Source organism: Nonomuraea corallina (genome assembly GCF_027620315.1).
In the GTDB taxonomy this organism is placed as follows: Bacteria; Actinomycetota; Actinomycetes; order Streptosporangiales; family Streptosporangiaceae; genus Nonomuraea; species Nonomuraea corallina.
Genome location: NZ_JAPNNL010000037.1, coordinates 1 through 46,754 on the forward strand (window position 1 = coordinate 1; position 46,754 = coordinate 46,754).

At 73.5% G+C, this 46,754-nt stretch carries 44 protein-coding genes, 2 pseudogenes and 1 riboswitch; of the genes and pseudogenes, 26 read left to right on the forward strand and 20 right to left on the reverse strand.

What is annotated here, in order from left to right; genetic code table 11:
• Window positions 1–2: 2 nt before the first annotated feature.
• Window positions 3–539 (reverse strand): NUDIX hydrolase family protein, encoded by a 537-nt coding sequence (locus OUY22_RS12235; protein ID WP_270154998.1) that lies wholly within the window; start codon window positions 537–539, stop codon window positions 3–5.
• A gap of 80 nt (window positions 540–619) precedes the next feature.
• Between OUY22_RS12235 and OUY22_RS12240 the strand changes: the two genes are divergently transcribed.
• The gene (locus tag OUY22_RS12240) at window positions 620–1,891 is read left to right on the forward strand and encodes an alpha-amylase family protein (RefSeq protein ID WP_270154999.1); all 1,272 of its coding nucleotides are present in this window, start codon (window positions 620–622) and stop codon (window positions 1,889–1,891) included.
• Here OUY22_RS12240 and OUY22_RS12245 read toward each other — a convergent pair.
• Window positions 1,878–2,771 (reverse strand): TIGR03619 family F420-dependent LLM class oxidoreductase, encoded by an 894-nt coding sequence (locus OUY22_RS12245; protein WP_270155000.1) that lies wholly within the window; start codon window positions 2,769–2,771, stop codon window positions 1,878–1,880. The two genes, OUY22_RS12240 and OUY22_RS12245, sit on opposite strands and share 14 nt — an antisense overlap.
• Before the next feature lie 439 nt (window positions 2,772–3,210).
• Between OUY22_RS12245 and OUY22_RS12250 the strand changes: the two genes are divergently transcribed.
• The 3 genes from OUY22_RS12250 (at window position 3,211) to OUY22_RS12260 (ending at window position 6,658) form a co-directional block, all read left to right on the forward strand.
• Entirely contained in the window at window positions 3,211–4,200 is a 990-nt protein-coding gene (locus OUY22_RS12250; protein WP_270155001.1) for a HesA/MoeB/ThiF family protein, read from the forward strand.
• Entirely contained in the window at window positions 4,197–5,267 is a 1,071-nt protein-coding gene (locus OUY22_RS12255; protein WP_270155002.1) for a hypothetical protein, read from the forward strand. Before OUY22_RS12250 ends, OUY22_RS12255 begins: the two co-directional genes overlap by 4 nt.
• Window positions 5,268–5,446: 179 nt before the next feature.
• Entirely contained in the window at window positions 5,447–6,658 is a 1,212-nt protein-coding gene (locus tag OUY22_RS12260) for an MFS transporter (protein ID WP_270155003.1), read from the forward strand.
• Here the strand turns inward: OUY22_RS12260 and OUY22_RS12265 are convergent.
• Window positions 6,644–7,321, reverse strand: coding sequence for a hypothetical protein (locus OUY22_RS12265; RefSeq protein WP_270155004.1), 678 nt, complete (start codon window positions 7,319–7,321; stop codon window positions 6,644–6,646). The genes OUY22_RS12260 and OUY22_RS12265 overlap by 15 nt on opposite strands.
• A gap of 264 nt (window positions 7,322–7,585) precedes the next feature.
• On the opposite strand from OUY22_RS12265, the gene OUY22_RS12270 reads away from it, so the two are divergent.
• The 8 genes from OUY22_RS12270 (at window position 7,586) to OUY22_RS12305 (ending at window position 14,725) form a co-directional block, all read left to right on the forward strand.
• Window positions 7,586–8,422, forward strand: a complete 837-nt coding sequence (locus tag OUY22_RS12270) for a universal stress protein (protein ID WP_270155005.1) — start codon at window positions 7,586–7,588, stop codon at window positions 8,420–8,422.
• Window positions 8,419–8,997 (forward strand): CBS domain-containing protein, encoded by a 579-nt coding sequence (locus OUY22_RS12275; protein WP_270155006.1) that lies wholly within the window; start codon window positions 8,419–8,421, stop codon window positions 8,995–8,997. The genes OUY22_RS12270 and OUY22_RS12275 overlap by 4 nt, the downstream gene beginning before the upstream one ends.
• 49 nt (window positions 8,998–9,046) lie before the next feature.
• On the forward strand, window positions 9,047–9,559 hold the full coding sequence (locus OUY22_RS12280; protein ID WP_270155007.1) for a flavodoxin family protein: 513 nt from the start codon (window positions 9,047–9,049) through the stop codon (window positions 9,557–9,559).
• A gap of 12 nt (window positions 9,560–9,571) precedes the next feature.
• On the forward strand, window positions 9,572–9,907 hold the full coding sequence (locus OUY22_RS12285; protein WP_270155008.1) for a nucleoside/nucleotide kinase family protein: 336 nt from the start codon (window positions 9,572–9,574) through the stop codon (window positions 9,905–9,907).
• Window positions 9,908–9,975: 68 nt separating this feature from the next.
• Entirely contained in the window at window positions 9,976–10,449 is a 474-nt protein-coding gene (locus tag OUY22_RS12290; RefSeq protein WP_270155009.1) for a universal stress protein, read from the forward strand.
• A 49-nt stretch (window positions 10,450–10,498) separates the two neighbouring features.
• Window positions 10,499–12,955 carry a cation-translocating P-type ATPase gene (locus tag OUY22_RS12295; RefSeq protein ID WP_408638149.1) on the forward strand — a complete coding sequence of 819 codons (2,457 nt, stop codon included), beginning with the start codon at window positions 10,499–10,501 and terminating at the stop codon, window positions 12,953–12,955.
• A gap of 148 nt (window positions 12,956–13,103) precedes the next feature.
• Window positions 13,104–13,955: a universal stress protein gene (locus OUY22_RS12300; RefSeq protein WP_270155011.1), complete on the forward strand. Its 852-nt coding sequence runs from the start codon at window positions 13,104–13,106 to the stop codon at window positions 13,953–13,955.
• The gene (locus tag OUY22_RS12305; RefSeq protein WP_270155012.1) at window positions 13,952–14,725 is read left to right on the forward strand and encodes a DUF6544 family protein; all 774 of its coding nucleotides are present in this window, start codon (window positions 13,952–13,954) and stop codon (window positions 14,723–14,725) included. The genes OUY22_RS12300 and OUY22_RS12305 overlap by 4 nt, the downstream gene beginning before the upstream one ends.
• On the opposite strand, the gene OUY22_RS12310 is transcribed toward OUY22_RS12305, so the two are convergent.
• The 3 genes from OUY22_RS12310 to OUY22_RS12320 are packed head-to-tail and all read right to left on the reverse strand — an operon-like array spanning window position 14,722 to window position 19,012.
• A complete protein-coding gene (locus tag OUY22_RS12310; protein ID WP_270155013.1) occupies window positions 14,722–15,348 on the reverse strand; it encodes a DinB family protein in 627 nt (208 codons plus the stop codon). The genes OUY22_RS12305 and OUY22_RS12310 overlap by 4 nt on opposite strands.
• Window positions 15,345–18,266 (reverse strand): pyridoxamine 5'-phosphate oxidase family protein, encoded by a 2,922-nt coding sequence (locus tag OUY22_RS12315; RefSeq protein ID WP_270155014.1) that lies wholly within the window; start codon window positions 18,264–18,266, stop codon window positions 15,345–15,347. Before OUY22_RS12315 ends, OUY22_RS12310 begins: the two co-directional genes overlap by 4 nt.
• Window positions 18,263–19,012 carry an HAD family hydrolase gene (locus tag OUY22_RS12320; RefSeq protein ID WP_270155015.1) on the reverse strand — a complete coding sequence of 250 codons (750 nt, stop codon included), beginning with the start codon at window positions 19,010–19,012 and terminating at the stop codon, window positions 18,263–18,265. Before OUY22_RS12320 ends, OUY22_RS12315 begins: the two co-directional genes overlap by 4 nt.
• A gap of 156 nt (window positions 19,013–19,168) precedes the next feature.
• Here OUY22_RS12320 and OUY22_RS12325 point away from each other — a divergent pair, with 156 nt between their 5' ends.
• The gene (locus OUY22_RS12325) at window positions 19,169–19,825 is read left to right on the forward strand and encodes a CBS domain-containing protein (RefSeq protein WP_270155016.1); all 657 of its coding nucleotides are present in this window, start codon (window positions 19,169–19,171) and stop codon (window positions 19,823–19,825) included.
• A gap of 130 nt (window positions 19,826–19,955) precedes the next feature.
• On the opposite strand, the gene OUY22_RS12330 is transcribed toward OUY22_RS12325, so the two are convergent.
• Together OUY22_RS12330 and OUY22_RS12335 are read right to left on the reverse strand one after the other, a co-directional pair.
• Complete coding sequence (locus tag OUY22_RS12330) at window positions 19,956–22,505, reverse strand: bifunctional acetate--CoA ligase family protein/GNAT family N-acetyltransferase (RefSeq protein ID WP_270155017.1); 2,550 nt, start codon at window positions 22,503–22,505, stop codon at window positions 19,956–19,958.
• 49 nt (window positions 22,506–22,554) lie between these two features.
• A complete protein-coding gene (locus OUY22_RS12335; protein ID WP_270155018.1) occupies window positions 22,555–23,517 on the reverse strand; it encodes an Acg family FMN-binding oxidoreductase in 963 nt (320 codons plus the stop codon).
• 195 nt (window positions 23,518–23,712) lie between these two features.
• Here OUY22_RS12335 and OUY22_RS12340 point away from each other — a divergent pair, with 195 nt between their 5' ends.
• The 5 genes from OUY22_RS12340 to OUY22_RS12360 all read left to right on the forward strand — a co-directional run bounded on the left by OUY22_RS12340 (window position 23,713) and on the right by OUY22_RS12360 (window position 29,577).
• Window positions 23,713–25,089: a cytochrome ubiquinol oxidase subunit I gene (locus tag OUY22_RS12340; protein WP_270155019.1), complete on the forward strand. Its 1,377-nt coding sequence runs from the start codon at window positions 23,713–23,715 to the stop codon at window positions 25,087–25,089.
• Between the two features lie 10 nt (window positions 25,090–25,099).
• Complete coding sequence (gene cydB / locus OUY22_RS12345) at window positions 25,100–26,059, forward strand: cytochrome d ubiquinol oxidase subunit II (RefSeq protein WP_270155020.1); 960 nt, start codon at window positions 25,100–25,102, stop codon at window positions 26,057–26,059.
• A gap of 75 nt (window positions 26,060–26,134) precedes the next feature.
• Window positions 26,135–27,121: an Acg family FMN-binding oxidoreductase gene (locus OUY22_RS12350; RefSeq protein ID WP_270155021.1), complete on the forward strand. Its 987-nt coding sequence runs from the start codon at window positions 26,135–26,137 to the stop codon at window positions 27,119–27,121.
• Window positions 27,122–27,246: 125 nt separating this feature from the next.
• Window positions 27,247–27,774: a hypothetical protein gene (locus tag OUY22_RS12355; RefSeq protein ID WP_270155022.1), complete on the forward strand. Its 528-nt coding sequence runs from the start codon at window positions 27,247–27,249 to the stop codon at window positions 27,772–27,774.
• 114 nt (window positions 27,775–27,888) lie between these two features.
• On the forward strand, window positions 27,889–29,577 hold the full coding sequence (locus tag OUY22_RS12360; protein WP_270155023.1) for a sensor histidine kinase: 1,689 nt from the start codon (window positions 27,889–27,891) through the stop codon (window positions 29,575–29,577).
• Here OUY22_RS12360 and OUY22_RS12365 read toward each other — a convergent pair.
• Entirely contained in the window at window positions 29,525–29,974 is a 450-nt protein-coding gene (locus OUY22_RS12365) for a pyridoxamine 5'-phosphate oxidase family protein (protein ID WP_270155025.1), read from the reverse strand. The two genes, OUY22_RS12360 and OUY22_RS12365, sit on opposite strands and share 53 nt — an antisense overlap.
• 52 nt (window positions 29,975–30,026) lie before the next feature.
• Window positions 30,027–30,668 carry a response regulator gene (locus OUY22_RS12370; RefSeq protein ID WP_270155026.1) on the reverse strand — a complete coding sequence of 214 codons (642 nt, stop codon included), beginning with the start codon at window positions 30,666–30,668 and terminating at the stop codon, window positions 30,027–30,029.
• A 178-nt stretch (window positions 30,669–30,846) separates the two neighbouring features.
• On the opposite strand from OUY22_RS12370, the gene OUY22_RS12375 reads away from it, so the two are divergent.
• Window positions 30,847–31,689, forward strand: a complete 843-nt coding sequence (locus tag OUY22_RS12375) for a universal stress protein (RefSeq protein ID WP_270155027.1) — start codon at window positions 30,847–30,849, stop codon at window positions 31,687–31,689.
• Window positions 31,690–31,789: 100 nt separating this feature from the next.
• Window positions 31,790–32,692 carry a sigma-70 family RNA polymerase sigma factor gene (locus OUY22_RS12380; RefSeq protein WP_270155028.1) on the forward strand — a complete coding sequence of 301 codons (903 nt, stop codon included), beginning with the start codon at window positions 31,790–31,792 and terminating at the stop codon, window positions 32,690–32,692.
• Between the two features lie 16 nt (window positions 32,693–32,708).
• On the opposite strand, the gene OUY22_RS12385 is transcribed toward OUY22_RS12380, so the two are convergent.
• Window positions 32,709–32,837 (reverse strand): DUF4342 domain-containing protein, encoded by a 129-nt coding sequence (locus OUY22_RS12385; protein ID WP_270155029.1) that lies wholly within the window; start codon window positions 32,835–32,837, stop codon window positions 32,709–32,711.
• A gap of 275 nt (window positions 32,838–33,112) precedes the next feature.
• On the opposite strand from OUY22_RS12385, the gene OUY22_RS12390 reads away from it, so the two are divergent.
• Window positions 33,113–34,312 carry an MFS transporter gene (locus tag OUY22_RS12390; RefSeq protein ID WP_270155030.1) on the forward strand — a complete coding sequence of 400 codons (1,200 nt, stop codon included), beginning with the start codon at window positions 33,113–33,115 and terminating at the stop codon, window positions 34,310–34,312.
• A 39-nt stretch (window positions 34,313–34,351) separates the two neighbouring features.
• On the opposite strand, the gene OUY22_RS12395 is transcribed toward OUY22_RS12390, so the two are convergent.
• On the reverse strand, window positions 34,352–34,825 hold the full coding sequence (locus OUY22_RS12395; protein ID WP_270155031.1) for a hypothetical protein: 474 nt from the start codon (window positions 34,823–34,825) through the stop codon (window positions 34,352–34,354).
• A gap of 243 nt (window positions 34,826–35,068) precedes the next feature.
• Between OUY22_RS12395 and OUY22_RS12400 the strand changes: the two are divergent.
• Window positions 35,069–35,335: pseudogene (locus OUY22_RS12400) on the forward strand (sensor histidine kinase); the annotation flags it as partial.
• A gap of 121 nt (window positions 35,336–35,456) precedes the next feature.
• On the opposite strand, the gene OUY22_RS12405 reads toward OUY22_RS12400, so the two are convergent.
• Window positions 35,457–36,320 (reverse strand): alpha/beta fold hydrolase, encoded by an 864-nt coding sequence (locus tag OUY22_RS12405; protein WP_270155032.1) that lies wholly within the window; start codon window positions 36,318–36,320, stop codon window positions 35,457–35,459.
• Window positions 36,321–36,418: 98 nt separating this feature from the next.
• On the opposite strand from OUY22_RS12405, the gene OUY22_RS12410 reads away from it, so the two are divergent.
• A complete protein-coding gene (locus OUY22_RS12410; protein ID WP_270155033.1) occupies window positions 36,419–36,982 on the forward strand; it encodes a GPP34 family phosphoprotein in 564 nt (187 codons plus the stop codon).
• Window positions 36,983–37,025: 43 nt separating this feature from the next.
• On the opposite strand, the gene OUY22_RS12415 is transcribed toward OUY22_RS12410, so the two are convergent.
• From OUY22_RS12415 to OUY22_RS12435, 5 genes are all read right to left on the reverse strand, one after another.
• On the reverse strand, window positions 37,026–37,922 hold the full coding sequence (locus tag OUY22_RS12415; protein ID WP_270155034.1) for an SMP-30/gluconolactonase/LRE family protein: 897 nt from the start codon (window positions 37,920–37,922) through the stop codon (window positions 37,026–37,028).
• 205 nt (window positions 37,923–38,127) lie between these two features.
• A complete protein-coding gene (locus tag OUY22_RS12420; RefSeq protein WP_270155035.1) occupies window positions 38,128–38,598 on the reverse strand; it encodes a GNAT family N-acetyltransferase in 471 nt (156 codons plus the stop codon).
• A 116-nt stretch (window positions 38,599–38,714) separates the two neighbouring features.
• Window positions 38,715–40,439, reverse strand: coding sequence for an ABC transporter ATP-binding protein (locus tag OUY22_RS12425; RefSeq protein ID WP_270155036.1), 1,725 nt, complete (start codon window positions 40,437–40,439; stop codon window positions 38,715–38,717).
• Window positions 40,436–42,268, reverse strand: a complete 1,833-nt coding sequence (locus OUY22_RS12430; protein ID WP_270155037.1) for an ABC transporter ATP-binding protein — start codon at window positions 42,266–42,268, stop codon at window positions 40,436–40,438. Before OUY22_RS12430 ends, OUY22_RS12425 begins: the two co-directional genes overlap by 4 nt.
• A 7-nt stretch (window positions 42,269–42,275) precedes the next feature.
• A complete protein-coding gene (locus tag OUY22_RS12435; protein ID WP_270155038.1) occupies window positions 42,276–43,172 on the reverse strand; it encodes an alpha/beta hydrolase in 897 nt (298 codons plus the stop codon).
• Between the two features lie 444 nt (window positions 43,173–43,616).
• On the opposite strand from OUY22_RS12435, the gene OUY22_RS12440 reads away from it, so the two are divergent.
• On the forward strand, window positions 43,617–44,591 hold the full coding sequence (locus OUY22_RS12440; RefSeq protein ID WP_270155039.1) for an aldo/keto reductase: 975 nt from the start codon (window positions 43,617–43,619) through the stop codon (window positions 44,589–44,591).
• Window positions 44,592–44,597: 6 nt separating this feature from the next.
• Here OUY22_RS12440 and OUY22_RS12445 read toward each other — a convergent pair whose 3' ends face one another.
• A complete protein-coding gene (locus OUY22_RS12445; protein ID WP_408638150.1) occupies window positions 44,598–44,750 on the reverse strand; it encodes a LuxR C-terminal-related transcriptional regulator in 153 nt (50 codons plus the stop codon).
• 109 nt (window positions 44,751–44,859) lie between these two features.
• Between OUY22_RS12445 and OUY22_RS12450 the strand changes: the two genes are divergently transcribed.
• Both OUY22_RS12450 and OUY22_RS12455 read left to right on the forward strand, forming a co-directional pair.
• Window positions 44,860–45,237, forward strand: coding sequence for a hypothetical protein (locus OUY22_RS12450; RefSeq protein WP_270155040.1), 378 nt, complete (start codon window positions 44,860–44,862; stop codon window positions 45,235–45,237).
• Window positions 45,238–45,287: 50 nt separating this feature from the next.
• Window positions 45,288–45,560: pseudogene (locus OUY22_RS12455) on the forward strand (serine hydrolase); the annotation flags it as partial.
• Between the two features lie 423 nt (window positions 45,561–45,983).
• Here the strand turns inward: OUY22_RS12455 and OUY22_RS12460 are convergent.
• Window positions 45,984–46,346, reverse strand: coding sequence for a MerR family transcriptional regulator (locus OUY22_RS12460; RefSeq protein ID WP_270155041.1), 363 nt, complete (start codon window positions 46,344–46,346; stop codon window positions 45,984–45,986).
• 225 nt (window positions 46,347–46,571) lie between these two features.
• Window positions 46,572–46,704: riboswitch (cyclic di-AMP (ydaO/yuaA leader) on the forward strand.
• The last annotated feature ends 50 nt before the right edge of the window (window positions 46,705–46,754 follow it).

Here is a 46,754-nt window from a genome sequence, read left to right on the forward strand (position 1 = left end):
GGTCAGGGCAGCCGGCCGACGTGGGCGAGCGCCTGCTTGAGCAGCACCCCCTGGCCGCCGGTCATCTCCTGCTGCACCATCGGCGAGGCCGCCTCCTCGGGGGTGAACCACACCAGGTCCAGCGCGTCCTGCCGGGGGCGGCAGTCGCCGCGGACCGGCACGATGTAGGCCAGCGAGACCGCGTGCTGGCGCGGGTCGTGGTAGGGCGTGACGCCGGGCGTCGGGAAGTATTCAGCCACCGTGAACGGCGCCGGCGACGCGGGCAGACTCGGCAGCGCCACCGGCCCGAGGTCCTTCTCCAGGTGGCGCAGCAGGGCGTCGCGGATCCGTTCGTGGTGGAGCACCCGCCCGGAGACCAGGGCCCTGCTGACGGTCCCGTCGGGCGCGATGCGCAGCAGCAGCCCGACGTGGGTCACCACGCCGGTGTCGTCCACCCGCACCGGAACCGCGTCGACGTACAGGATCGGCATGCGGCCGCGCACCGACTCGAGCTCCTCCGGAGCGAGCCAGCCGGGCACGGTCTCGGTAATCTCGGTCACTAGCTGATCGTACTGTTCCCCGGATCGCGGCCGGTCGGCGGAGTCCGGAGCGCGGCGCGTGTCGGCGTAGGCTCACCGGTGTGACGTGGTGGAAGCAGGGAGCCGTCTGGTGGCAGGTCTACCCGCTGGGTTTCACCGGCGCCGAGCCCGCGGCCCCGCCGCCCGGCACGCCGGTTCGCCACCGGCTGCGGCACCTGGAGGCGTGGCTCGGCTACGCCGCCGAGCTGGGCTGCTCGGCGCTGCAGCTCGGCCCGATCTTCGCCTCGGAGACGCACGGCTACGACACGCTGGACCATTTCCGCGTCGACCCCCGGCTCGGTGACGAGGCGGACTTCGACCGGCTGGTTCGCGCCGCCGGCGACCACGGGCTGCGGATCGTCCTGGACGGGGTGTTCAACCACGTGGGCAGGGGTCACCCGAGGTTCGCCGATCCGGGTTCGGCGCACTGGTTCGTGTCCCGGGACGGCGGCCACGCCACGTTCGAGGGCCACCACGGGCTGGTCGAGCTCAACCACGACCATCCCGAGGTCCTGGAGTACGTGGTCGGCGTCATGGACCACTGGCTGGACCGCGGAGCGTCCGGCTGGCGGCTCGACGCCGCGTACGCGATGCCCGCCTCCTTCTGGCACAAGGCGCTGACCCAGGTGCGCCCGCGCCACCCGGAGGCGTGCTTCGTCGGCGAGGTGATCCACGGCGACTACGCCGCCTACGTGGCCGGGAGCGGGCTGGACTCGGTCACCCAGTACGAGCTGTGGAAGGCCGTCTGGAGCTCGCTGAACGACCGCAACCTCTACGAGCTGGCCTGGGCGCTGGACCGGCACGACGCGCTGCTGGAGTCGTTCGTCCCGCTGACCTTCGTCGGCAACCACGACGTGACCCGGCTGGCGACCCGGCTCGACGACGAGCGCCACCTGGGTCACGCGCTGGCCGTGCTGTTCACCGTGGGCGGCGTGCCGAGCGTCTACTACGGCGACGAGCAGGGCCTGCGCGGGCTGAAGGAGGAGCGGCCGGGCGGCGACGACGCGATCAGGCCCGCCTTCCCCGCCACCCCCGAGGAGCTCGGCCCCGCCGGATGGCCGGTCCACCGGCTCCACCGGCGGCTGATCGCGCTGCGCCGGCGCAACCCGTGGCTGACCCTCGCCCGTACGACCGTGCCCCACCTGACCAACACGGCCATGGCGCTGGAGAGCACCGGCGACGGCAGGCTGCTGACCCTGCTGAACTCCGGACCGGAGCCCTACCGGTTCCCCCTGGACATCTCAGGTCTGGCGGTCGCCGAGAGCTCCGGCGCGGGCGCCGCCGACCCCCGGCTCGTGCCCGCGCACGGCTGGGCGATCCTCACCGCGGGCTGAACGTCTCGGCGTAGCCGTGCAGCGCGTCGACCGTGGCCGCCACGCTGGCGGCGGGCGGCTGGACGACGAACGAGGTGACGCCCGCCTCCGCCAGCCGGCCCAGGTGGTCGCGATGCTCCTCGACGGAGCCGCCGTCGATCAGGTATCGGTGCGCAGGGGTGCGCACCTGCACGTCGATCGCCTGCCCGGCCAGCTCGCGGACCTCCGCGACGTGCCCGGCGAGCTGCCCGATCGTGGTGATCTGCGAGGTCCTGGCGGTACGGGCGCTCTCGGCGGTCGTCAGGAACGGGCTCCAACCCTGGTGACGGGCGGCCCGGCGGCGGGCCGTCGCGCTGTTGCCGCCGATCCAGATGGGCGGCCCGCCGGGCGTGTGCGGCGCCGGCAGGGCGGCCACGCCGCGCCCCTCGAAGATCGGCCCTGGGTGGTCGAACGGCACGGTCGTCCACACGCCCCGCATGACCTCGATCGACTCGTCGAAGCGGGCGTTGCGCTCGGCCAGGTCCACTCCCATGGCCAGGAACTCCGAGCGCAGGTAGCCCGCCCCGGCCACCACGGTCAACCGCCCGGCCGACAGCAGGTCGACCGTGGCCAGGCTCTTGGCCAGCAGGAACGGGTTGTGGTACGGCAGCACGAGCAGGTACGTCATCAGCCGGATCCGCTCCGACACGGCGGCGCAGTAGCTCAGCGCGGCGATCGGGTCCAGGCTCTCGTGGCCGCCGGCGTCGAGCCACTTCTTCGACGGCGCCGGATGCTCGGTGAACCCGACGGCGGCGAACCCGGCGTCCTCGGCCGCCCGCACCACCTGCCGCATCCCGTCGGGACGGACCAGAGCGGGGTCGTAGCCGGGCACGCTGACCGGGTACTCGACGGTGAACTTCACGGGGGCTCCTCCGGGTGCCGACCTCGTCCATCAGGTAAATCTTATAACTGATGGACGGTTGACGGGGGTGTGGGGGTTCGTCCCGAGTCTGGTGATCTACACTGTAAAGGCACCCGACTTGAATGGATTTCTGCAAGAAATAAACCAGAATTCTGCGACTTAGGGCATCAATAACCACACAGACCGTCATTGGGCCTCCCTGTTTCCGGCGATTCTCCTTACGATCACATCGGCCAACACGATCTACGAAGGGATCGCGCATGACGATCGAGATCAGGAAGGTCGAAGAGGTCGAGACCACCGGTAACAGCAACAGCTGCTGACCGTCGCGGGGCCCCCTTCGCGGGGCCCCGCCTTCATGCTGACGGGAGCCGCCCTCATGCCCAGGATTCAGGTGAATCCAGCATTTCCCCTTTTCATTGATGACGCGCATGAGCAGGTGCGGCTGGGCGACTTCCCGCCGACCGGCCTGATCCTCGATCCGGCCGCCGCGCCGCTGCGCCGCCTCATCCGGCTGTGCGCCCGCGAGCCGGTCGAGCAGGCCGACCTGTACGCGCTGATCGGCGAGGTGCCCCCGCAGGAGATCGACGCGGCGGTGGCGCGGTTGCTGGAGGCCCGGGTCCTGGTCACCGACGATGAGCTCGGCGCGCTGACGGCCGATACCGGACTCTCCCGCTTCGCGCTGTTCCTGTCCATGTTCCGGCCCGCGGCCGAGGTCACCGCCGCGCTCGGCGAGCTGCGCCGCGCCCACGTGGCGGTGCTCGGCGTCGGCGCGATCGGCGGGGCCGTGGCGCTCCAGCTCGCCACCGGCGGCGTCGGCCGGCTCACGCTCCTGGACCATGACCGGGTGGAGGAGAGCAACCTGCACCGCCAGCACCTGTACGCGGCGGACGACGTGGGCGAGCTCAAGACGGCGGCGGCCGCGCGGCGGCTGCGGGCGCACCGGCCGGACGTGCGGGTGGCCGTCGTGGACCGGCGCATCACCGGGCCGCAGGACGTGGTGACGGCCGCCGACCTCGTGGTCAACACCGTCGACACGCCGCGGCCCGACATCGCCCGCTGGGTGAACCGGGCCTGTGTGGAGGCCGGGGTGCCGTTCGTGACGGGCGGGTTCAACCAGCACGTCGGCCTGGCCGGGCCGCTCGTGGTGCCCGGCAAGACGGGCTGTCTGGCCTGCCAGGAACGGTCGCTGGCCGCCCGGTACGGCAGCGCGGAGCTGCCCGTCGGCGACAACCCGGAGCGGGTGATCCCGTCCTTCGGGCCGCTGTGCCAGATCGTGTCCGGGATGCTGGCCTCCGAGGTGATCCGCTATCTGGCGGGCGCCGGGGTCCCGGCGGTCGAGGGGTGCGGCGTCTGGCTCGACCTGCTGACGCTGACCACCACGATCAGGGAGTTCCCCCGCTACGACGGGTGCGGGGTCTGCGGGTGAACACCGATCTGTCCTTCCTGACGGTGGTGGCCGACGGGCCGGACGACTACGTGATCGGCAACGGGGAGACGTTCGTGCACGTCCCGGCCGTGGCGGCGGCCGTGGTGGCGGCGCTCGACGGCACCCGCACGGTGGCGCAGGCGCGCGAGCGGGTGCGGGCCGAACGCGGCGTGGACGTGGACGTGGCCGCCTTCGTGGGCGGGCTGGAGGGGGCGGGGCTGCTGCGGCGGGCCGGACGGGCGCCGAACGTGTGGGACCGGATCCGTCCGCGGCACGTGGCCTGGTTCTTCTCCCGTCCCGCCGATGTGGCGCTGCTGCTGCTCACCGGGTGCGCGCTGGCGGCCGCGGTGGCCGAGCCTCGGGTGCGGCCCGACGTGACGGCGCTGGTGTGGACGGGGAGCCTGACGTTCACGCTGGCGTTCGCCGCCGGATCGTGGATCCTGGTCTTCCTGCACGAACTGGGCCACATCGCCGCCGCGCGCTCGCTGGGCGTGCGGGCCGAGCTGTCGCTGGGCACCCGGCTGCAGTTCCTGGTGGTGCAGACCCGGATGACCGGGGTGTGGGGGGTGCCGCGGCGGGCCCGCTACCGGGCCTACCTGGCGGGGATGCGGGTCGACTGGACGCTCATCTGCCTGTCGGCGTGCGTCCTGTACGCGACCGAGGCGGCGCTCGCCCGGCTGGTGATGGTCATCTGCCTGGCGCAGGTGGTCTGGCAGTTCCTGTTCTTCATGCGTACGGACGTGTACTACGTGTTCGCCAACGCCGGCGGGAACAAGAACCTCATGGCCGACGCGCAGGCGTACCTGCGCGGGCGGGGCGGCGGGGCGCGGTGGAGCGTGCGCGTGTACGCCTGGTTCCTGGTCGTGGGACGGGTGCTGGGGCTGGCGTTCTTCGCGTTCTACACGGTGCCGATCACGGTGGCGGTGTGCGGGCGGGCGGCGGCGGAGCTGGCGGCCGGGTCATGGTGGGAACCGATGACCACTCTTGCGGTGATAAGCGTCGGATGGGTGCTTTATCTCGTGATTCTGGCCCGCCGTTCTCTCCGGTGGATTCGCCGCTTTTCGTGACGCCATGAGGAAGCCAATATTTCCTCTTTTATGGCGGTAATTCCGCGTACCCCGTTGACCGGTTCCTGGCCGGAAGATGACCGAAACTGATCATCGTTTGGCCCAACTTCGCGGGACCGAAAACCCGTCAGCGGGCATGGGAGGGCGGGAAGGCCGTTCTCCTGGAGGTGGACTCCACCATGCCCGCCGCACCACCCGCCGCCACCGGAACGACCACCGCCGGCCGCGCCACCGCGCTGACCCTGGCCACCCTCGCGTTCGCGGTGAACTTCTGGGCCTGGGCGCTGCTCAGCCCCCTGGGCCCCGTCTACCAGGAGTCGCTGGGGCTCACCGCCGGCGCGGTGTCGGTGCTGGTCGCCATCCCGGTGATCGTCGGATCGCTGGGCCGGATCGTGCTGGGCGCGCTGACCGACCGCTACGGCGGCCGGCTGGTGTTCGGGGTGGCGTCGCTGATCGGCGTGATCCCGGTGGTGTTCCTCGCCTTCGCCGACACCTACCCCCTGCTGCTGGTGGGAGGGCTGCTGCTGGGCATCACCGGCGCCACGTTCGCGATCGGCGTCCCGTTCGTCAACGCGTGGTTCCCTCCGGAGCGTCGCGGACTGGCGCTGGGCGTCTTCGGCATGGGCAACATCGGCACGGCCATCTCGGGCTTCGCCACGCCCTGGCTGGCCGACCAGTTCGGTCGCCGCGCCCCCTTCTACGTGGTCGCGGCGGCCCTCGCCGTGACGGGCGTGGTCTTCCTGCTGGTCGGCCGGGACGCGCCCGGCACCAAGCCGGCGGCCGAGCCGTTCCTCAAGAGGTTCACCGACGCCGCCCGGATGCGGGTGACCGTGGAGCTGGCCGGCATGTACGCGCTGACCTTCGGCGGTTTCGTCGCCTTCGGCGTCTACCTGCCGCTGTACCTGGAGAGCGTGTACGGGCTGACGGTGGCCGACGCGGCGGCCCGCTCGGCCGGGTTCGTGGTGCTGGCCACGCTGGCCCGTCCGGTGGGCGGCTGGCTGTCGGACCGGATCGGCGGCGAGGTGGTGCTGTCGTACGCGCTGGCGGTGGTGGTCGTCTGCGCGATCGTGGTCTCGTTCGCGCCCGGCATGCCGGTGGCGACGGCCGGGTTCCTGGCGATGGCGGTGGCGCTGGGGCTGGGCAACGGCGCGGTGTTCGCGGTGCTGGGCCGGGCCGTGCCGGTCGCGATGGTCGGCAGCGCCACCGGTGTGGTGGGCGCGGCCGGCGGGCTCGGCGGGTTCCTGCCGCCGATCGTGATGGGGCTGATCTACCAGGCGACCGGATCGTACGCGATCGGGCTCATGCTGCTGGCGGCGGTGGCGTGCGGGGCCTTCGTCTACTCCTGGTTCGTCCTGCGCGCCCGCGCGCGGCGCTCATCAACCGACCGGTGACGGCGCCGGCGGACGCGCGAGTCTCCAGCCGGTGAGGCCCAGCCAGACGGTCAGGAGCGCCTGGAGGGGGAAGACGAGCGCGGGCCCGAGGACCCAGGGAAAGGACCCGGCGAGCTGGGCCAGGCCCGCGACCACGCCCACGATCACGGCCGCGCGGCCCCAGCCGGCCTTGCGCATCGCCGCCGCCAGGACGAGAAGGGCGCATCCCCACAACAGCGCCACCAGATGGACGCCGCCGTAGTACAGGACCACCACCAGCGCCAGCGTCGGCGGATCGTCCAGTTCGATCCCGTACGCCGGATACACCAGACGACCGTGGACGACGACCAGCAGCATGCCGACCGGCACCGTCAGGCCCAGCAGCGCGCAGCCGGACGCGGCCCCGAGCCCGTCCGAGCCCCGTAACGCGCGGTACAGGGCCAGAACCGCGGGGATGAGCGCGACAGCTCCCACCGCGAGGATCTCGTTCGTCGCCATCAGCGCGACCCGATGCGCTTCCACCCACTCCGGCAGCCGGGACGGTTCGGCCGGAGGCTCCTGGACGACGAGATCCAGAACCGCCTTGACCAGGTGCAGACCGCCGGCGACGGCGCAGAAGACTCCCCCCGGCACACTGCCGCGGGTCGTGCGGGAAGCGTGGTCGGCGGACAGTCGGCCGTTCATGACCGAGATCATCGCATACACCCAGAGTCGAGCGGCAATCCAGCGGAACGCCCCGTTCCGTCCGCGAGCGTCCAGGGGTGTCCGAGGGCCGTCACGTGGGCGTCGGAGGACCGTCCGGGTGCCGTTCAGGTGCCGTTCGGGACGCGTTCGGGACGTGTTCGGGACCAAAGGCCATCTGTTTCAGGGTCTTCGTCCCCGGGTGACGGGAGCCACCGTTGGTGAGACTGAAGATGAGAGCGGAGACACCGGTGAAGGGAGCGCGTGATGACCCGGCAGATCGTGGTCGCCGTGGACGGATCGGCGCCGGCGACGGCAGCGGTGGAGTGGGCCGCCGCCGACGCCCGCCGCAGAGGACTGAGCCTGCGCATCGTCCACGTCTGCGAGCGGGGCCGGCACGGCTCCGACGGGACCGAGCACTGCGCCGAGATCCTGGACGTGGCCGCCGACCGGGCGCGCGCCCTCGGCGGCGTGGAGGTCACGACCGAGCTGCTCGCCGGCCAGGTCGCCCCGGCGCTTCTCGCCGAGTCGGCGAAGGCCGAGAGCCTCGTCCTCGGCAGCCGGGGGCTCGGCGGGTTCAAGGGCCTGGTGATGGGCTCGGTCGGCATGGCCGTGGCCGGTCACGCCGAAGGCCCGGTGGTCGTCGTGCGCTCCGCCCCGGTCGAACGCGGGCTGGTGGTCGTCGGCTACGACGGCTCCGAGCACGCCGACGCCGCCATGGAGTACGCCATCGACCAGGCCCGCCACCGCGACGCCGAACTGCGCGTCGTGTACGGCTGGACCATGCCGGTGTTCTCCCCGTACGCGGTCACGTACAACTCGCTGATCGAGGACGTCATGCGCGAGGAGGAACACGCCGCGCGCGAGCGGATCGTCCCGTGGCAGGAGCGGAACCTCGACGTGCGGATCACCGACGCACAGGCGTGCGAGCACCCTGTCGCGCTGCTGATCGAGGCGGCCGAGGAAGCCGACCTGGTCGTCGTCGGCTCGCGCGGGCTGGGCGGGCTCGCCTCGGCCGTCCTCGGCTCCGTCAGCCACGGCGTGCTGCACCACGTCACCTGCCCTGTCGCCGTCGTCCGCCCGCGACCGGAGGAGGACTCATGACCAGCGCCACCGTCCGTACCACCCCGACCGGCAACGGTCCGGCCGGCGAATGGCCGCGCGCCGCACGGCAGCACGCGCAGCGCCGACCGGCCGAGCGCCCGGCAGGCCCGCCGCAGGCCGCGCGGCTCACCGCCGAGCAGGTGATGAGCCGCGTCCTGGTCGCCGTCGAGCCCGGTGAGTCGCCGCTGATGGCGTGGGAGCTGATGCGCCGCGCCGACGTGCACCACCTGCCGGTCGTCGAAGGGCGGCACGTGCTCGGCATCCTGACCCGCGAGGACGTGGCCGAGGCCTGGTCGGGCGGCCCGAGGGAGCAGTCCGAACGCCAGGTCGGCTCGCTGCTGGCCGGCCGGCGCCGGCCCCGCGTCGGCCCCGGCGCCACGCTGGAGCGGGTCGCCGCCGTCATGCTGGACGCCGGCTGCGACGCCGTTCCCGTGGTCCGCGACGGCGGCCTCGTCGGGCTGATCACCGCCCGCGACCTGCTCGCCGCCGTCGCCGGGCGCATCGAGCCCCGGGACGAGCAGGACGAGCCGGAGATCATCACCGGCATGTTCCACCTCCAGCCCGTCCTTCCCTGACAGCCCGTCCTTCCCTGAAGGCTCGTCCCCCGCAACAGGAGGTCCCGCCATGCACGCGCTCGTCGTCTACGAGTCGATGTACGGCAACACCCGGCAGATCGCCGAGGCCGTGGCCGAAGGGCTGGCCGAGCGGATGCGGGCCGAGGTGGTCGAGGTCGGCTCGGCGCCCGGGATCATCGACGAGGACGTGGCGCTGCTCGTGGTCGGCGGTCCCACGCACGCCTTCGCCATGAGCCGCGCCGCCACCCGCCGCTCCGCCGCCGACGACGCCCCGCAAGGGCTCGTGTCGCGGGGGATCGGCATCCGGGAGTGGCTGTCCGGGCTGCGCACCGGCTCCGCCCGGCTGGCCGCCGCCGCCTTCGACACCCGGGTCGCCAAGCCCCGCCTGCCGGGCTCCGCCGCCCGCGGCGCCGCCAACCGCCTGCGCCGCCTCGGCGTCAGGAGCGCCGCGCCGGCGCACAGCTTCTATGTCTCCGGGACGAAGGGGCCGCTGGTGGCCGGCGAACTGGACCGTGCCCGTGAGTGGGGCGAGACCCTCGCGTCCTCCTTCGCGGTCCGCTGAGCTCAGCGGCAGATGCTCGCTCTGGGCGACCGCCGCCTGCTGGCCGTGGACGGCGTGTTCGCGTTCCGGCCGGAGATCGACGCGTACTGGGACCACCGCGTCTGGCTGCACGTGGACGAGGACCTGTCCGTCGCCCGCGGCGCCGCCCGCGACCAGGACTGGGCCGGTTCCGGAGCCGAGTCCGTGCACCGTGACCGCTACCTGGTCGCCCAGCGCGTCTACCAGCGCGAGGCGGACCCGCGGGCCCGCGCCGACGTGGTCATCGACAACACCGACTTCGCCCGCCCACGCCTCCTGCCCCCTCCGCCGGCCGGGCCGGGAGAGGACCAAGCCGGCGGCCCGCGCTGACCAAAGGCCCGCCGAACCGGGAAGAACGGCCCTGCCTGAATGCCCTGCCCGGCTCGGAGGATGGAGACATGGAAGGTCGGGACATCGTGGTGGGCGTGGACGGCACCGCTGACTGTGACGCCGCGCTGATGTGGGCCGCCGGCGAGGCCGGGCGGGCCGGGACGCGGTTGGTCGTCGTGCACGCCTGGCAGCCGCGCGCCGTCGGGTTCGCCCCGTACGCCCGTCCCCGGAGGGGGACCGGCAAGGAGGAACCGGCGCGGGAGGTCCTGGAGCGGGCCGTGCTGCGCGCGCGGGCCGCGGCGCCCGGCGTGAAGGTCGCCGGGCGGATCGTCAGGGGCAGACCGGAGGCGGTGCTGCGGCACGAGGCGAGCGGAGCCGCGCTGCTGGTGCTCGGCTCGGCCGCGCACCGCGCGGGCGACGGCAGGCTCGGCGCGGTACTGCTGGCCTGTCTGCGCTGGCCGCCCTGCCCCCTCGTGGTGGTGGGCGCCGGACATCCCGTCGAGCCCGGCGCCTGCCTGCCGGTCGCCGCCGCGGCCTGCTGACCGATGCCTACAGGGGGGAGGAGCGCGTGACATCATCCGCGCGCACCCGATGGACGTGACCACGCCTGCCACGCTCGGCCTCAGCGACGCCGAGGCCGCCGCCCGGCTCCACGAGCACGGCCCCAACAAGCTGCCCGAGGCCAGGCCGCCGTCGCTGCCGCTGCGGGTGGTCCGCCAGCTCGCCGACCCGCTGTCCATCCTGCTGCTGATCGCGGGCGGGGTGACGCTCCTGGTGCTGAACGAGGTGCCGGAGGGGGCGGCGATCGTCGCCATCCTGATCGTGAACGTGGTCATCGGCGTCACCCAGGAGGTCAAGGCGGAGCAGGCGGTACGGTCGCTGGGCTCGCTCACCGCGCCCATGGCCAAGGTGCGCCGCGACGGGACCGTACGCCGCATCGAGGCGGCCGGGGTGGTGCCGGGCGACGTGGTGGAGGTGGCCGCCGGAGACCGGGTGCCCGCCGACGCCCGCGTCATCGAGGCGTCCTCGCTGGCCGTCAACGAGTCCATGCTCACCGGCGAGTCCCGTTCGGCCAACAAACGGGCCGGCGGCGCCGTCGAAGGCCCGCTCGGCGACCGCGACGGGTCGCTGTTCTCCGGCACCCTGGTGGTGCACGGCTCCGGCCTGGCCGTGGTGGAGCGCACCGGTTCCGGCACCGAGATGGGCCGCATCGCCTCCGCCCTGCACACCCGGGTCAAGGGCCCGCTGGAGGTGGAGCTGGCCCAGGTGTCCAAGCGCATCGGCGTCCTGGCCGTCGCCGCCGGCGTCATCATGGTGGTGCTGGGCCTGGCCAGGGGCGGCATCGCCTGGATCGACCTGGTGCTGGCCGGGGTGGCGCTGGCGATCGCCGCGGTGCCCGAGAGCATGGCCGCGGCCGTCACCACCGCGCTCGCGCTCGGCTCCCAGCGGATGGCCAAGCTGGGCGTGATCGTACGCAAACTCTCGGCCATCCAGGCGCTCGGCGCCACCACCGTCATCGCCTCCGACAAGACGGGCACGCTGACCACGGGCCGGCTGACGGTGACCGACCACGTCGAGCTGCCGGGGGAGAATCTGTGGCGGGCCGCCGCGCGCGCCAACGACGCCCGCGACGAGGTCGGCGACGCGGTGGACGTCGCGCTGCTGGCCGCCGCCGCCCGGCACGGCGTCGTCCCGGACGAGCCCAGGCTCGCCACCCGCCCGTTCGACGCCGACACCCGGTCCATGGCCGCGCTCACCCGCGACGCCGCCACCGGCCGCCCCGTGCTGACCGTCAAGGGCGCTCCCGAGGCGGTGCTGGCCCGGTGCGCGCCGGGAGAGGCCGGCCGGCGGCTGGAGGAGGCCGTCTCCGGCCTGGCCCGCGAAGGGCTGCGGGTGCTGGCCGTCGCCGAGAAGGACACCGACGACCTCGACGCCGGCGACCTGCGGCCCGTGGGCCTGCTCGGGCTCAGCGACGAGGTCCGCGCCTCCGCCCGCGACGCCATCGCCGACTGCCGGCGTGGCGGCATCCGGGTCATGATGGTGACCGGCGACCACGCCGACACCGCCCGCGCCGTCGCCGTGGACGTCGGCATCGACCCCGACCCGGTCGTCACCGGGACCGAGCTCGCCGACGAGGGCGGCGAGCGCGACCGGCGGCTGTGCGAGGCCGGCGTGCTGGCCCGGGTCGACCCGAAGACCAAGCTCGACCTGGTGCGCGCGCTGCGCGCCGACGGCCAGGTGGTGGCGATGACCGGCGACGGCGTGAACGACGCGCCCGCGCTGCGCAACGCCGACGTCGGCATCGCCCTGGCCGGGGACGAGGGCACCGACGTGGCCAGGGAGGCCGCCGCGGTCGTGGTCACCAACGGCGAGCTCGGCACCATCGTCACCGGGGTGCGCGAGGGCCGCCGGCTGCACCACAACGTCTCCTCCATGATCGGCTACCTGCTCGCGGGCAACCTGGCGGAGATCTTCCTCGTGCTGGTCGGCCTGTTCGCCTGGCCTGACCTGGTCATCCCGCTGCTGCCGGTGCAACTGCTCTGGATCAACCTGGTGCTCGACGGCATCCCGGCCATCGCGCTCGGCGTCGACCGCGCGCCCGGCGACCCGCTGGAGGCCCGGCCGAGCCGCGGCGGGCTGCTCACCGGCGGGGTGCTGGCCGGCATCGCGGTGCGCGCGCTCATCGTCGGCCTGCTCGCGTTCGCCGCCGTGGAGGTGGCCCGCTCGCTCGGCTGGAGCGAGGAGCAGGTCAGGACCCAGGCGGTGCTCACGCTCGTGTTCGCCCGGCTGACCCTCGCCTACGTGGTGCGGGCCCGCCGCCGGACGTTCGAGAGCGGCTGGTGGCGAGGCCGCGCAATCATGATCGCGGTGCTCGGCACGCTGGCGCTGCAGTGCGTGGTCACGCTGGTGCCGCCCCTCGGCGCGCTGCTCGCGCTGGCGCCGGTCCCGCCGCTCGGCTGGGCGATGGCGGTCGCCGCCGCGCTGCTCACGCCGTTCCTCATCGACCTCGTACGGGTCCTGCCCTGGGTAAAGCGGGTGTCCGGTTAAGGGCCGAGGTCCTCGGCGGGGGTGACCGGCGGCCCTGCCCGGGTAGCGGGCGGTCGGGTGACGATGGAGCAGGGTGACGACGGAACCGCCGAGGGCCACCGGCGGGCGGAGACCCTCACCCGCGCTCCCGTACTCGAGGAGGCTGGAGATGAGCACACACGTCGTCGTGGGCGTCGACGGGTCCGAGCAGTCCGCGCCGGCGCTCGACTGGGCCGCCGCGGACGCCGCCCGGCGCGGCAAGGCGCTGCGCGTCGTGTACGTGCGCGAGCCCTGGATTCCCGAATACCCGGCGTCGCGCGGGCACGATTCGCTGACCGAGCGGGCCGAGCAGCTGCTGCGGCGTTCGGCGCTGCGGGCCCGCGAGCACGCGCCCGGCCTGGAGGTGACCACCGCGGTGGTCATCGGCGCGGCCGTGGAGCGGCTGCGCGCCGAGTCCGAGACCGCCGACACCGTGGTCGTCGGCAGCCGTGGCCTGGGCGGGTTCGCCGGGCTGGTGCTCGGCTCCACCGGGCTCGGCCTGGCCGGCCACGCGCACGGCCCGATCGTCGTCGTCCGCGGCCCGGCCCGCGTCCGCCACGACGAGATCGTGGTCGGCTACGACGGCTCCGAGGACGCCGAGTGCGCCGTCGAGTACGCGCTGGAGCAGGCTCAGGCCCGCCAGGCGCGGCTGCGCGTCGTCTACGGCAGGCGGCTGCCGGTGGGCGCCCCGCACCCCGCCGGGTTCGGGCCGCTGCCGCCGGCCGGCATCGAGGACGACATCCCGCGGCGGCTGCGGCCGTGGCTGGAGAAGTACCCGGGCGTCGCGGCGGTGCTGGTCGCGGTGACCGGGCACCCGGTGCCCGCGCTGGCCGCCGCCTCGCGCGCCGCCGACCTGGTCGTGGTCGGCTCGCGCGGGCTGGGCGGGTTCGCCACCGCGCTGCTCGGCTCCGTCAGCCACGGGGTGCTGCACCGCGCCCACTGCCCGGTGGCGGTGGTACGGCCGAGGGAGCGGACGTCATGACCGTCATCGTCTCCCCGCCGCACCTGACCAGCCAGGCCCGCCGCGACTGGGACACCCTGCAGGAGACCACCGGCCGCGCGCCGCGGTTCGACCCCGGCCAGGCGGACCACCTGCCCGAGGCGGCCCGGCGCTGGGTGCTGCGCGCCATCGCCCCCGGCACCCCGCTGCGGCGCTCGGTCGTGCTGCGCTCGCGCGGCGAGATCAAGCTCGGCACCTGGCGGCGCTTCCACGCCACCCAGGCGCTGGAGCCGATGGAGGGCTTCGTCTGGGCGGCCACCGCCTGGGTGGGGCTGCTGCCGGTGCACGGCTTCGACCGCTACCACGACGGCGTGGGGGAGATGCGCTGGCGGGTGCTGGACGCCCTGCCCGTCATGTCCGGCTCCGGCCCCGACATCACCCGCAGCGCGGCCGGGCGGCTGGCGGGCGAGTTCGTGCTGGCCCCGGCGGCCGCCCTGGACCCGCGCGTCCGGTGGAAGCACGTCGACGCGGACGAGGCCGTCGCGAGCCTGCCGGTCGGCGACGAGGACGTCGACGTCCGGCTGACCGTGGCCGGCGACGGCCGGCTCGCCGCCGTCACCGTCTGCCGCTGGGGCGACCCGGACGGGGCCGGCTACCGCCATCTCCCGTTCGGCGTCCTCTGCGGGCGGGAGGGCGTCTTCGACGGCTTCACCGTCCCGGTGGCGCTGCGGGGCGGCTGGTGGCCGGGCACGCAGCGGTGGGCCGAGGGCGAGTTCATCCGCTTCACCATCGAGGACGCCGTCTACCGCTAGCGGCCGGCCGCCCGGCGGGCCGCCTCCTCCACCCGCGCGTGGTAGGACGCCCACCACTCCCGCTCGACCGGCGGCAGGTTGCCACGGTCGGGGTGCAGCCCGGCCGCGCCGTCGACCAGCTCCCGGACGATGTCGGCGTGGCCGGCGTGCCGGTGCGTCTCGGCGATCATGTGGATGACGATCCGGCGCAGCGTGGTGACGCGGACGCCCGGCCTCCACCACGGGATCTCGCACGGCGCGCCGAGGCCGAGCGCGCCGATCGTGGCGTCGGAGTTGGCCCAGACGCGGCGGTAGAAGCCGACGACGTCGTCGCGCGTCTCCTCGGGCGCGGCCCACATGTCGAGGTTCGGCTCGGCGCCGGGCGCCAGGGCGGCCTCCAGCCACGGCACCGGCTCGGCGAGGCGGCGCCCGAACACGTGCCCCAGGTAGAGCAGCTCGGTCGCGGCGACGTGCTTGACCAGCCCCAGCAGGTTGGTCGCGGTCGGCGTCAGCGGCCTGCGCGCGTCGTACTCCGTCAGCCCGTCGAGCTTCCACACCAGCGCCTCGCGCGCCTCGCGCAGGTAGTGGAGCAGCGTCTCCTTCTCGCCTGTCTCATCCGCGGGCCTGTTCGCTGGCTCGTTCACAGGCCGTGGATCCGCCGGCCGGTGACCTGCTGCGGGATGATGCGGATGTGGAGCAGGCGCTCGCCGCCCGCCCACGGCGACACGTCGGCGCCGATCACCTGGGCCACCTCCTCGTCCGGCACGTGATGGTAGGGCCCCTGGACGAGCACGCTCCACCCCTCGCGCCGCACCTCGTCGATCCGGTCGACCTCGAACCCCACCACGATCTCCACGCCTTCGAGGCCGGTGCGAAGGTCGCGGTCCATCGCCCCGCCGTGGGCGGTGCGGAAGACGATCGAGCCCTCGTAGAGCCTGTAGTTGACGGGCAGGATCGTCGGGCCGTGCGAGCCGTTGAACGCCACCCGGCCCACGCCGCCCGGCGCGATCAGCCGCAGGCACTCCTCGCGGTCCAGCTTCTCCAGCTGGGGCGAGGCCGCCGCCGGGCCCTGGCCCGGCGGCCGATCCAGGCCACCGCCCAGCAGGTCGTCGGAGGTCGTGTCGAGGGCCTCGGCGAGCCGGGAGATCGTCGAGGCCGTCGGGGCGCCCGGACTCTCCTCCAGATACTCCACATAGCCCGGGGTGACGCTCGCCCGCTCGGCGACCTGCTCCCGCGTCAGCCCCAGGCGCTCGCGGTGATGCGCGATGCGGCGTCCGAGGTCGCCGGTGCCTGCCATGATCGTTCCTCCTTGGTCGAAGGTGAAGGTGCGGCCCGTGCCGCCGGTGAGCGTCTCCCCGTTGACCCGTACGGTGCCGTCGCGGGCCTCGATCTCGAACCGGACGCCGCGCACCCGGACGGGCAGGGACAGCGTGCCGAGCCGGTCGGGCACGAGCGGATCGAGACGCAGCCCGTCGTCACGCACCTCCAGCCCCAGATAACACCGCTGCAACAGATCGAGCGTACCGGCCATGGCCCCGAGGTGGACGCCCTCCTCGGTCGTGCCGCCCTGGACGTCGGCGATGTCGCTCCGCAGCGCCTCGACGAGCAGGTCCCACGACGCGGCGCGGTCGGTCCTGGCCAGCACCCACGCGTGCACCAGCGCGCTGAGCGTGGAGCCGTGGCTGGTCCGCTCCAGGTAGTAGGCGATCGTCCGCTCGATCAGGCCGGTGTCCGCCGGATAGCCGAGCCGGTCCAGGATGCCCAGCAGCTCCTCGGTGGTGAGCAGGTAGCACAGCATCAGCGTGTCGGCCTGCTTGGCCGCCTTGTAGCGGTTGACGTCGTCGCCCCGCGCCTCCAGCACCCGGTCCAGGCGGCGCACCCCCCGGTAGCGTGCCCAGTCGAGCTCGGGCAGGTCGGCGTAGCCGGTGAACTGGCTGATCACGCCGTCGTGGAAGTCGACCCGCATGCGGCGGGTGATGTCGGCCCAGCGGGCCGGTTCCCCGTGGTGCACGCCCGGCACCGAGGGGGCGACCTCCAGCGCCCGCCGCAGCAGCCACACCGTCATGATGTTGGTGTAGGCGTTGTTGTCCAGACCGGGGGAGGCGGCGCCCGGATAGCCCGTCTGATACTCGTCCGGGCCCATCACGCCGCGGATCTCGTAACGGCCCGAGCCGGGGTCGAGCACGGCCAGGGAGGCGAAGAACCGGGCGATCTCGATGAGCAGCTCCGCGCACCAGTCGGGCATCGACCCGGTGACCAGGTGGTACTGCCACACGTTGTAGGCGATGGCCAGGCCGACGTGCCGCTGCAGGTGGGAGGTGTCGGGCAGCCAGCGGCCCGATTCGGGGTTGAGGTGCAGCGTCTGCGTCTCCTCGCGCCCGTCGCTGCCGCTCTGCCAGGGGAACATCGCGCCGTCGTACCCTTCGGCGCGGGCCGCCGCGCGCGCCTCGCCCAGCCGCCGCCACCGGTAGCGCAGCGCGCCGCGCGAGACCTCGGGGAAGCGCAGGTTGAGCCACGGCAGGACGAACAGCTCGTCCCAGAAGACGTGCCCCCGGTAGGCCTCGCCGTGCAGGCCCCGGGCGGGCACCCCGGCGTCCAGGTCGGCGGTGTGCGGCGACATCGTCTGCAGCAGGTGGAAGACGTGCAGGTGGACCGCCTGGGCGATCTCCGGCTCGCTGACGTCCATCCGGGCGCACTCCCACAGCCGGTCCCACGCGGTGGTGTGGCGGGTCAGCAGCTCGTCGAAGCGGGGCGCCAGCCGCACGTGCCGGACGGCCGCCGAGCGGGGGTCGTGGACGGCGGGGTCGCGCGAGGTCACCAGCGCCACCACCTTGGTCACCGTGGCCGTCTCGTCCTCCACCAGGTCGAGCACGTGGCGGGTGACCGTCCTGGCCGCTTCCGCCACCGGCTCGGCCTTGCCCGGGGCGTCCACCCGGGCGGCCAGCGCGACCGTGACGTGGGAGCCGCGGGTGGTCGCGGTCAGCCAGGTGAGGTCGCCCTCCACCCCCGTCGCGTGCCCGGTCAGGTGGTCGCCGCGCAGGTCGCGGTAACGGGCCACGCCCTGGTTGCGCACGTCGCCCTCGACGGCCGACCGCACCCGCAGCGGGCCCGACCAGTTCTCCGCCGTGAACGTGGTCTCCAGCGCCGCGATGGTGCTGTCGGCCATCGACACGAACCGCCGCTGCCGCACCCGGGTGACGCGGCCCTCCGGGTCGCGCCAGCGCAGCTCACGCGCCAGCAGGCCGGCGCGCATGTCCAGCACGTGCCGGTACTCCAGCAGGTCGGCGTCCTCCGGCCGGAAGTGGTCGCAGCCCGGGGTGGCGAACGTGAGCGGCAGCCAGTCGGGCAGGTTGACGAGGTCCTCGTTGGTGACGGTGTGACCGGCCACGGGCGAGGCGAGCCGGTCGTACAGCCCGGCCGCGTACGTGCCGGGGGTGCGGCGCAGGCCGTCGGGGGTGGCGCCGCGGGTGGCGAAGCGTCCGTTGCCGAGCGTGCACAACGCCTCGCGCAGCCTCTCCCGGCGTACGTCGAAGCCCTCGTAGGTGAGGACCCAGGGCGTCATCGACGGCCCACCGGCACCCGCCCCGACACGGCCAGCTCGGCCAGATCCCGCACCACGACGTCCGCCCCCGCCCGGGTCATCGCCTGCGCCTGCGCCCTGGCCCGGTCGACGGCCACCACCAGCCCGAAGCCGCCCCGGCGCCCGGCCTCCACGCCCGGCAACGAGTCCTCGGCGACCGCCACCTCGGCCGGGGGCAGCCCGAGCCGGTGCGCGGCCTCCAGGAACAGCGCCGGGTCCGGCTTGCCGGGAAGGCCCAGCCGGGCCGCGTCGTTGCCGTCGACCAGCACGTCGAACAGGTGCAGCAGGCCCGAGGAGGAGATGACCGCCCGGCAGTGCCTGCTCGCCGACACCACCGCCGTGCGGCAGCCCCGGTTGCGCAGCTCGTGCAGCAGCGCCACCGTGGACGGGAACGCGGCCACGCCGTGCTCGGCGATCTGCCGTACGAACAGCTCGTCCTTGGCCATGCCCAGCCCGTGCACGGTCGGCGCGCCCGGGTCGTCCTCGGGGCCGCCCTCCGGCAGCGTGATGCCGCGCGAGGCCACGAAGGTGCGCACCCCGTCCAGGCGGGGCCGCCCGTCGACGTAGCGCAGGTAGTCGTCGCGGATGTCGAACGGGGCGGACCGGCCGCGCAGGAAGCGGTCGAAGACGTGCTTCCACGCGGCGGCGTGCACCCTCGCGGTGTCGGTGACCACGCCGTCGGTGTCGAAGACCACGGCGCGCAGCGTGTTGAGGTCGATCGCGGCCATGCGAAGACGCTACCCGCGAGTCGGCGTCCCATCCATGGCCGTCCGTCCTGCCCCGGGTCCTGCGGCGATCCGGTCTTAGGTCCCCGAGGGACGGGACCTTCGCCGCTGCCGACGCCCGGCCTCATGACGGATCGTGGAAGTGGAAGGAGAGGCATCATGACCATTCACGTCAGGGACGTCATGGGGCGGGTCGCCATAGCCGTGCTGGAGGACGCGTCCTTCAGCGAGATCATCGGCGCCATGAAGCGCTACGCCGTGGGCGCCGTCACGGTGATCGACGCCGACCGCCGCCCCGTCGGCGTGGTGTCGGAGGATGACCTGCTGCTCAAGGAGATCGACTCGGTACGGCACAGCGTGTCCATCTTCGAAAGCCCCCGGCAGCGACGGGAGCACCAGAAGGCCGCCGGGGTCAGGGCCCGCCAGCTGATGACCTCCCCCGCCGTCACCGTCACCCCGGGCACGACGGTGCGGGACGCCGCCCGGTTGATGCACGACCGGCGCATCAAGCAGGTGCCGGTCATCGACCCCGTCACCGGCCGTATCGCCGGCACCCTGCACCAGCGCGACGTGCTGCGGGTCTTCACCCGCCCGGCATGCGACATCGAGGCCGACGTGCGCGCCCGGCTGCCGGAGGGCGGCGACCTCACCGTCCGCGTGGAGCAGGGCGTGGTCGTCCTGGGCGGGCGCGTCCGGTGGGCGTCCGAGGCGGTCGCGGCCGTGGAGACCGCCCGCTCCGTCGAGGGCGTCGTGGACGTCGTCACCGAGATCGAGCCGGTCAAGGAGGACCTGGTGGCCGTCCCGCCGCTGATGTAGTGCCCGGCGAAAGGAGGGGCCGCCCGTCCGGGCGGCCCCTCCTTTCGCGTGTCACGGGGTACACGACACGACACGACACGACACGACACCGTACGCCCGCCGGTGACGGGCGTGCGGTGTACGGGGAGGGTCAGCGCAGGCGGCGCAGCAGCGGCGACGGCGGGGCCTGGGCCGGGGCGACCCGGATCCGCACGTCCACGGTCGTCGCGCCGTCCGGCGTCACGATGACCGGGTTCAGGTCCAGCTCGGAGACCTGGGGCAGGTCCTCCAGCAGGCGGCTGATCCGGGCGACCTGCCAGGCCAGCGCCTCCACGTCGGCCGGCGCGGACCCGCGGTAGCCGTGCAGCAGCGGCGCGCACCGCAGCTCGTCGATCAGCTCCCGGGCGGTGGCCGCGTCCAGCGGCGGCACCCTGAAGGCCCGGTCGGCCAGCAGGTCCGCCGTCACGCCGCCCATCCCGACCATGACCAGCGGCCCGAACGTCGGGTAGTTGACGCCGCCGACGATGATCTCGACCCCGGCGGGCAGCATCCGCTGCACGATCGCGCCGGTCATCTCCGCCCCGATGCGGGCGGACATGTCCTGGTAGGCGTCGCGTGCGTCCTCGGCGGTGCGCAGGCCCAGCCGTACGCCGCCGACGTCGCTCTTGTGCACCGGCCCCGTCACCTTGAGCACGGCGGGCAGCCCGACCCGGGCGGCGGCCTCGGCCGCGGCGTCCGCGTCGTGCACCGGCACCGCCTCGGCCACGTCCACGCCGTAGCAGCGGAGCAGCCGGGTGGCCTCGGCGGGGGAGAGCCACCCGCCGTCGGGCTCCTCCCGCAGCCGGTCGCGCACGATCGCCTTGGCGGACTCGACGTCGGCGGCGGGTGGCTCCTCGTGGGCGGGCAGCGGGCGGGCCCGCCACTCGGCGTACCGCACGGCCTGGGCCAGCGCCTTGATGGCCTGCTCGGGGAAGGCGTAGCTGGGCACGTGGCCCTCGATGACGCCGTCGTGGCCGACCACGCAGGCCAGGACGGGCTTGGCGGAGCCGGTCGCGGCGGCCGCGATGGCCTTGCGGGTCTCCTCCAGCCCGGAGCCGAACGGCGGCGTGTAGACCACGAGGACCGCGTCGATCTCGGGCGAGCCCACGACCGCGGTGATGGCGGCGCCGAGCTCGTCGGCGGCGGCGTCGGCGGTGAGGTCGACGGGGTTGCCGACGGCCGCGTTGCCGCGCGCCTTGATCAGCCCGGCCGGCAGCTCGGGCACCGACAGCCCGGCCGCCTCGCAGGCGTCGGCCGCCATCGCCTCCGGCCCGCCGGAGTTGCCGACGATGGCCACCCGCCGCCCGGCGGGCAGCGGCTGCGTGGACAGCAGCCGGGCGGTGTCGATCAGCTCGTGCACGCTGTCGAGCCGGATCACGCCGGAGGCGCGCACCAGCGCGTCCACGGCCACGTCCGGGGTGGCGGCGGCGGCCGTGTGGGAGCGGACCGCCCGGTCGCCGGCGCCCGTGCGGCCGCTCTTGACCAGCAGGATCGGCTTCTTGCGGCCGACCCGGCCGGCGATCCTGGCGAACTTGCGCGGGTTGCCGAACGACTCCAGGTACAGGGCGATGACGTCGGTGTTCGCGTCGTCCTCCCAGTACTCCAGCAGGTCGTTGCCGCTCACGTCGGCCTTGTTGCCGACCGAGACGAACATGGACACGTCCAGCCGCTCCAGCAGCGCGGCGGCCACCGCGCCCGACTGCGACACCAGCCCCACCCGGCCCTCGGTCGGGGTGATGGGCAGGAAGCTGGCGTTGAGCCGGGCGTGGCTGTTGACCACGCCCAGGCAGTTCGGGCCGATCAGCCGGATGCCGGCGCCGCGGCACACGCGCACGATCTCCACCTCGGCGCCCGGCTGCCCGGCCTCGGCGAACCCGGAGGTCAGCACGATCAGGCCGGCCACCCCCGCCTGGGCGCAGTCGCTGGTCACCCGCAGCACGTGCTGGGCGGGCACCGCCACGATGGCCAGGTCCACCGGCCCCGGCACGTCCAGCACGCTCGGGTAGGCGATCAGGCCGGCGATCTCGTCCGCGCTCGGGTTGATCGGGTAGACGGGGCCGTCGAAGCCGCCGGCGATCAGGTTGCGCAGCGCGGTGTGGCCCACGGACGACGGGTCGCGGGAGGCGCCGATCACCGCCACCGAGCGGGGCACCAGCACCCGGTTCAGCGAGGCCCGCTCCGCCGCGTGGTCGCGGGCCTCGATCTCGGCCCGCAGCCGCGGCGTGACCCGCGCGTCGATGACCACGCGCACGTTGCCGTCGGCGTACTCCTGGGTGCTGTCCATGCCGAGGTCGCGCAGCACGTTGCTCATCGTCCGGTTCTCGGCCAGCACGTCGGCCACCAGCTTGCGCACCCCGTGCGCGGCCGCGTCCACCGCCACGTGCTCCAGCATGAGCGTGCCCAGCCCGAGGCCGTGCACCGCGTCGTCCAGCAGGATCGCCAGGTCGGCGGAGCCGTCGCCGGACGGGATGTACTCGGCGACCGCGACCAGCTGATCCCGGAACGTTCCCACCAGCGCGTGCCCCGCGTAGCCGGGACCGGTGATGCGGTCCATGTAGGCGTGCGCGGTGGCCCGGCCCCCGGTGAAGAACCGCAGGTACGCCGAGCGTTCGGACGATCGGTCCACCAGCTCGTGCAGCGCCTCCCGATCGTCCTGGCGCAAGGGGCGTATTCGGGCGATTCCTCCATCACGGAGCAGGACGTCGTAACCGTCAAGCATCAGTCATCTCCAGTTCGCTGGCTGGGCGGCGCGGGCTACCCGGCACGTACGGTCCATAACCGATCCTAATGATCATCTGGGCGTGACCGCGGCGGTGGTAGGGATCCCGGCGTCCGCGCATGTCGCGCAGATCGAGCGGCTGGTTGAGGAACGACGTGGACAGACCGTGCCTGGTGGCGGTGAGCAGCACCCGCTGCAGCGCCTGCCCGGCGCGCAGCCAGTCGAGCGGCCGGTCGCCCGGCGTGGTCAGCACCACGAGCTGCGGGTGCTGCTCGAACCGGGCGTCGTACTCGTGCCGGCCGAAGTCGCGCACCGGCCCCGGGTCCCGGGCCGGGCGCGGGCCGTGGACGTAGGCGGGCACGCCGTCGAAGCGCGCCCCCGGCATCGTCCAGGCCGCCAGCTCGGCCTGGTAGTCGTGGTCGTGGGTCAGCTCGTCCTCGGCCAGCGCCACGTAGTCCAGCATCTCGGCGACGCCGTCCTCGTCCAGCGGCACGAGGTTCGCGCCCTCGCGCGAGGCGGCGATGCGCAGCTCGCCGAGCACCGACGGCGGCACCGGCCGGTCCGAGTACGGCTCGCGGTTGGTGCGCCGCACCGGGATCAGCTCGTACAGCTCCCGGTTCCTCTCGGTGGGCGGGCGGCCCTCGGCGATGCGCACGGCCGCCATCAGCTGCGGGTTCTGCTCCGGATCGGGCAGCAGCCACACGACGGGCCGCAGGCCCACCTGACGCACCGACAGCCGCAGGTTGAACAGGGCGGCGCCGCAACTCACGGTCATGGAGCGGCCGCGCGGGTCCGCGACCCGCAGGCGGCGGGCCGGGTCGGCCAGCAGCTCGACGTGCCGGCCGGGCACCACGCGGAAGCGCCACGGCTGGGTGTTGTAGACCGAAGGAGCCTGACCGGCGGCGACGAGCAGCCGGCGGATGCCGAGGTCGGAGCTGACGAGGGTAGGGGACATGACGCACCTCCTGTCTTCGAACCTGCCCCAGCCGCGCGCCGGACGGTCAGGGACGGAGGACCTTTGCGCGGGTGTCCAAAGTCCCTGCTCAGCCGCCGCGGGGCCGGGAGAGCCGTTGGACCTGGCCGAAGGTCCCTGAGGTAAAGGTCCGCGGACCCTACGCACCCGCTCTGACCTGGCAGGATGCTGGCCTTCATGGACGTGCTGGATCTATCCCGGTGGCAGTTCGGCATCACGACCGTCTACCACTTCCTCTTCGTGCCGCTCACCATCGGCCTGTCGATTCTCGTGGCCGCTTGGCAGACCGCCTGGTACCGCACGAAGAAGCCCGAGTATCTGCGCCTCACCAAGTTCTTCGGGCGGCTGTTGCTGATCAACTTCGCGATGGGCGTGGTGACGGGCATCGTGCAGGAGTTCCAGTTCGGCATGAACTGGAGTGACTACTCCAGGTTCGTGGGTGACGTCTTCGGTGCGCCGCTGGCGATGGAAGGGCTCATGGCGTTCTTCCTGGAGTCCACCTTCCTCGGGCTGTGGATCTTCGGATGGGACAAACTTCCACCCAAGGTTCACCTGGCCACGATCTGGACCGCCGCCATCGGCACCAACATCTCCGCCTACTTCATCCTGGCGGCCAACTCCTGGATGCAGCACCCGGTCGGCTACCGGATCAACAACGGCCGCGCCGAGCTCACCGACATCTGGGCCGTGCTCACCAACCCGACCACCCTCGTCACGTTCCCCCACGTGATCTTCGGCGCGTTCCTCACCGCCGCCGCGTTCGTGCTCGGCGTCGGCGCCTGGTTCCTGATGCGCAAGAAGCAGGTCTCCATCTTCCGGCCGGCCATCCGCGGGGCGCTGGTCGTCGCCCTCGTCTCGGCCGCCGGCGTGTCCTTCACCGGCCACTGGCAGGCCCAGCTCATGACCGAGCAGCAGCCGATGAAGATGGCCGCCGCCGAGGCGCTGTGGGACGACGAGAGGTCCGCCGGCTTCTCCCTGTTCGCCGTCGGCGACGTCGAGAACGGCCGCAACCACATCAACATCCAGGTCCCGTACGGCCTCAGCATCCTGGCCACCAACACCCTCGACGGTGAGGTCCAGGGCATCAACGACATCCAGAAGCGCTACGAGGCCCTGTACGGCCCCGGCGACTACGTGCCCGTGGTCGGGGTCGCGTACTGGTCCTTCAGGTTCATGATCGGGTTCGGCATGCTGGCCGCCGGGCTCGCCCTGATCGGGCTCTGGCTGACCAGGAAGGGCCGGCTGCCCGAAGGGCCGTGGTTCTACCGGCTGGCCATCCTGGGCATCGGGCTGCCGTTCGTGGCCAACGCCATGGGCTGGATCTTCACCGAGATGGGCCGCCAGCCGTGGACGGTCTTCGGCCTCATGCAGACCGCCGCCGCCGTCTCGCCCGGCGTCGACATCACCTCCGTCGCCATCACGCTCGTCGGTTTCACCCTGGTGTACGCGATCCTCGCCGTCATCGAGGTCCGGCTGCTGCTGAAGTTCATCAAGCTCGGGGCCGAGGAGGAGCCGCAAGCCGAGCCCGAGGCCGCACCCGCCCTGAGCTACTGAGGATCACGCCATGGAAACGATCTGGTTCCTGCTCATCGCCGTCCTGTGGACCGGCTACTTCGTCCTGGAAGGCTTCGACTTCGGGGTCGGCATCCTGATGCCGTTCGTGGCCCGCGACGAGGCCCAGCGGCGCACCGTCGTGCAGACCATCGGGCCCGTCTGGGACGGCAACGAGGTGTGGCTGCTCGTCGCCGGCGGCGCCACCTTCGCCGCCTTCCCCGAGTGGTACGCCACCTTGTTCTCCGGCTTCTACCTGCCGCTCTTCCTCATCCTGCTGGCGCTGATCCTCCGTGGCGTCGCGCTGGAGTACCGCAACAAGAGCGACAGCCAGAAGGGGTGGGACCGGGCCTTCTTCTGGGGCTCGCTGGGCCCGGCCGTGCTGTGGGGCGTGGCGTTCGCCAACATCGTCGCGGGGGTGCCGCTGGACGCCGACCACGAGTACACCGGCACCCTGTTCACCCTGCTGAACCCGTTCGCGCTGCTCGGCGGGGTGGCCACGCTGCTGCTGTTCGCCTCGCACGGGGCCGTGTTCCTGGCGCTGCGCACCACCGGCGAGCTGCGCGAGCGGGCCAGGAAGATCGCCCGCGTGCTCGGCCCGCTGACCATCGTGGTCGCCGCCGCGTTCCTGGTGCTGCTGGGCAGCGACAAGCCGGCCTACTGGGTGATCACCGGCGTGGCCGCGGTCGCGCTGGTCGCGTCGCTGCTGGCCACCGTGCGCGGCCGCGACGGCTGGGCGTTCACCGGCAGCGCGCTGGCCATCGTCGGTCTGGTGGCGGCCCTGTTCACCAGCCTGTTCCCGAACGTGATGCCCGCGCTCGACCCGGCCAACAGCCTCACCATCACCAACGCCGCCTCCAGCCCCTACACGCTGACCGTGATGACCTGGGTGGCGGTCATCTTCACCCCGATCGTGCTCATCTACCAGGGGTGGACGTACTGGGTGTTCCGTCGCCGGCTGACAGGGGCGTAGCGGCGGGACCTTGGGCCCTGCCTGGCCGCCGGACGGTGTGATGCGCTGGGTTATCGTCAGTTGGAGGTGCCAGTCATGAACCGTCCGGCCAGCCGCTCGCCCAAGGCCGCCGTCGAAGCCGCCGTCGAAGCCGCCCGCTGGGCGCCCTCGGTGCACAACACCCAGCCGTGGACCTTCGCCGTCACCGGGGAGGAGATCAGCCTGCGGGCCGACACCGAGCGCAAGCTCCGCGTCAGCGACGCCGAGGGCCGCGAGCTGCTCATCAGCTGCGGCGCGGCCCTGTTCACCATGCGGACCGCCATCCGGCGGGCCGGCTACGAGCCGGTCGTGCGCGTCATGCCCGACCCGGACCGGCCCGCCCTGCTGGCGGTCGTCAAGCCCGGCGCCGCCGTCGAACCCGACGAGGGCGTCTCGCTCCTCGCCGCCGAGATCGAGCGGCGGCGCACCCACCGGGCCGGCTTCACCGGCCTGCCGGTGCCCGAGCGGCTCGTCGAGGCGCTGGTCAAGGGCGCACAGGCCGAAGGCGGCCGGCTCACCCCCGTGGCCGCCCCTGACGCGGTCGCCGTGCTCGCCGCGCTCACCCGGGCCGCGCAGGCGGTGCAGGCCCAGGACCGGCGCTTCAGCCTGGAGGTCATCCGCTGGGCCAGGCCGCCGGGCAGCAAGCGCGCCGACGGGGTGCCCGCCGGGGCCTACCCTCGCGAGCCCGCCCCCACCGAGCCGCACTTCGCCCAGCGCGACTACTCCTGGCGTCACGGCTGGGGCAGCGGGAACGGCGACCCCGGGGCGACCTCCACCGGCGTCGTGGCCGTGCTGACCACGCCCGGCGACACCCCCGAGGACTGGCTCGCCGCGGGCCAGTCGCTGCAGCGCGTGCTCCTGCACGCCTCCGCGTACGGGGTCAGCGCCGCCTTCCACACCCAGGTGCTGGAGATGTCCCACCTGCGCGAGTTCCTGCGCGAGGAGCTGTGCTCCGGCGAGTACCCGCAGATGATCATGCGGCTGGGCATCACGTTCGACGACAAGGACGCCGTGCGCCGCCCGGTGGAGGATCTCCTCGGCTGAACGGCCCCACCCAAGGGACCAAGGTCACTCGGGCGTGAGGCCGTACGGCACTGCCGGAGCCGGGCCGGAAACGGTGTGATGGAGACGTGAGGGAGAGACCCGACACCAGCTGAAAGGGGGCCGTCATGGCCACCATCACCCCCGCCAAGCCCGTCCACGCGGTTCACGCGGCGGACGGCAAGCGCCCCGTCGACTACGTGTGGGCCATCGCCCGGATCGCCCTCGGCTGGACCTTCCTGTGGGCCTTCGTCGACAAGACCTTCGGACTCGGCTTCGCCACCCCGGCCGAGAAGGCGTGGCTGGCGGGCGGCAGCCCCACCACCGGCTTCCTCAAGGGCACCGAGGAGAACGCGCTCGGCGGCGTCTTCACCGCCCTCGCCGGCCAGGCCTGGGTCGACTGGATGTTCATGATGGGCCTCCTGGGCGTCGGGCTCGCGCTCATGCTCGGGATCGGCACCCGCGTCGCGGCCGTCGCCGGCGGCCTGATGCTCATGCTGATGTGGGCGGCGGCGCTGCCCCTGACCACCAACCCCTTCATGGACGACCACGTCATCTACACGATCGTCCTGATCGGCCTGGCCCTGGCCAACGCCGGCACCACGCTCGGACTCGGCAACCTGCCGATCGTCAAGCGGCACGCGTTCCTCCGCTGAGCGTTCCTCCGCTGAGCGTCCCTCCGCTGAGCGTCCCTCCGCTGAGCGTCACCACCACCGCGCCCGCCCCGACCGGGGTGGGCGTCGCTGTGTGGGGGTGCGAGACTGACCTTTATGAGCAAGAGCGAGCAGAGCCCGTTGCTGCCCAGCATGCGCCTGGACGACCTGCTGGCCGAGTTGCAGGTGCGGCTGCAGGCGGTGCTGGCCACCCGCGACCGGGTGCACGCACTGATGGAAGCCGTCGTCTCCGTGGGCAGCGACCTGGACCTGGAGACCGTCCTGCGGCGCATCGTGGAGACCGCCACCAAGCTCGTCGACGCCACCTACGGGGCGCTCGGCGTGGTGGGCCAGGAGAGCACGCTCATCCAGTTCATCCCGGTGGGGCTGAGCGAGGAGGAGATCGCCAAGATCGAGCACTGGCCGCACGGCCTCGGCCTGCTCGGCCTGCTCATCAAGGACGCCCGGCCGCTGCGCCTGGGCCGCATCTCCGACCATCCCGAGTCCTACGGGTTCCCGCCCGGCCACCCGCCGATGGGCACCTTCCTGGGCGTGCCCGTACGGGTCCGCGACGAGGTGTTCGGCAACCTCTACCTGACGGAGAAGCGCGGCGGGGCCGAGTTCGACGAGGAGGACGAGGCCATCGTCATCGCGCTGGCCACCGCCGCCGGCGTCGCCGTCGAGAACGCCCGCCTGTACGAGGAGACGCGCCGGCGCGAGACCTGGCTGCAGGCCTCCTCCGAGATCACCACCCGCCTGCTGTCGGGCGCCGCCCCGCAGGAGGTGCTCAGCATGATGGCGGCCAGGGCCCACCAGATGACCGACGCCGACCTCGTCCAGGTGCTGCTGCCCGAGCCGGGGGCCGCGCGGCTGCGCGTCGAGTACGCCGAGGGCGACGGCGGGCAGGAGACCACCAGCGTCACCTTCGGGCTGGACGACAGCGCGGCGGGCGAGGTGTTCCGCACCGGGAGCGCCGCCACCGCCGACGACCTGCGCGGCGGCGACCCGGAGCTGCGCGATCTCGGCTACGGCCCGGTGCTGCTGATCCCGCTCGGCTCCGCGCAGGCGGTGCGCGGCGTGCTGGTGCTGGCCAAGTGGAGCGGGCGGCTGCCGTTCACCGCCGCCGACCTGCGCATGCTGGAGGCGTTCGCCGGCCAGGCGGCCATCGCGCTGGAGCTGGCCGACACCCGCCGCCACGCCGAGCGGCTCGGCCTGCTCGAAGACCGCGACCGCATCGCCAAGGACCTGCACGACGTGGTCATCCAGCGGCTGTTCGCGATCGCCATGACGCTGATGAGCACGGTGCGGCTGGTCGACCGGCCCGAGGCGTCCAACCGGCTGCAGCAGGCGGTCAACGAGCTGGACGAGACCATCCGCCAGATCCGCTCCACCATCTTCGCCCTGCAGGCCGCCCCCGAGACCACCGGCCACACGCTGCGCGGCCGGATCGTCGACCTGGTCGAGTCGGCCCGCGGCCACCTGGGGTTCATGCCCGGCCTGCGGCTGGAGGGCCAGATCGACAACCAGGTGCCGGAGGACGTGGCCGAGCACCTGCTCGCCGTGCTGCGCGAGACGCTGTCCAACATCGTCAGGCACGCCAAGGCCAGCAGGGCGGGCGTGGCGGTGGAGGTGACCGGCGACGGGCTGACGCTGACCGTGCACGACAACGGGGTCGGCATCCCGGCGGAGGGCCGCCGCAGCGGCCTGCGCAACCTGGAGGAACGCGCCGCCGGGCTGGGCGGCACCTTCGAGATCAGCTCACCGGAGGGGGGAGGGACGTCGCTCTGCTGGCGGGTTCCGCTGTGATCCGCCGGCCGCTGATCTGCTCGGTGTCGACGACGATGAAGTGGTCCTTGCTGCCGGGCGCCCACGGCGTCAGCGGCAGCGACGCCAGGCGCGCCACCTCATCGGGATCGGTCACGGCGCGGGCGTGCCCGACGGCCGTCACCGACCAGCCGGTGCGCATCTCCGGGTCGAACTCGTCGGCCTCGAACGCGACCACGGCGGTGCGGGTGGCGGCGGCCAGCTTGGAGCCGACGCCGGTGCGGATGACGATCCGCTCGCGGTCGAGCAGGAACGTCACGGGCTGCACCGCGGGCAGGGCCCGATCGGTGAAGACGATCCGGCCGATGGGCGTGGACGACATCAGGCGCAGGCACTCCTCCCGAGAGAGAACCTGCAGGCCGGACGAATCGAATCGCATGCCACCAGCATTCCCCACGAGCAACGCCCGGCATTAGGGGCGAAGGTCCCTTCTATTCGCGGCGATCGGCACGCAACCGGGCCGCCAGCGCCGCGGCCTGGGTGCGCCGCTGCATGTTGAGCTTGGACAGCAGGTTGGACACGTAGTTCTTGACCGTCTTCTCGGCCAGGAACAGCCGCTCGCCGATCTGCCGGTTCGTCATCCCCTCGCCGATCAGGTCGAGGATGTGCCGCTCCTGCTCCGACAGGGCGGCCAGCGGGTCCTGCTTGGCGGCCTGGTCGCGCAGCCGCTGCAGCATCGCCGCGGTGGTCTGCGGGTCCAGCAGCGACTGGCCGGAGGCCACCGTGCGCACCGCGCCCACCAGGTCGGAGCCGTGGATCTGCTTCAGCACGTAACCGGCGGCGCCGGCCATCACCGCGTTGAACAGCGCCTCGTCGTCGGCGTAGGAGGTCAGCATCAGGCACGCCAGGCCGGGCACCTTGGACCGGACCTCGCGGCACACGTCCACGCCGTTGCCGTCGGGCAGGCGCACGTCGAGCACGGCCACGTCCGGCCTGAGCGCGGGGATCCTGGCCACGGCCGATTCGGCGGTGCCGGCCTCCCCGATGACCTCGATGTCGTCCTCGGAATCGAGCAGGGCGGCGACGCCGCGCCGGACGACCTCATGATCATCGACGAGGAACACGCGAATCATGACCCTGACGTTAGCCACTCCGGCGACGGCGCGGAAGGGACTTAGGCCCTTTTTGACTGAGCCGTACGCCACAGTCCGCGGTCCCCGGGGCCCCGGGACCAGGGGATTCGTGGGGGAGGGAGTTCCGGCGGCGGATCTTCACGGCGATAGGGTCGAGGTGAGGAAAGAGAGGGTTGTCATGATCATTGTGGGCGTCGACGGTTCGAGGGCCGGCCTGGAGGCGGCGGCGTGGGCCGCCAGGGAGGCGGCGCTGCGCCAGGCGCCGCTGCGGATCGGGCACGCCATCGCCGCCTGGGTGCTCCAGGACGGCGGCGGCCGGTACGCCGAGGTCGCGGCCTGGATGCGACAGGGCGGCACGTCCGTGCTGGCCGCGGCCGAGGAGCGGGCCAGGCACGAACGGCCGCAGGTCGTCGTGGACACCGTCCTGATGCCCGGCGACCCGCGCAACGCCCTGGTCGAGGCGTCCCGCGACGCCGAGCTGCTCGTCATCGGCAACCACGGCCTGGGCCGGGTGCGCGGCCTGCTGGTCGGCTCGGTCGCCCTGGGCGTCGCCGGCCACGCCACCTGCGACGTCGTCGTCGTGCGCGAGCTGCCCAGCGCGCCGCGCAGCGAGATCGTGGCCGGGATCGACGGCTCGCCCGCCTCCGCCCGCGTGCTCGGCTTCGCCTTCGCCGAGGCGGAGTTGCGCGGCGTCGCCCTGCGTGTCGTGCACGCCTGGACCTGGCCCGGCCCCGACCCGACCACCGGCGCGGGCAACGAGCGGACGGTGATGCGCGAAGCGCTCGCCGGCCACCGCGAGAGCCACCCCGGCGTGCCCGTCATCGAGGAGATCGTCCAGGGGCACCCGGTCGAGGTGCTCGCGGAGGCCGCCGCCGGCGCCGAGCTGCTCGTGGTCGGCTCCCGCGGTCACGGCACGCTCGCCGGGATGGTGCTCGGCTCGGTCAGCCAGGCGCTGCTCCAGCACACCCCGGTCCCGCTGGCCGTGGTGCGGACGCCCTCGGATCCGCGCACCGAGGGCTAAGGTCCCCGCCCCTGAGGACCTTGGCCACCACCGCCGCGGCCCGCCGCCCGAAAGGGTGGAGATGTTCCCAGCGGCGACGACCCGGAGGGTGGGGGCGGCGGTGTCAGCACAGGCGAAGGCCGAGCAGTACGACCGGCTCGGCGACTATCTGACCAGGATCGGCGGCACCCCGCTGCTGAACGCCGAGCAGGAGGTGGAGCTGGCGCGGCGGATGCGGGCGGGCGCGCACGCCGCCCGCCTGGCCGCCGCGTACGGCCCCGACCCCGAGCTGACGGCCCTGATCGCCGACGGCGACGCGGCCAGGGACCACCTGATCCGCGCCAACCTGCGGCTGGTCGTCGCCGTCGCCAAACGGTACGCCCACCGCGGCATGTCGCTGGCCGACGTCATCCAGGACGGCAACCTGGGCCTGATCCGCGCCGTCGAGCGCTACGACCCGTCCAGGGGTTACCGGCTCTCCACCATCGCCGCCTGGTGGATCCGCAAGGCCATCCAGCAGGGGATCGAGCACGCCCACACGGTGCGCCTGCCCATCGGCCTGCAGGACCGCCTGATAGCCGTCACCCGGGCCGAGATCGAGGCCACCCACCTGCTCGGCCGCGCGCCCACCGAGGCCGAGGTCGCGGCCAGGGTCGGCGTGGAGAGCGCCAAACTGGCGGTGCTGCGCCGCACCCCGCAGGACTGCGTCAGCCTCGACCTGATCGTCCAGGACGGCCAGCACGCGATGACGCTCGGCGACATGATCGAGGACCCCGAGAGCGCGCTGGCCGAGCGGGAGGTCGAGCGCGCGGAGCTGAGGCGGGTGCTGGCCGGCCTGGTCGCGCGGCTCGCGCCGCGCCAGGCGCTGATCCTCAGGCTGCGGTACGGGCTCGACGGGTACGAGCCGCACACGCCCCGCCAGATCGCCGACAAGATGGGGCTCACCGCCCACTGGGTGCGCCAGCTGGAGAAGGACGCGCTGACCAAGCTGCGCCGCTCCCTGCGGCACGCCTGGCTCCGCTGACCCCCGGGCCCGGGGGTCAGGCCTCCTCGTCGGCCCTCTGGAACTGGATCGTCCAGTCGGCGGCCGGCGCGCCCATCGCGCCGAGCACCGTCACGACCGGGGCGAAGACCAGCGCCACCACGCCGACCGTCACCGGCACCTGCATGAAGAATCCCGCCCTGTCGGACAGCGGGAGGTAGATCGGAGCGCCCGGACCCGCACGGCGGTCAGGGCCGCGGCGGCGCGGGTGGCGGGAGGCCGACGGTCCGCCGGGGGCCGCCGCGGCTACGGCGCGATCGGCCGGCGCAGGCGCGAAAAGCGGGTGCGGTCCGCCGGGGGAGCCCGCTAATCTGCGCGGCATGCGTACCGCTCCGATCGTGTAGCGCCCAGGACGAGGTCTCAGCCGCCTTCCGTCCCCACGCGCTAACGGAGCGTCACCATATGAACACCGCCCTGCGGCGGAACAAGGACTTCGCCCTGCTCCTGTCCGGCCGGCTCGTCTCCAGCGCCGGCGACCACATCCAGGACTTCGCCTTCCTGCTCCTCGTGCTGGCCATGACCGGGTCGGCCGCGCAGAGCGGGCTCGTGCTCGGCGTCAACACCGCCGCCTATCTGCTCGTCGGGCTCGCCGCCGGGGCGCTGGCGGACCGCTGGGACCGCCGCCGCGCCATGATCTGGTGCGAGCTCGGCCGCGCCGCACTCGCCGCGAGCGTCGCGATCGCGCTCTGCCTGGACCGGCTCACCCTGCCCCACCTGTACGCGGTCGCGGCCCTGGCCGGGGTGCTGCACGCGCTCTTCGAGTCCGCCGCCACGGCCGCGCTGCCCGCCGTCGTCGGCCCCGGTCAGCTCGCCCGGGCTCTCGGCGTCACCCAGGGGACGCTCAACACCTTGCGGGTCGGCGGCGCCACCCTGGCCGCGGCCGTCCACGGGCTGGGCAGGACGGTGCCGTTCGCGGTGAACGCCCTCTCGTTCGTCGCCTCGGCCGCGGCCCTGTGCCTCATCCGGGGGTCCTTCCAGCAGACGGACGGTCCACCGGCGCCCGGCCGTCTCGCCGCGGACATCCGCCACGGGCTGGGCTGGCTGTGGCGGCAGCCGGTCATCCGGGTGTTCGGCCTGCTCCAGGCCGGCGACATGCTCCGGTACGGGGCCGGCTACCTGGTCATCGTCACCCTGGCGCAGGGGGTGGGCGCGTCCCCCCGGCAGATCGGGCTGATCTTCAGCGCGGCCGCCGCCGGGTCGCTGCTCGGCTCGCTCCTCGCCGGCAGGCTCGCCGAGCGGTTCCCGATCGGCCGCATCGCCGTGGCCATGCTGTGGGTGGAGGCGCTCGTGTTCCCCCTGTACGCCGCGGCGCCCGACGCCCTGTCCCTGGGCCTGGTGGCCTTCGCCGAATCGGTGCTGCCGCCCGTCTATTCGGTGGCCATGACCAGCCACCGCCTCGCCATCACCCCCGACCACCTGCGCGGCCGCACCTCGGCCGCGGTGGACACGCTCACCATGGGCGCCCTGTCGGCGGGGACGATGGCGGGCGGAGCCATGATCGCCGCCTGGGGGGCCAGGCCCGCGACCCTCGTCCTGGCGGGCTGGCTCCTCCTGCTCGCCGTCACCGCCACCATCGCCCGCCCCGCCCGGCGAGCCCGCTGACCGTCGGAGGAGAACCCGAAGGCGCCCGGCCCCCGAGGCTTACCGCCCGGCGGGCTTCCTGACGGCTGCCGGAGCCTGAGCGTGGCGGGGCGCCGGGGCGCGGTGGCCGACGTAGGTGGCCAGCAGGAGCAGGAGCGCCGCCTGCGCCAGCATCCCCGGAGCCAGCGGCGGGGTGTCGCCGACCGACTTGGTGAACGCCTGCCACCACTGCCCGATCGCCGACACCCCGTCGAGCGCCCCCGAGAAGGTCCCCACCGTCATGTTGGCCGACACGTGCGCGAACACGCCGAAGGCCGAGGCCGCCAGCACCACGGCGGCGATCGCCCGTACCACGCCGGAGACCCGGTTGAGCAGCAGCAGGAGCACGCCGACGGCGAGCAGTCCCAGCGCCGCCCACGGCACCAGCTGCGTGGCGCTGCGCCAGTGGCGCTCGACGGCCAGCTCGAAACCCGCGCCGAGGACGGCGATGACGGTCAGCGCGGCCAATGCGCGCCGGATGAGCGTCGCGTTCACCGCGCGCCCACCGGCGTTCGGACCCGGCGAGCGTCCGCCGCGGTGGCCATGAGGGGCACGTTCATTCTCACCGTTCTCCTTGTGAACTGTCTGTCCGCGTCCGTGACTTGACACCCATGGTGGCCCGGGAGCCTGAAGATGATCTCTGGGAAACATGAAGAGCATCTGAGAAAACGGAGAAAGGGGACCTGTTCGGCGGTTCCCTCGCGGATGACTCCGGGAGCGCCTTAACGAGGGCGCAACATCACGAACGGTAGGAACGGCGCATGCGAGTGCTCGTGGCTGAGGATGAGAAGGCGGCTGTCCGGCGGCGCGCTGACGGTGCGCAACACCGGCCCGGAGGTGCCCGCCGAACGCGTGGGTGAGCTGTTCGAGCCGTTCCGCCGCCTGAGTCCCCGCACCCGTTCCGACGGCGGCGCCGGGCTGGGCCTGTCGGTCGTGGCGGCGATCGCCCGCGCCCACGACGCCACTGTCCTGGCGCGGCCGAACCCGGGCGGCGGCCTGGAGGTGACGGTCCGCTTCGCCGGCTGGTCCTATGAGCGCCCGCGGCGTCGCCCCGAGCGGCCCAGCACGGCCTCCCCGGCCTCCCCGGCTCCCCGGCCTCCTCGGTCCCTTGGACGAGAGCGCGGACCTAGGCGTCCCGCGGCTCCTTCAGGGGCTCCTTCAGGAAGGACAGGATGGCCGCGGCGACCTCGTCCGGATACTGGGCGTGCGGGTAATGGCCGGCGCCCTCGATCATCACCACCCGTCCGACCCCCGAGGGCATCGCGGCGACGACGCCCTCGGCCTCGGCGCGGGGGTCGTTCCAGTCGGGATCGGCCGTGCCCATCACGACCAGCGTGGGGCGGCGCAGGCGGCCCAGGTGGTCGCCGGCGTCGGTGGGCGCGGCCAGGCCCATCCTGGCCAGCACCGCCATCCGGCCCGGCCTGCTCAGGTCGCCCGCCAGGCGGTCCAGGTAGGCGGCGAAGTCGGCGGGCTTGCGGCCCGGGAAGGCGTGGTCCAGGTAGCGCTTCCACAGGCCCACGTTGCGCAGCATCCCGGTGGCCATGAGCAGCGTCATGCCCTTGCGGTAGGCGGGGTTGCGCAGCAGGCCGCCCAGGTCGGGCTTCTGCGCGCGGGTGAACGGGGCGATCTCCACCACGGCCGACACCAGCTCGGGCTCGCGCGCGGCGGCGATCGTGGCGGCTCCGCCGGAGAAGGAGTGGCCGACGATCACGGCGGGCCCGCCCAGGTGGCGGGTCAGGGCCACGAGGTCGCGCGCGGTGTCGGCGCGCGTGTACGAGGCCCAGCCGGTCGAGGAGTCGCCGTGGCCGCGCAGGTCCGTGACCGCCACCCGGTAGCCGGCGGCGGTGAGCCGCGGCGCCAGGAACCGGTAGGCGGCCCGGTCGTTCCCCATCCCGGGGGCAAGCACGACGAGCGGGCCTTCCCCGGTCACCTCGTAGGCGAGCCGACCGCCCTCGGATTCCAGCATGTCCACCTTGATGTTACGACTCATAGCCATAAAGCTAATATGATTAGCCAATAGCGTCAAGAGGCCCGACAGGTAGGACGGTGTCCCGTTCACGGTCGCCCGGCCCGGCGTAGGCTACGTCCATGTCGCGGCTGGCGATGGCGGACGAGCTGCTGATCCTGGCCCTGTGCGCGTCCGCCGACGGCTGGACCATCGGCCAGGGCGGCAGGGTCAGGATCCCGCCGTACCTCGACCTCGGGCTGGCGGCCGCCGAGCTCGCCGGTCACGGCCCCCGGCCCGGCCTGCCGCAGCAGATCATCGGCGTCGCGGCGGGCCGCCCCCACCTGCGGCGCATCGCGGCGCTGCGCGAGCAGGGGCGGGTCGTCGTCCGCGAGCTGCCGCCACGCGGCCTGTTCCAGTGCCGCACGGTGACGCGGCTGTCCACGCCCGAGTACGGAGCCGAGTACGCGATCATGGACAGGCTGATCGCCGCGCTGCGCGGCCTGCCCGCCGACGACGACACGATCGGCCTGCTGGCCGTCATGCGGGCCTGCGACCTGCACCGCCAGTGGTTCCGCGACCTGCCCAGGCGCGAGCGGGCCCGCCGGATCGACCGGCTCACCAGGGACCACTGGCTGCGGGTCGCCGTCGAGTCGGCCATCGCCGCCGACCTCGCCTGGCCCGCCGCCGCCAACGGCACCCTGTAGCACCGCCGGGCGAGTGGCAGCGCTACCGGTAGGTGTTCTCCGGTCAGTGCCCCGGCCAGCCCGCGCGCGGGGCCGGGGCGTCCATGGCCAGGACCTGGCCGGTACGCGGGCCGCCGAAGGGGTCGAACGGGTTCCACTCGGCGGCCACGACGAACAGCGTCCGCCCGTCCGCTCCGCCCAGCATGCACGCGAACGCGCCCCGGTCCAGCTCCACCCGCTCCAGCACCTCGCCGCCCTCGCGCACCCGCGCCACGTCGCGCTCGCCCACCGAGGTCCACACCGCGCCCTCGGAGTCCATGCTGATGCCGTCGGGGCCCAGCCCGTCCGCCCAGGTACGGCGGTTCGACAGGCTGCCGTCGGGCGCGATGTCGAACGCCGTGAGCGTCCCGGCGAACGACTCGGCGATGATCAGCGTGCGGTTGTCGGGCGAGACGACCATGCCGTTGGGGAACGCGATCCCGTCGGCCACCTGCCGCGCCCGCCCGTCGGGCGTGATCAGCGCGATGTACCCGGGCACGAAGTCCGGCCGCTCGTGCAGCGGCGTGTCCATGCCGTCGGCCATGGCCTTCTCCAGGAAGGGCAGGAAGTCGAAGTCGGCGCCGTTGACGTAGACGTTGCCGCGGCCGTCGACCACGATCTCGTTGAAGCCCGAGGGCAGGCCGCTCAGGTCGGCGTGCGGGACGAGCGAGCCGTCGGGCTCCAGGCGCAGCAGCCGGCCCCGGTCGGTGTTCTTGGGCACGATGAGCATGCGGCCGTCGGGCAGCCAGTCGATCGAGTGGGCGCCGACCTCCGGTTCCGAGAACACGACCTCGGCGCGCCCGTCCGGGTCCAGGGCGATCACCTCGTCGTCGCCCCAGTTGCAGAACCACAGCCGCCCGTCGTGCCAGCGCGGCGACTCGCCGATGCCCAGACCGTCCAGCAGAACGCGGGGTGTCGTCATGTCCGTCCTTCCGTCGTACGTCTCTTCCACCCCTACACGAACGGCCCCCACCCGAATCGACACCCACGCCGATCACGTTCTCGCGGGAGCGCTCAGCCCAACCGCCAGGCGACCTTGTCGTGGAGGATCGGTGTCACGCCCGGGAAGGACGACCCGCGCCGGTCGAGGGCCATCGCCGCCCCGCGTGCAGGCCCCCGCCGGGTGATCAGGCGAACCGCAGCCGCATGGCCGGGTCAGGGGTGCGTACGAAGCCCAGCGAGCTGTAGAGCGGCTCGCCCTCGGCGGAGGTGCGCAGGTCGACGGTGGCGACGCCGTGCTCCCGATACCACTCGACCAGGGCGGTGACGCAGGCCCGGGAGTAGCCGCGCCGCCGGTGCTCCGGGTGGGTGGCGACGTTGAACACGTAGCCGACCATGCCCTTCCGGTTGCCCGGCCCGCCGAGCCGCTCCTCGACCGTGCCGGTCGCGCACGCGGCCAGCCCGCCGCCTGGCGCGTCCACGACGAAGGCGAGCAGCCGCGGCTCCGGCTCGTCCAGCCGCGCCCGCAGCCGCTCCTCGGCGGTCTCGCGCCAGCCGTCGTCCGGCGGTGCGCTGCCGCTCATGCTCGCCAGCAGCACCTCTCGCAGCCGTACCAGCTCGGCGGCGTCCGCCGCCGTCGCCCTGCGCGCCCCGATCATCCGCCCGACGCTAGCGACGCGCTCCGCGACCGGCAACCGGATTTCCCCACTGCCGATCATCCAGGGCGAGACCCTCCAGAGGCTCTGCGAACGAACGCGGCGCTCGGCGAGGCGGTTCAGCGGCTCTCCGTGCGTTCCGCCGGCGTCGGTGAGGCGTTCCAGAAGGCGGCGTAGGGGCCGCCTCGGCGCAGCAGCTCGTCGTGGCAGCCCTCCTCCACGATGCGGCCGCCGTCCAGGAAGGCGACGCGGTCGGCGCGCTCGACGGCGCGCAGCCGGTGCGCCACCATCACCACCGTCCGGCCCGCCATCAGGCGCTCGACGCCCTCGTGCACGGCCGCCTCGTTCACCGGGTCCAGGGCGGAGGTGACCTCGTCCAGCAGGACGATGGGCGCGTCCTTCAGCAGCGCCCGCGCGATCGAGACGCGCTGGCGCTCGCCGCCCGACAGCAGCGCGCCGCCCTCGCCGACGTTCGCCGCCCATCCGCCGGGCAGCCGCTCGATCACCTCGTCCAGCCGTGCCGCGGTCGCCGCCGCCCGCACCTCGGCCTCGCCGGCGTCGGGACGGCCGAGCCGCACGTTCTCCTCGATGCTGCCGTCGAAGAGGTAGACGTCCTGGAACACGATGGCGAGCTGCGCCATCAGCACCTCGGTGCCGATCGACCGCACGTCCACCCCGCCCACGCGCACCGCGCCCGCGTCCACGTCGTGGAAGCGGGCGATGAGCTGGAGCAGCGTGCTCTTGCCCGCGCCGGACGGCCCGACCACGGCCAGGCGCTGTCCGGGCGGCACGGACAGCGTCAGGTCGTCGAGCACCGTACGGTCGTCGTGCCGGAAAGTGACCGACGCCAGCTCCAGCCCCCGGTGCGCGGGCCGGAGCGGGGTGGTGGGCGCCGGCAGCGGCGGGGTGCGGAGCACCGCGTCGAGCCTGCCCAGCTCGAACCGGGCGGCGCGCAGCCGCCCGCCGATGTCCGACAGCGACAGCAGCGGATCGGCGCAGCGGGCGGCCAGCACCAGCACCGCCAGGAGCTCGGCCGCGCCGACGCTCCCGCCGAGCGCGAGGTGCGCGCCCAGGACCAGCAGCGCCGTGAAGATCGCCTGCACCGTGAGCGTCAGGCCCAGCACGCCGGGCAGCGCCGCAAGCACGCCACGGCGGGAGGCGCGCCGCACCTCCTCCAGAGAGTCGTCGAGCAGCCGGAAGCGTTCACCGGTCCGGCCGCCGGCCCGCAGCACCGGCTGAGCCTGGAGATACTCGATGACCCGGCCGGTGGCCGCACGGTCGCGCCCGGCGCGGGCGGCGTCGGCGGCGGCCGTCGAACGGGCCGCCCAGACCTGGATCGCCGCCACGACCGGGACCGCCGCCAGCGCGGCCAGCCCGAGCCGCCAGTCGCTCGCGAGCATCACGACGACGATCGTCAGCGGGGTGACGCAGGCGGAGACGAACGGCGCCAGCAGGTGCGCGATCACGCTCATCGCCTGGAGGACGCCGCGGCCGGCCAGGACCGACACCTCCCCGACGCGGCCGGAGTCGTACCAGCCGAGGGGCAGCCGGGCCAGATGGTCGCCGAGCCGGTGGTACATGCCGCCCAGCAGCACGCTCCCGACGCGGAACCCGGACAGGTCGCTGAGGTAGCGCAGCACGGCGTAGACCGCCACCGCGGCCCCGAACGCGACCAGCCACGGCCGGGCGGCCGCCGGATCCCCGCCCAGCAGCTCGCGCAGCACGGGGACCAGCAGGCCGTACGACAGGCCCTCCACGATCGCGGTCACGACCATCAGCGCCACGGTGCGCCGCACCGGCCGGGCGTACTCGGGTCCCAGCACGCGCAGCAGCATGCGGATCATCGGGGTTCGTCTCCTCGCGGTAGGCCGCCGAGGGTTCCGGCGGAGGTGTCGGCGTGGTCGGTGACGGCCGCCGGGTGGGATCGCCAGAACGCGGCGAACCGGCCGTCCGCGGCGAGCAGGTCGGCGGGGGCGCCCTGCTCGGCGACGGTCCCGTTCTCCAGCATCACGACGGTGTCCGCGCCGGCGATGGTCTGCGGGCGATGGGCGATGACCAGGATCGTCCGATCGCCCTTGAGCGTCTCCAGGGCCCGGCGCACCGCCTGTTCGGTCCGAGGGTCGGCGAAGGCGGTCGCCTCGTCGAGCACCAGCACGGGCGCGTCGGCCAGCAGCGCGCGGGCGATCGCGATCCGCTGCGCCTCCCCGCCCGACAGCCGGACCTCCTCGCCGACGACCGTGTCGTAGCCGCGCGGCAGCCGCACGATCCGGTCGTGGACGCCGGCCAGCCGGGCGGCCCCGGCCACGTCGTCGAGGCCGGCGTCCGGCACCGCGAGCGCGATGTTGTCCGCGACCGACGCGCGCAGCAGGCGGACGTCCTGGAAGACGAAGGAGACCGAGCGGTAGAGCTCCCGGCTGCCGATCTCGCGCAGGTCCACACCGCCGAGGAGGACCGAGCCGTGGGTCGGGTCGTAGAACCGGGGGAGCAGCTGGACCAGCGTGGACTTGCCGCTTCCCGACGGCCCGGTGATCGCGGTGACCGTGCCGGGCTCCAGCACCAGGTCGATCCCGCGCAGCACCTCGTGGCCGGGCTCGTAGCCGAACCGCACGTCCCGCAGCTCCACCCGGTGTCCTCGCGGCGCGGCCGGACGCGCGGGCTCCGGCAGCGGCGGCACCGCGAGCACGTCGCGGATGCGGCCGACCGCGCTCCGGGCGGCCGTCAGGTCGTCGAAGCCGTGGCCGAGACTCGCCACCGGAGCGGTCAGCCCGAGGCCGAGCAGCAGGAAGGGCAGCAGGTCGGCCGGGGCCAGCCCGCCGGAGGCGATCAGGGCCGCGCCGCCGACCAGCACGACCAGCAGCACGAACGGCGGCGACAGCGCCAGCATCAGGCCCGCGGCGATCCCGGACAGGCCGCGCGCCCACCGCAGGAAGACGCCGGTGAACTCGTCGGCGGCCCGGCGGAACGCCCGGTGCGCGCGCTCGCCGGTGCCGAACGCCTTGACCACCGCGATGCCCTGCACGAACTCGACGACCGCGCTGGAGATCCGGCCCATGGCCGCGTCGAACTCCTCCTGCTCTCGCCGCCGGGCCTGGGTCATCATGAGCGGCACCAGCGCGACGGCCAGCGCCACCGGGATCAGCGTGATCAACGTGAGCCGCCAGTCCACGGCGAACAGGTAGACCAGGGACACCAGCGGCACCACGAAGGCGGAGACGAGCTCGCCGGGGGTGTGGGCGATGAACGGGTGCACGGCGCTCACGTCATCCCCCACCACCTTCGCCAGCTCGCCGGTGCGGCGCCGGGAGAGCCAGCCGATCGGCACCCGCCCCAGCCGCTCGGCCAGCAGCCGGCGGAACGCCAGCTGCACCCGGCCGTCGAGGAGGTGCCCGAGGCCCGACGCCGCCGCCGTGAACAGCAGCCGGACGAGCAGGCCCGCCGCGCCCGCGGCCACCACCGCCCACACGTGACCCTGATCCGCGGGCCCCGGCGCCAGCAGGACGCGGCCCAGCTCCACGACCGCCAGCAGCGGCGCCAGCCCCGACACCGCGCCGATCACCTGCAGGACGACGACGGCGGCGAAACTCCCCGCGTGAGGACGCAGCAGCGCCGCCACGCCGGCGTCAGGCGGCGGCGCGGACGGCCGTCTCGGCTCGGCCGCTCCGGTGACGGTCATCGCGGCCTCAACCGGCCAGCGCGCGGCGCAGGGCGCCGGCGAGCTCGGCGATCTGCCGCCGCGACACCTCGGCGGACAAGATGGCCTGGGAGCCGTGGAAGGTGCCGGGCCACTGGTGCAGCTCCACCGACACGCCCGCCTGGAGCAGGCGCAGGGCGTACGCGATCTCCTCGTCGCGGTTCGGGCACAGCTCCGCGGTGGCGATGTAGGCGGGCGGCAGACCGGACAGGTCGGCGGCCCGGGCCGGGGCGGCGTACGGGGTGGCGGGGGTGGAACCCAGGTAGTGCCGCCAGGACGCGGTGACCTTGTCGCGGTTCATCCACGGCGTGTCGGTGAAGTTCCGCGCCGACCACGTCTCCTGCCGGTCGTCGAGCCCCGGCTGATTGAGCAGCTGGAACCGGATCGCCGGCCCCCGCTCGTCGCGGGCCCGCAGCGCCGTCGCGGCGGCGAGACCGCCGCCGGCGCTGTGGCCGCCGACGGCGATCCGCTCAGGGTCGATGCCCAGGCCGGCCGCGTGCCCGGCGGCCCAGGCCAGCACCGCGCAGGCGTCGTCGAGTGCGGCCGGGAAGGGGTTCTCCGGGGCCAGGCGGTAGCCCACCGAGATCACCGTCGCGCCGGAGGCGTCCGCGAGCCGGGCGGCCCAGGGGTGCTCGGTCTCCAGGTCGCCCATGACGAACCCGCCGCCGTGCAGCCAGACTATGGCGCCCTGGGCCTGGTGCGGACGGTAGATCCGTACCGGCACGTCCGGGTCGGCGGGCACCGTGCGGTTCTCCACGTCCAGGTTCGCGGTGTCCGGCGGGGGGAGGGCGGTGGCCAGGGCGGCGAAGCTCTCGCGCTCGGCGATCGGGTCGGTCAGGTCGGCGCGGGGGAACAGCGGGATGAACGCTTCGAGTTCGGGATCCATGCCGGCCATCCTGACGTCCGGCACCCCGGTGGATCATCCGCCAGTCGTCGGCCATCGGGGCCGGTTCGCGCGCCGATCGGCGCACATCGTCCTCGCGGGCGTGGGGGCGTCGGCGGGCAGCACGCCGGCGTGTCGGTGAGCCTGTTGCTCTGCTCACGGACGGTCCCGGAGGTGCCCTCCGGCGGCACCCGCAGGTGGAGGCGAGTTCGACGCCGGCGTGATGATTCAGCGTGTAGTGGGTATGGGCGCCCGCGGTGGCGGCGAGCCGGTCGGCCGGGCCGGGCCCGGTCCGTTCGGCCGCCCCCGTCAGCAGGTCGGCGATCTCGCCGATGACGGCGGCCGCGCAGGCCGCCGGCAGCGACTCCCGTCGGGGAAGCGGCAGTAGGGCGCGGCCGACGACACGCCCGCCCGCACCGCGACCTCGGTCTGAGAAGGGTGAACAGCATGCGGCAGCGGAGCCTGGGACGGCAGGGCCTGACGGTCTCGGCCATCGGATACGGTGCGATGGGCGTCTCCTACGCGTACGGTCCCTCCGACAAGAAGGAGGGCGAGGCCACCATCCGCCGCGCCTACGAGCTGGGCGTGACGTTCTTCGACACCGCCGAGCTCTACGGGCAGGGCGAGAACGAGCGGATCGTCGGCGCCGCGCTCGCGCCGGTGCGCGACGAGGTGGTCATCGCCACGAAGTTCGGGTTCGACTTCACCGGCACCCGGCCGGGCGGCGTCGACAGCCGGCCCGAGCACATCCGCGAGGTCGCCGACAACAGCCTGCGCCACCTCGGCGTCGACGTCATCGACGTGCTCTACCAGCACCGCGTCGACCCCGGCGTGCCGATCGAGGACGTGGCGGGGGCGGTCAAGGACCTCATCGACGCCGGCAAGGTCCGCTTCTTCGGGCTGAGCGAGGCGGGGGCCGGCACGATCCGCCGGGCGCACGCCGTCCAGCCCGTCTCGGTCCTGCAGACGGAGTACTCCCTGTTCGAGCGGGAGGTGGAGACCCTCTTCCCGGTCCTGCGCGAGCTCGGCATCGGGTTCGTCGCCTACTCGCCGCTCGGCCGCGGCTTCCTCACCGGCCAGGCCAAGCCCGGCGCGGAGTACGACGAGAGTGACATGCGCAGCTGGGACGCCCGCTTCCAGCCCGGCAACTACGAGAAGAACGTGGAGGCGACCCGCCGGCTCGGCGAGCTGGCCGCGGAGAGGGGCGCCACCGTGGCGCAGCTCGCCCTGGCCTGGATCCTGGCGCAGGGCGACGACATCGTGCCCATCCCCGGCACCCGCAGCGCCGAGCGGCTGGCGGAGAACGTCGGGGCCGCCGACCTCGTCCTCGACGACGCCGAGCTCAGGCGGATCGCCGAGATCCTGCCGACCGGCGGTCACGGCGCCCGCTACCCGCAGTCCATGCTCCCGGCCTGGGACTGACCGGGGTCACCGGCGGGCGCGCGGCACCACCAGGCCCGACTCGTACGCGGCCACCACCGCCTGCGTCCGGTCGCGCAGCCCGAGCTTGGCCGGCACCCGGCTGACGTGCGTCTTCACCGTCTCCTCGGTGACGGTGAGACGGGCGGCGGGAGTTGCCAACGTCGTCTCTTTCAGAGACAATGTTGTGGGCGCCTCGCGGGAGAGGCGCCGGGACGTGGTACTACTGGAGATCCCCGAAGGAGGCCGGAAAGGACGAGCGGGTGCGCCCATGACCGAGCGCTACCTCGGCGTCCTCGGCGTGGCCGAGGCCCTCGGAGTGACCCGGCACGCGGTGCACAAGTGGCGCACGCGTCACCCCCAAGGCTCCGATCACGCGTTCCCCGAACCCGACGTCGAGGTCGACGGGGCTCCGGGATGGCGGGCCGACCGGCTGGAGGAGATCGGCCGCTGGCGCGCGGCCCTGCCGGGGCGCGGCGCAGGCGGCGGTCGCCCCACCGCCGCGCGTCAGGACTACCTCAAGGCGGCGATGGCCCTCGGCCTGGACCGCGAGGAGGCGCTGCGCGCGCTGGCCACGTTCGCCGAGGAGTTCCCCCAGATGAGCGAGCCGGAGCTGTGCGCCTGGCTCATCGAGAAGTTCCGCCGCTGATCGTCCCGCGGCACGGACAACTTCCCTTTACGGACGGAAGGCGATGACGCATGCCCGAGAACAGCGCCGGCATCGGCGGACACACCGCACCGGGATTCGAGGCGGTACGCGAGGCGTTCGCCGCCAACCTGGCCTCAGGCCAGGACGTGGGCGCCGCGGTCAGCGTGTACCTGCGCGGACGCCAGGTCGTCGACCTGTGGGGCGGGATCGCCGATCCCGGGACCGGCCGCCCCTGGGAGCGCGACACGCTGCAGGTCGTCTACTCCACCACCAAAGCGGTCACCGCGGCCTGCGCGCTCCTGATCCTCACCGATCCGGATGACTTCGACCTGTCCGCGATCGACCTGGACGCCGTCCCCGAGCCCATGCGCGAGGTGATGGCCGCCTACGCCGACCCGGCGTCGCTCACCGTGCGGGCGATGACCGTGGTGCGGCCCGCGCTGGACCACGACGACCCGCGCGAGCAGGCCGCCGAGATGCCCGCCACCAACGGCATCTGCACGGCCAGGGCGCTGGCCCGCTTCTACGCGGCCCTGATCGGCGAGGTCGACGGGCACCGCATCCTCACCCCGGCCGCCCTGGCCGCCGCCACCGCCGAACAGGCGGCGGGCCTCGACCGCGTCCTGCGGGTGCCGGTCCGCATCGGCACCGGCTTCGGCCTGCCCACCCCGGACGCGTACTGGTACGCGCCCGCGGCGTTCGGCCCCTCATCCCGCGGCCGAGGACGCCGGACGGGTTCCCCGCGCCTACTTCCGGGTGCGGACGGCGTCCAGGTAGGCGGCGATGGCGTCGCGGTTGCGTGCCAGGCAGTCGATGCGGGCGGTCATCCGGTCGCGTTCCCGCTCCAGCGCGGTGATCATCTCCGGGGTGGCGTCCGGCAGGTGGATCTCCCGAGGGCCGTCGAGGCAGGGGAGGATCTGCTTGATGATCCGGGTGGGCAGGCCCGCCTCCAGCAGCCCGCGGATCTGCATCACCCGGTCGACCTGGCTCTCGTCGTAGTCGCGGTAGCCGTTCGCGGAGCGGGCGGGATGGATCAGGCCCTGTTCCTCGTAGTAGCGCAGCAGCCGCGGGGGTGTGCCGGTGCGCTCGGACAGCTCGCCGATCCGCATCTGTCCTCCTTCGGCGCTCGACGGGCTCCGCGCCGGGCCGCTCGGCACCGTCGGCGCCGCCTTCCTCCGGTTCGCGCCCAAATCTAGTGGAACGGGAGAGGGTGCTCGCCGACGTCGAAGACCGACTGTTCTTGAACTGTCTTATTTGCCATCATTTGCGTTGTTTGTCAGGTTCCATTACTTTTATGCAAAATTGGCCTAGACCGTGCGCGGCCTGATCCCGGGAGCGCACGGCCGCCGAGTCCGTTCGCGGAGCCGGGGACCCAATCCCTTGGGGTGAATCGGCACGTCACATGCCGTAGGGCACTTCCACGCCCGAACCCGTCAGCTAACCCGGTAGGCGGCATGGAAGCGAGGAGCGATTCCCTCATGCAGCTCACCCAACGGCTGAGCGGCGCGCTGCTCGGC

Coding starts and splice junctions, on each gene's coding strand:
- OUY22_RS12300 (WP_270155011.1), top strand. CDS start 13,104: ATGAGCACACACGTCGTCGTGGGCGTCGACGGGTCCGAGCAGTCCGCG.
- OUY22_RS12415 (WP_270155034.1), bottom strand. CDS start 37,922: ATGACGACACCCCGCGTTCTGCTGGACGGTCTGGGCATCGGCGAGTCG.
- OUY22_RS12340 (WP_270155019.1), top strand. CDS start 23,713: ATGGACGTGCTGGATCTATCCCGGTGGCAGTTCGGCATCACGACCGTC.
- OUY22_RS12315 (WP_270155014.1), bottom strand. CDS start 18,266: ATGACGCCCTGGGTCCTCACCTACGAGGGCTTCGACGTACGCCGGGAG.
- OUY22_RS12295 (WP_408638149.1), top strand. CDS start 10,499: ATGGACGTGACCACGCCTGCCACGCTCGGCCTCAGCGACGCCGAGGCC.
- OUY22_RS12320 (WP_270155015.1), bottom strand. CDS start 19,012: ATGGCCGCGATCGACCTCAACACGCTGCGCGCCGTGGTCTTCGACACC.
- OUY22_RS12410 (WP_270155033.1), top strand. CDS start 36,419: ATGTCGCGGCTGGCGATGGCGGACGAGCTGCTGATCCTGGCCCTGTGC.
- OUY22_RS12355 (WP_270155022.1), top strand. CDS start 27,247: ATGGCCACCATCACCCCCGCCAAGCCCGTCCACGCGGTTCACGCGGCG.
- OUY22_RS12360 (WP_270155023.1), top strand. CDS start 27,889: ATGAGCAAGAGCGAGCAGAGCCCGTTGCTGCCCAGCATGCGCCTGGAC.
- cydB (WP_270155020.1), top strand. CDS start 25,100: ATGGAAACGATCTGGTTCCTGCTCATCGCCGTCCTGTGGACCGGCTAC.
- OUY22_RS12325 (WP_270155016.1), top strand. CDS start 19,169: ATGACCATTCACGTCAGGGACGTCATGGGGCGGGTCGCCATAGCCGTG.
- OUY22_RS12420 (WP_270155035.1), bottom strand. CDS start 38,598: ATGATCGGGGCGCGCAGGGCGACGGCGGCGGACGCCGCCGAGCTGGTA.
- OUY22_RS12265 (WP_270155004.1), bottom strand. CDS start 7,321: ATGAACGGCCGACTGTCCGCCGACCACGCTTCCCGCACGACCCGCGGC.
- OUY22_RS12275 (WP_270155006.1), top strand. CDS start 8,419: ATGACCAGCGCCACCGTCCGTACCACCCCGACCGGCAACGGTCCGGCC.
- OUY22_RS12365 (WP_270155025.1), bottom strand. CDS start 29,974: ATGCGATTCGATTCGTCCGGCCTGCAGGTTCTCTCTCGGGAGGAGTGC.
- OUY22_RS12405 (WP_270155032.1), bottom strand. CDS start 36,320: ATGAGTCGTAACATCAAGGTGGACATGCTGGAATCCGAGGGCGGTCGG.
- OUY22_RS12370 (WP_270155026.1), bottom strand. CDS start 30,668: ATGATTCGCGTGTTCCTCGTCGATGATCATGAGGTCGTCCGGCGCGGC.
- OUY22_RS12350 (WP_270155021.1), top strand. CDS start 26,135: ATGAACCGTCCGGCCAGCCGCTCGCCCAAGGCCGCCGTCGAAGCCGCC.
- OUY22_RS12375 (WP_270155027.1), top strand. CDS start 30,847: ATGATCATTGTGGGCGTCGACGGTTCGAGGGCCGGCCTGGAGGCGGCG.
- OUY22_RS12450 (WP_270155040.1), top strand. CDS start 44,860: ATGACCGAGCGCTACCTCGGCGTCCTCGGCGTGGCCGAGGCCCTCGGA.
- OUY22_RS12385 (WP_270155029.1), bottom strand. CDS start 32,837: ATGCAGGTGCCGGTGACGGTCGGCGTGGTGGCGCTGGTCTTCGCCCCG.
- OUY22_RS12335 (WP_270155018.1), bottom strand. CDS start 23,517: ATGTCCCCTACCCTCGTCAGCTCCGACCTCGGCATCCGCCGGCTGCTC.
- OUY22_RS12390 (WP_270155030.1), top strand. CDS start 33,113: ATGAACACCGCCCTGCGGCGGAACAAGGACTTCGCCCTGCTCCTGTCC.
- OUY22_RS12260 (WP_270155003.1), top strand. CDS start 5,447: ATGCCCGCCGCACCACCCGCCGCCACCGGAACGACCACCGCCGGCCGC.
- OUY22_RS12280 (WP_270155007.1), top strand. CDS start 9,047: ATGCACGCGCTCGTCGTCTACGAGTCGATGTACGGCAACACCCGGCAG.
- OUY22_RS12435 (WP_270155038.1), bottom strand. CDS start 43,172: ATGGATCCCGAACTCGAAGCGTTCATCCCGCTGTTCCCCCGCGCCGAC.
- OUY22_RS12305 (WP_270155012.1), top strand. CDS start 13,952: ATGACCGTCATCGTCTCCCCGCCGCACCTGACCAGCCAGGCCCGCCGC.
- OUY22_RS12290 (WP_270155009.1), top strand. CDS start 9,976: ATGGAAGGTCGGGACATCGTGGTGGGCGTGGACGGCACCGCTGACTGT.
- OUY22_RS12425 (WP_270155036.1), bottom strand. CDS start 40,439: ATGATCCGCATGCTGCTGCGCGTGCTGGGACCCGAGTACGCCCGGCCG.
- OUY22_RS12270 (WP_270155005.1), top strand. CDS start 7,586: ATGACCCGGCAGATCGTGGTCGCCGTGGACGGATCGGCGCCGGCGACG.
- OUY22_RS12285 (WP_270155008.1), top strand. CDS start 9,572: ATGCTCGCTCTGGGCGACCGCCGCCTGCTGGCCGTGGACGGCGTGTTC.
- OUY22_RS12430 (WP_270155037.1), bottom strand. CDS start 42,268: ATGACCGTCACCGGAGCGGCCGAGCCGAGACGGCCGTCCGCGCCGCCG.
- OUY22_RS12440 (WP_270155039.1), top strand. CDS start 43,617: ATGCGGCAGCGGAGCCTGGGACGGCAGGGCCTGACGGTCTCGGCCATC.
- OUY22_RS12460 (WP_270155041.1), bottom strand. CDS start 46,346: ATGCGGATCGGCGAGCTGTCCGAGCGCACCGGCACACCCCCGCGGCTG.